At 66.3% G+C, this 54401-nt stretch carries 60 protein-coding genes and 1 tRNA gene (2 of these 61 running past the window's edge); 24 read left to right on the forward strand and 37 right to left on the reverse strand.

Annotated elements, in window-relative coordinates; translation table 11 throughout:
- The 5 genes from bla to EDF57_RS15100 all read right to left on the reverse strand — a co-directional run.
- Positions 1-739: the 5' portion of a class A beta-lactamase gene (bla, locus tag EDF57_RS15080; RefSeq protein WP_166675282.1), read on the reverse strand. 128 nt of this gene lie to the left of the window's left edge; 739 of the gene's 867 nt are visible here — the first part of the coding sequence; it begins with the start codon at positions 737-739; its stop codon lies off the left edge, out of view.
- A 131-nt stretch (positions 740-870) separates the two neighbouring features.
- Positions 871-1395 carry a 30S ribosomal protein S9 gene (rpsI, locus tag EDF57_RS15085; protein WP_132264241.1) on the reverse strand — a complete coding sequence of 175 codons (525 nt, stop codon included), beginning with the start codon at positions 1393-1395 and terminating at the stop codon, positions 871-873.
- Positions 1395-1874, reverse strand: a complete 480-nt coding sequence (gene rplM / locus EDF57_RS15090) for a 50S ribosomal protein L13 (RefSeq protein WP_054442085.1) — start codon at positions 1872-1874, stop codon at positions 1395-1397. The genes rpsI and rplM overlap by 1 nt, the downstream gene beginning before the upstream one ends.
- Before the next feature lie 146 nt (positions 1875-2020).
- The gene (gene cutA / locus EDF57_RS15095) at positions 2021-2371 is read right to left on the reverse strand and encodes a divalent-cation tolerance protein CutA (protein WP_134094846.1); all 351 of its coding nucleotides are present in this window, start codon (positions 2369-2371) and stop codon (positions 2021-2023) included.
- 8 nt (positions 2372-2379) lie between these two features.
- On the reverse strand, positions 2380-3468 hold the full coding sequence (locus EDF57_RS15100; protein WP_132264239.1) for a COX15/CtaA family protein: 1089 nt from the start codon (positions 3466-3468) through the stop codon (positions 2380-2382).
- Positions 3469-3580: 112 nt separating this feature from the next.
- Here EDF57_RS15100 and EDF57_RS15105 point away from each other — a divergent pair, with 112 nt between their 5' ends.
- The 4 genes from EDF57_RS15105 (at position 3581) to EDF57_RS15120 (ending at position 5839) form a co-directional block, all read left to right on the forward strand.
- The gene (locus tag EDF57_RS15105; RefSeq protein WP_132264237.1) at positions 3581-3952 is read left to right on the forward strand and encodes a MerC domain-containing protein; all 372 of its coding nucleotides are present in this window, start codon (positions 3581-3583) and stop codon (positions 3950-3952) included.
- Positions 3953-4003: 51 nt separating this feature from the next.
- A complete protein-coding gene (thiS, locus tag EDF57_RS26285; RefSeq protein ID WP_134094847.1) occupies positions 4004-4216 on the forward strand; it encodes a sulfur carrier protein ThiS in 213 nt (70 codons plus the stop codon).
- A gap of 54 nt (positions 4217-4270) precedes the next feature.
- Positions 4271-5068 (forward strand): bifunctional sulfur carrier protein/thiazole synthase protein, encoded by a 798-nt coding sequence (locus tag EDF57_RS15115; RefSeq protein ID WP_134094848.1) that lies wholly within the window; start codon positions 4271-4273, stop codon positions 5066-5068.
- 243 nt (positions 5069-5311) lie between these two features.
- Complete coding sequence (locus EDF57_RS15120) at positions 5312-5839, forward strand: hypothetical protein (protein ID WP_132264235.1); 528 nt, start codon at positions 5312-5314, stop codon at positions 5837-5839.
- Between the two features lie 48 nt (positions 5840-5887).
- On the opposite strand, the gene EDF57_RS15125 is transcribed toward EDF57_RS15120, so the two are convergent.
- Positions 5888-6385: an MmcB family DNA repair protein gene (locus EDF57_RS15125; RefSeq protein ID WP_134094849.1), complete on the reverse strand. Its 498-nt coding sequence runs from the start codon at positions 6383-6385 to the stop codon at positions 5888-5890.
- A 159-nt stretch (positions 6386-6544) separates the two neighbouring features.
- Between EDF57_RS15125 and EDF57_RS15130 the strand changes: the two genes are divergently transcribed.
- Positions 6545-6621 (forward strand) — tRNA-Arg (locus tag EDF57_RS15130).
- Positions 6622-6744: 123 nt separating this feature from the next.
- On the opposite strand, the gene EDF57_RS15135 is transcribed toward EDF57_RS15130, so the two are convergent.
- The 4 genes from EDF57_RS15135 to EDF57_RS15150 all read right to left on the reverse strand — a co-directional run bounded on the left by EDF57_RS15135 (position 6745) and on the right by EDF57_RS15150 (position 12584).
- Entirely contained in the window at positions 6745-7059 is a 315-nt protein-coding gene (locus EDF57_RS15135) for a TM2 domain-containing protein (RefSeq protein ID WP_132269910.1), read from the reverse strand.
- An 89-nt stretch (positions 7060-7148) separates the two neighbouring features.
- The gene (locus tag EDF57_RS15140; RefSeq protein ID WP_134094850.1) at positions 7149-10409 is read right to left on the reverse strand and encodes an error-prone DNA polymerase; all 3261 of its coding nucleotides are present in this window, start codon (positions 10407-10409) and stop codon (positions 7149-7151) included.
- Positions 10406-11908 (reverse strand): DNA polymerase Y family protein, encoded by a 1503-nt coding sequence (locus tag EDF57_RS15145; RefSeq protein WP_208324876.1) that lies wholly within the window; start codon positions 11906-11908, stop codon positions 10406-10408. The genes EDF57_RS15140 and EDF57_RS15145 overlap by 4 nt, the downstream gene beginning before the upstream one ends.
- Positions 11826-12584, reverse strand: a complete 759-nt coding sequence (locus tag EDF57_RS15150) for a hypothetical protein (protein ID WP_132269916.1) — start codon at positions 12582-12584, stop codon at positions 11826-11828. The genes EDF57_RS15145 and EDF57_RS15150 overlap by 83 nt, the downstream gene beginning before the upstream one ends.
- Before the next feature lie 219 nt (positions 12585-12803).
- Between EDF57_RS15150 and EDF57_RS15155 the strand changes: the two genes are divergently transcribed.
- Positions 12804-13898 carry a TauD/TfdA family dioxygenase gene (locus EDF57_RS15155; RefSeq protein ID WP_134094852.1) on the forward strand — a complete coding sequence of 365 codons (1095 nt, stop codon included), beginning with the start codon at positions 12804-12806 and terminating at the stop codon, positions 13896-13898.
- A 129-nt stretch (positions 13899-14027) separates the two neighbouring features.
- On the opposite strand, the gene fabI is transcribed toward EDF57_RS15155, so the two are convergent.
- The 3 genes from fabI to EDF57_RS15170 all read right to left on the reverse strand — a co-directional run bounded on the left by fabI (position 14028) and on the right by EDF57_RS15170 (position 16925).
- A complete protein-coding gene (fabI, locus tag EDF57_RS15160) occupies positions 14028-14831 on the reverse strand; it encodes an enoyl-ACP reductase FabI (protein WP_134094853.1) in 804 nt (267 codons plus the stop codon).
- Positions 14828-15862 carry a YihY/virulence factor BrkB family protein gene (locus EDF57_RS15165; RefSeq protein ID WP_243841076.1) on the reverse strand — a complete coding sequence of 345 codons (1035 nt, stop codon included), beginning with the start codon at positions 15860-15862 and terminating at the stop codon, positions 14828-14830. Before EDF57_RS15165 ends, fabI begins: the two co-directional genes overlap by 4 nt.
- Positions 15863-15950: 88 nt before the next feature.
- A complete protein-coding gene (locus tag EDF57_RS15170; RefSeq protein WP_132269921.1) occupies positions 15951-16925 on the reverse strand; it encodes a DnaJ C-terminal domain-containing protein in 975 nt (324 codons plus the stop codon).
- Positions 16926-17099: 174 nt separating this feature from the next.
- Between EDF57_RS15170 and pdxH the strand changes: the two genes are divergently transcribed.
- The 12 genes from pdxH to EDF57_RS15230 all read left to right on the forward strand — a co-directional run bounded on the left by pdxH (position 17100) and on the right by EDF57_RS15230 (position 28789).
- Positions 17100-17717 carry a pyridoxamine 5'-phosphate oxidase gene (pdxH, locus tag EDF57_RS15175; protein WP_132269923.1) on the forward strand — a complete coding sequence of 206 codons (618 nt, stop codon included), beginning with the start codon at positions 17100-17102 and terminating at the stop codon, positions 17715-17717.
- 8 nt (positions 17718-17725) lie between these two features.
- Positions 17726-18655, forward strand: coding sequence for a cation diffusion facilitator family transporter (locus tag EDF57_RS15180; RefSeq protein WP_132269924.1), 930 nt, complete (start codon positions 17726-17728; stop codon positions 18653-18655).
- Positions 18656-18798: 143 nt separating this feature from the next.
- Positions 18799-19533 (forward strand): sterol desaturase family protein, encoded by a 735-nt coding sequence (locus EDF57_RS15185; protein ID WP_132269926.1) that lies wholly within the window; start codon positions 18799-18801, stop codon positions 19531-19533.
- A complete protein-coding gene (locus EDF57_RS15190; protein ID WP_243654466.1) occupies positions 19500-19949 on the forward strand; it encodes a DUF2141 domain-containing protein in 450 nt (149 codons plus the stop codon). Before EDF57_RS15185 ends, EDF57_RS15190 begins: the two co-directional genes overlap by 34 nt.
- 67 nt (positions 19950-20016) lie before the next feature.
- Entirely contained in the window at positions 20017-21306 is a 1290-nt protein-coding gene (locus tag EDF57_RS15195; RefSeq protein ID WP_132269929.1) for an MFS transporter, read from the forward strand.
- Between the two features lie 83 nt (positions 21307-21389).
- Positions 21390-22808, forward strand: a complete 1419-nt coding sequence (locus EDF57_RS15200; RefSeq protein WP_134094854.1) for a hypothetical protein — start codon at positions 21390-21392, stop codon at positions 22806-22808.
- A gap of 130 nt (positions 22809-22938) precedes the next feature.
- The gene (locus tag EDF57_RS15205; protein ID WP_134094855.1) at positions 22939-24297 is read left to right on the forward strand and encodes a M48 family metalloprotease; all 1359 of its coding nucleotides are present in this window, start codon (positions 22939-22941) and stop codon (positions 24295-24297) included.
- Between the two features lie 102 nt (positions 24298-24399).
- The gene (locus EDF57_RS15210; protein ID WP_134094856.1) at positions 24400-25119 is read left to right on the forward strand and encodes a DsbA family protein; all 720 of its coding nucleotides are present in this window, start codon (positions 24400-24402) and stop codon (positions 25117-25119) included.
- Between the two features lie 63 nt (positions 25120-25182).
- Positions 25183-26346, forward strand: a complete 1164-nt coding sequence (locus tag EDF57_RS15215; protein WP_132269935.1) for a histidine kinase — start codon at positions 25183-25185, stop codon at positions 26344-26346.
- A gap of 46 nt (positions 26347-26392) precedes the next feature.
- Positions 26393-27190, forward strand: coding sequence for a LytTR family transcriptional regulator DNA-binding domain-containing protein (locus tag EDF57_RS15220; protein ID WP_132269936.1), 798 nt, complete (start codon positions 26393-26395; stop codon positions 27188-27190).
- A gap of 221 nt (positions 27191-27411) precedes the next feature.
- The gene (nadC, locus tag EDF57_RS15225; RefSeq protein WP_134094857.1) at positions 27412-28272 is read left to right on the forward strand and encodes a carboxylating nicotinate-nucleotide diphosphorylase; all 861 of its coding nucleotides are present in this window, start codon (positions 27412-27414) and stop codon (positions 28270-28272) included.
- Positions 28273-28408: 136 nt separating this feature from the next.
- The gene (locus EDF57_RS15230) at positions 28409-28789 is read left to right on the forward strand and encodes a hypothetical protein (RefSeq protein ID WP_134094858.1); all 381 of its coding nucleotides are present in this window, start codon (positions 28409-28411) and stop codon (positions 28787-28789) included.
- Positions 28790-28796: 7 nt separating this feature from the next.
- On the opposite strand, the gene EDF57_RS15235 is transcribed toward EDF57_RS15230, so the two are convergent.
- The gene (locus tag EDF57_RS15235; RefSeq protein ID WP_132269941.1) at positions 28797-29252 is read right to left on the reverse strand and encodes a nucleoside deaminase; all 456 of its coding nucleotides are present in this window, start codon (positions 29250-29252) and stop codon (positions 28797-28799) included.
- Between the two features lie 114 nt (positions 29253-29366).
- Here EDF57_RS15235 and rpmB point away from each other — a divergent pair, with 114 nt between their 5' ends.
- Positions 29367-29651 (forward strand): 50S ribosomal protein L28, encoded by a 285-nt coding sequence (gene rpmB / locus EDF57_RS15240; RefSeq protein WP_132269943.1) that lies wholly within the window; start codon positions 29367-29369, stop codon positions 29649-29651.
- 262 nt (positions 29652-29913) lie between these two features.
- Here rpmB and EDF57_RS15245 read toward each other — a convergent pair whose 3' ends face one another.
- From EDF57_RS15245 to xseA, 4 genes are all read right to left on the reverse strand, one after another.
- Positions 29914-30894 carry an esterase-like activity of phytase family protein gene (locus EDF57_RS15245; RefSeq protein WP_134094859.1) on the reverse strand — a complete coding sequence of 327 codons (981 nt, stop codon included), beginning with the start codon at positions 30892-30894 and terminating at the stop codon, positions 29914-29916.
- 91 nt (positions 30895-30985) lie between these two features.
- On the reverse strand, positions 30986-31807 hold the full coding sequence (locus EDF57_RS15250; protein ID WP_134094912.1) for a M23 family metallopeptidase: 822 nt from the start codon (positions 31805-31807) through the stop codon (positions 30986-30988).
- 74 nt (positions 31808-31881) lie between these two features.
- Positions 31882-32085: a DUF2093 domain-containing protein gene (locus EDF57_RS15255; protein WP_132269946.1), complete on the reverse strand. Its 204-nt coding sequence runs from the start codon at positions 32083-32085 to the stop codon at positions 31882-31884.
- A gap of 27 nt (positions 32086-32112) precedes the next feature.
- Complete coding sequence (gene xseA, locus EDF57_RS15260) at positions 32113-33630, reverse strand: exodeoxyribonuclease VII large subunit (protein ID WP_134094860.1); 1518 nt, start codon at positions 33628-33630, stop codon at positions 32113-32115.
- A gap of 5 nt (positions 33631-33635) precedes the next feature.
- Here xseA and purD point away from each other — a divergent pair, with 5 nt between their 5' ends.
- Positions 33636-34922 (forward strand): phosphoribosylamine--glycine ligase, encoded by a 1287-nt coding sequence (gene purD, locus EDF57_RS15265; protein WP_134094861.1) that lies wholly within the window; start codon positions 33636-33638, stop codon positions 34920-34922.
- Positions 34912-35505 (forward strand): hypothetical protein, encoded by a 594-nt coding sequence (locus EDF57_RS15270; RefSeq protein WP_208324877.1) that lies wholly within the window; start codon positions 34912-34914, stop codon positions 35503-35505. The genes purD and EDF57_RS15270 overlap by 11 nt, the downstream gene beginning before the upstream one ends.
- Here EDF57_RS15270 and EDF57_RS15275 read toward each other — a convergent pair.
- From EDF57_RS15275 to EDF57_RS15285, 3 genes are all read right to left on the reverse strand, one after another.
- Positions 35499-35909, reverse strand: coding sequence for a hypothetical protein (locus EDF57_RS15275; RefSeq protein WP_134094862.1), 411 nt, complete (start codon positions 35907-35909; stop codon positions 35499-35501). The genes EDF57_RS15270 and EDF57_RS15275 overlap by 7 nt on opposite strands.
- The gene (locus EDF57_RS15280) at positions 35906-36418 is read right to left on the reverse strand and encodes a hypothetical protein (RefSeq protein ID WP_134094863.1); all 513 of its coding nucleotides are present in this window, start codon (positions 36416-36418) and stop codon (positions 35906-35908) included. Before EDF57_RS15280 ends, EDF57_RS15275 begins: the two co-directional genes overlap by 4 nt.
- A gap of 120 nt (positions 36419-36538) precedes the next feature.
- On the reverse strand, positions 36539-37546 hold the full coding sequence (locus EDF57_RS15285) for an adenosine kinase (protein ID WP_132269957.1): 1008 nt from the start codon (positions 37544-37546) through the stop codon (positions 36539-36541).
- Between the two features lie 118 nt (positions 37547-37664).
- Between EDF57_RS15285 and EDF57_RS15290 the strand changes: the two genes are divergently transcribed.
- On the forward strand, positions 37665-38153 hold the full coding sequence (locus EDF57_RS15290) for a hypothetical protein (protein ID WP_243841077.1): 489 nt from the start codon (positions 37665-37667) through the stop codon (positions 38151-38153).
- Between the two features lie 36 nt (positions 38154-38189).
- Here EDF57_RS15290 and EDF57_RS15295 read toward each other — a convergent pair whose 3' ends face one another.
- The 10 genes from EDF57_RS15295 to EDF57_RS15340 form a co-directional block, all read right to left on the reverse strand.
- Positions 38190-38570 carry an iron-sulfur cluster assembly accessory protein gene (locus EDF57_RS15295; RefSeq protein ID WP_134094864.1) on the reverse strand — a complete coding sequence of 127 codons (381 nt, stop codon included), beginning with the start codon at positions 38568-38570 and terminating at the stop codon, positions 38190-38192.
- Positions 38567-39094, reverse strand: a complete 528-nt coding sequence (locus EDF57_RS15300) for a GNAT family N-acetyltransferase (RefSeq protein ID WP_134094865.1) — start codon at positions 39092-39094, stop codon at positions 38567-38569. Before EDF57_RS15300 ends, EDF57_RS15295 begins: the two co-directional genes overlap by 4 nt.
- Positions 39094-39597, reverse strand: a complete 504-nt coding sequence (locus EDF57_RS15305; RefSeq protein ID WP_134094866.1) for an SUF system Fe-S cluster assembly protein — start codon at positions 39595-39597, stop codon at positions 39094-39096. Before EDF57_RS15305 ends, EDF57_RS15300 begins: the two co-directional genes overlap by 1 nt.
- Positions 39594-40826 (reverse strand): cysteine desulfurase, encoded by a 1233-nt coding sequence (locus EDF57_RS15310; protein ID WP_243841078.1) that lies wholly within the window; start codon positions 40824-40826, stop codon positions 39594-39596. The genes EDF57_RS15305 and EDF57_RS15310 overlap by 4 nt, the downstream gene beginning before the upstream one ends.
- On the reverse strand, positions 40823-41560 hold the full coding sequence (locus tag EDF57_RS15315; RefSeq protein ID WP_132269964.1) for a SufD family Fe-S cluster assembly protein: 738 nt from the start codon (positions 41558-41560) through the stop codon (positions 40823-40825). The genes EDF57_RS15310 and EDF57_RS15315 overlap by 4 nt, the downstream gene beginning before the upstream one ends.
- Positions 41557-42324, reverse strand: coding sequence for a Fe-S cluster assembly ATPase SufC (sufC, locus tag EDF57_RS15320; protein WP_132269965.1), 768 nt, complete (start codon positions 42322-42324; stop codon positions 41557-41559). The genes EDF57_RS15315 and sufC overlap by 4 nt, the downstream gene beginning before the upstream one ends.
- A 2-nt stretch (positions 42325-42326) precedes the next feature.
- On the reverse strand, positions 42327-42836 hold the full coding sequence (locus tag EDF57_RS15325; RefSeq protein WP_134094867.1) for a DUF559 domain-containing protein: 510 nt from the start codon (positions 42834-42836) through the stop codon (positions 42327-42329).
- Positions 42833-43243, reverse strand: coding sequence for an endonuclease domain-containing protein (locus EDF57_RS15330; RefSeq protein WP_279587444.1), 411 nt, complete (start codon positions 43241-43243; stop codon positions 42833-42835). The genes EDF57_RS15325 and EDF57_RS15330 overlap by 4 nt, the downstream gene beginning before the upstream one ends.
- 95 nt (positions 43244-43338) lie before the next feature.
- On the reverse strand, positions 43339-44892 hold the full coding sequence (gene sufB, locus EDF57_RS15335) for a Fe-S cluster assembly protein SufB (protein WP_243841080.1): 1554 nt from the start codon (positions 44890-44892) through the stop codon (positions 43339-43341).
- Entirely contained in the window at positions 44893-45330 is a 438-nt protein-coding gene (locus EDF57_RS15340) for an Rrf2 family transcriptional regulator (protein ID WP_132269998.1), read from the reverse strand.
- Positions 45331-45748: 418 nt separating this feature from the next.
- Between EDF57_RS15340 and EDF57_RS15345 the strand changes: the two genes are divergently transcribed.
- Both EDF57_RS15345 and EDF57_RS15350 read left to right on the forward strand, forming a co-directional pair.
- Entirely contained in the window at positions 45749-46792 is a 1044-nt protein-coding gene (locus tag EDF57_RS15345) for a quinone-dependent dihydroorotate dehydrogenase (RefSeq protein WP_134094869.1), read from the forward strand.
- A 122-nt stretch (positions 46793-46914) separates the two neighbouring features.
- The gene (locus EDF57_RS15350; protein ID WP_132269970.1) at positions 46915-48720 is read left to right on the forward strand and encodes an AMP-dependent synthetase/ligase; all 1806 of its coding nucleotides are present in this window, start codon (positions 46915-46917) and stop codon (positions 48718-48720) included.
- A gap of 65 nt (positions 48721-48785) precedes the next feature.
- Here the strand turns inward: EDF57_RS15350 and EDF57_RS15355 are convergent, their stop codons facing one another.
- From EDF57_RS15355 to EDF57_RS15380, 6 genes are all read right to left on the reverse strand, one after another.
- Positions 48786-49895, reverse strand: coding sequence for an ionic transporter y4hA (locus tag EDF57_RS15355; protein ID WP_132269972.1), 1110 nt, complete (start codon positions 49893-49895; stop codon positions 48786-48788).
- Positions 49896-49951: 56 nt separating this feature from the next.
- Positions 49952-51151: a serine hydrolase domain-containing protein gene (locus EDF57_RS15360; RefSeq protein WP_134094870.1), complete on the reverse strand. Its 1200-nt coding sequence runs from the start codon at positions 51149-51151 to the stop codon at positions 49952-49954.
- Positions 51152-51210: 59 nt separating this feature from the next.
- On the reverse strand, positions 51211-52023 hold the full coding sequence (locus tag EDF57_RS15365; RefSeq protein WP_134094871.1) for a TauD/TfdA family dioxygenase: 813 nt from the start codon (positions 52021-52023) through the stop codon (positions 51211-51213).
- 88 nt (positions 52024-52111) lie between these two features.
- Complete coding sequence (locus EDF57_RS15370) at positions 52112-53209, reverse strand: acetamidase/formamidase family protein (protein WP_134094872.1); 1098 nt, start codon at positions 53207-53209, stop codon at positions 52112-52114.
- Between the two features lie 44 nt (positions 53210-53253).
- Entirely contained in the window at positions 53254-54036 is a 783-nt protein-coding gene (gene ygiD / locus EDF57_RS15375) for a 4,5-DOPA dioxygenase extradiol (RefSeq protein WP_134094873.1), read from the reverse strand.
- Positions 54037-54162: 126 nt separating this feature from the next.
- Positions 54163-54401 carry the 3' end of a VOC family protein gene (locus tag EDF57_RS15380; RefSeq protein WP_132269979.1) on the reverse strand. It continues 247 nt past the right edge of the window, so the window shows 239 of its 486 coding nt (coding positions 248-486); its start codon lies off the right edge, out of view; the stop codon is at positions 54163-54165.

Below are 54401 nucleotides of genomic sequence, written 5' to 3' on the forward strand. Positions count from 1 at the left end.
GTATGATGGCGATATCGTTGACCGCGCCCGCATCGTTGGTCCCCGGCTTGTTCGCCACGGTCCAACCCCTGGGCACGCCCGCGCGAATGCGCCGGGTGCCGTTCTGCTCGTTCCGCATCCAGCCCAGTAGCGTCGCGCGCTGGTGGTCGCCCAGAACGGTCGACGTCAGCAGCAGCGTGCCCAGCGAACCGGCGATCGCGGCGGGTGTCGTGGTGTCGCGCAAGTCTTCGGGGGCGCCCAGGTTCAGCGCGGGCTCGATGCGGTCCAGGCGCGAAATGTTGTCGCCAAGGGTGCGGAACAGCCGGGTCACGGCCGGTGGGCCGCCGACGAGATCGAGCAGGTAGTTGGCTGCCGAATTGTCGCTGTACTGGACGGCGGCCATGCACAGCATCTCGGCAGACAATGTGCCGCCGTCCTGCTGCCGGGCGGTCACCGGCGAATTGCCGAGCCGGTCGGTATCGCGGATCGTGACCGGGCGTTGCAGCAGGTGCGGATTAGTGGCCGCCTGGCGGTACACTTCGGCGGCCAGGAAGATCTTGAATGTGGAGCAGAGCCGGAACCGCTCGTCCGCGCGGTGGGCGAAATGGATCCTGCCATCGCTGCCGCGCATGACCGCGCCGATGCTCATGCCGTGCTGCCGCTCGATTTCTTCCAGATCGGACGCTGCCTGGGCGGGACAGGCGAGCGCAGCCAGGGCGAGGCCAGCGATCAGGTGACGGCGGGAAAGGGCATGGTCCATCGTTTCCCTCGGCGCAATCCGGACGCGCATCCGGCTATCTCCCGGCCTTGAACGAAACAGGCCGTGCACCAAAAAAGGGCCGCGGTTGCCCGCGACCCCTTTTCGTAAAGCCGAAGCTCTCGGTAAGCGAATTAACGCTTCGAGAACTGGAAGCTACGACGTGCCTTCGCACGGCCATACTTCTTACGCTCGACGACGCGCGGGTCGCGGGTAAGGAAGCCGGCAGCCTTGACGGCGGCGCGCAGGGCGGGCTCGTACTTCGAGAGTGCCTGGGCGATGCCGTGCTTCACGGCGCCTGCCTGGCCCGAGAGACCGCCGCCCTTGACGGTGGCGATCACGTCGTACTGGCCGTCACGACCAGCAACCTGGAAGGTCTGGTTGATGACGAGACGCAGGGTCGGACGTGCAAAGTACACTTCCTGGTCACGGCCGTTGATGATGACCTTGCCGGTGCCGGGCTTCACCCACACGCGGGCCACGGCGTCCTTGCGGCGGCCGGTGGCGTAAGCGCGGCCATAGGCGTCGAGCTGCTGCTCGCGCAGGGGCGCGTTCGAAACGACGGGCGTGAAGGTCTCTTCCGACGTTTCAACGGCGGTAGCGACTTCGCCGAGGTCCTTGAGGTCGGACAGGCTCTGGACGGTTTCGGTATCGGACATTACGCGCCCACCTTGTTCTTGCGGTTCATGGAAGCGACGTCGAGCGCTTCGGGCTGGGTACCACCGTGCGGGTGCTCGGTGCCTGCATAGAGGTGCAGGGCGCGCATCTGGTCACGGCCAAGCGGACCACGGGGGATCATGCGCTCAACAGCCTTTTCAAGCACGCGCTCGGGGAAACGACCGGCGAGAACCTTGTCCGCGGTCACTTCCTTGATGCCGCCGGCATAACCGGTGTGCTTGTAGTAGGTCTTGTCGCCCAGCTTCTTGCCGGTGAACTTCACCTTCTCGGCGTTGATCACGACGACGTGGTCGCCGCAATCGACGTGCGGGGTGAAGCTCGGCTTGTGCTTGCCGCGCAGGAGGTCGGCGATAACGACCGCGAGACGGCCAACCACCAGACCCTCGGCATCGATCAGATGCCACTTCTTTTCCACCTCGGCCGGCTTGATCGACCGGGTGACCTTCGTAAGCGCCTTCATGGCTGGTCTATCCCTAATGTTCATGTCGCAGAGGCCGAATCGATCGCTTTCACGAATCTCCGGCACCGCGGGAAGGCGGCCAAATCGTCGAAAAGGGCCGGCAAGTCAAGCAGAGCGCGGCATTCCAGAGAGGTAAAATGATACCTCTAAGGTTGCGTGCTGCCGATCGCGGCCAGCCAGGCGGTAGTCGCCGGCGCGGCAGTGTCGCACCGCCAGCCCAGCACCGCGGGCTCCTCGTAAGGATGAATTTCGGCCAGCCGCGCCGTGGCGGCATCGAGCAGGGCGGCGTTGGTCTTCACCAGCAGGCCTTGCTCGCGGCTCGTGCCCTTCTCGCCGTTCCAGACGAAGAGCGAGGTCATCGCCGGGAGCAGGTTGGCGCAGGCGGCCAGGCCCTGGTCGAGCAGGGCATTGGCAGCCTTCAGCGCGCTCTCCTCATCGGGGAAGGGGCACCAGATGAGCGCGGGTGTAAGCGCCGGACCGTTGGCCTGTCCGCTCACATGATCCGTCACATGCCAAGCCCGACCTGGTCGCGGCGGCCCAGGCAGTGCGCGCCCCAGACCGTGGCCGCAACGAGCAGCGCGCCGCAGAGCTGGTGCGCCACGGCAAGCCAGAGCGCTACGCCAGACCACACCGTGAAGATGCCGAGCAGCACTTGCGTGCCGAACGCGGAATGGACGGCGATCGAAGCGAGACGCGCATGGCGGGCCTTGAGCCTGCGGCCCATCACGATCAGCACGGCGACCACGGCCCAGGCCCACCAGCGGTGCACGAAGTGGGTGAGGAACGGGTCGTTGACCAGCGCATGGAGCGCGCCGCCCGCCCATTCCACGCCGTCAGGGAAGAAGCTGCCCTGCATCAGCGGCCAGGCGTCCATGCTGAACCAGCCCATGCCCGCGACGTAGCCGGCGCGCAGGCCTGCCACCATCGCGCCCATGAAGAGCTGGATGAACAGCATGGCCAGGGCGAGGGCGCCGAAGCGGTTGAGGCGGGCAGGGGCCTGGCCGCGTCGCAGTTCGCGAAGGTCCAGCGCCGTCCAGACCAGACCGCCCAGGGTCGTCAGCGCCACCAGCAGGTGGGCGGCCAGGCGGAAATGGCTCACCCGGTCCGCAGCCTCGGCGGAGAGGCCCGAAGAGACCATCCACCAGCCGACCACGCCTTGCAGCCCGCCCAGCGCCAACAGCGCGACCAGGCGCGGCTTGTAGCCCAGGGGAATCGTGCGCTTGTACCAGAACCACGCCAGCGGCAGCGCGAAGGCCAGGCCGATCACGCGGGCCAGCAGGCGGTGCACCCACTCCCAGAAGTAGATGAACTTGTATTGGGACAGGGTCATGCCCGCAGGGCCGTTGACATCGATATATTGCGGGATCTGCTTGTAGCGGGCGAACTCGGCCTGCCACTGCGCGTCGGTCAGCGGGGGAATGGCGCCGGTGAGCGGCTTCCACTGGGTGATCGACAGACCGGACTCGGTCAGCCGGGTTATGCCGCCGACCGCGACGATAAGGATGACCAGCGCGGCAACGATCAGCAGCCAGCGAACCATGGGGGCGATATCGTCGGCTGTACCGAGGAGGGGGCGACCGTCAGGGACTCTCATGACGCAAATCCCTGCGATCTTGCGACGAAATGCGCAAGGGGCACGTCGACCGAATGTTTCATGACACAGTCAGGACTTGATGAATGTTACAACGTCTCATACATGGGCATTCATGCGCACCGCCATCATCGCGATTCGAAACCGGCTGGACCGGGCAGGCATCGTCCTCAGCGGTCTTTGCGCGATTCACTGTATTCTCGGCGTGTTTTTCGTGGGTTTCCTGGGGCTTGGCGGCGAAGTTCTGCTCTCGCCCGAGGTTCACCGCGTCGGCCTGGGGCTGGCCCTGGTGGTCGGCGTGATCTCCCTGGGCTTCGGCGTCGTGCGCCATGGCCGCGTGGGACCGCTGGTGATCGGCGGCCTGGGCCTGGCGCTCATGGCCACGGCCATCGTCGTCGGTCATGGCCTGGCAGAATCGGTGCTGACCATTTTCGGCGTCGCGCTAGTCGCCTTCGCACACATCCGGAACTTGCACCGCGCGCATTGAAAGTGCCGATTGGGCACTTTCCAAATCGTTTCTCCGCGCTATCTGCGGCCCATGGCTGAAGAACTTTCCCTCACCGTGAACGGCGAACCGCGCCGCGTGGCGCCCGGTTCCTCGATTGCCGATCTCGTGTCGGGCATCGGCCTCGATCCCCGCAAGGTCGCCGTCGAGCGCAATGGCGAGATCGCCCCGCGCTCGACCCTGGCCGATGTGCTGCTGGCCGATGGCGACGTGCTGGAGATCGTCCACTTCGTGGGCGGTGGCTGAACCTGTTCGCCGGACCGATCCCTGACATACCCGTTCCCCGAAAGGACGCGAACCTTGACCGATACCGTCTCCGATTCCTCGACCACCGATTCCTGGACTGTCGCTGGCCGGACCTTCCGTTCGCGCCTGATCGTCGGCACCGGTAAGTACAAGGATTTCGAACAGAACGCGGCGGCGGTGGAGGCTTCGGGCGCGGAGATCGTCACGGTGGCGGTGCGCCGGGTCAATGTTTCGGACCCCAAGGCGCCGATGCTGACCGACTTCATCGATCCCCGGAAAATCACCTACCTGCCTAATACCGCCGGCTGCTTCACCGCCGAAGACGCCATCCGCACCTTGCGGCTGGCGCGCGAAGCGGGCGGCTGGGATCTGGTGAAGCTGGAAGTTCTGGGCGAGGCGCGGACGCTCTATCCCGACATGCGCGAGACGCTGAAGGCCACCGAAATCCTCGCGAACGAAGGCTTCCTGCCGATGGTCTACTGCGTGGACGATCCGATCGCGGCCAAGCAGCTTGAGGATGCCGGCGCCGTGGCGGTCATGCCGCTGGGCGCGCCGATCGGCTCGGGCCTGGGCATCCAGAACAAGGTGACCGTCCGCCTGATCGTTGAGGGGGCCAAAGTGCCGGTCCTCGTCGATGCTGGCGTGGGTACGGCCTCGGAAGCCGCCGTGGCGATGGAGCTGGGCTGCGACGGCGTGCTGATGAACACCGCGATCGCCGAAGCCCGCGACCCGATCCGCATGGCTCGCGCCATGAAGCTGGCGGTCGAGGCTGGCCGCGATGCCTATCTGGCAGGGCGCATGGCGCAGCGCCGCTACGCCGATCCCTCCAGCCCGCTCGCCGGCCTGATCTGAGAAATCGGCCGCGGGGCATTTTTCTTCACGATGGCCGATAGCTCTGCTGCAGCATGGCCGATTGTGACGGAAAAGTGCCGCGGACGGCCATTTTCAAATCGTCCCGAAATGAAATACTGCAAGAATCTTGCGGCTATTATCGGGTTCAAACCATTATCCGGTTAAGGCTGTAGCAACCGAAGAGGCGGAGATTGGTTCTAGTGACAGGGAGGATTGTCCTTCCGTGTCACGAGGATCAGGACCATGACTCACACGGGAAAGGCCACCATCACCATCGGCGAGCTGCGGGAATTCGCCAGCTTCACGCCCTGCGAGCAGCGCTACATCCGGCGCAGCCTGGACGTGGGACTGGGCCGGCAGGATGCTCTGGGTCTCTGGGCGCGGGACGGCGTCGAAGCCACCTCGATCCGCAAGCAATACGAAGCCTACGCGGATCTCGCCGCGCTGCGCGAGATGCGGCCTGACGAATTCGGCTTCGATGACATTGCCGCGTTCATGGGCAAGCTGCTTTACGTCGCCGCCTTCGATCTCGCCCAGGAACGCATCGAATCGTTCCCGGCCTTCCGTTTCCTTTACGAACGCCTGCTTGGCGGTTGGGTAAGGCCCTGGCTGCCCGGCGCCTTCTGCGGAGCCGCCGCGCTTCCCCAGATCCGCCCCGATCGCCGCAAGACGTTGCTTCACTCGATCAGCGAAGCGGCGGCCACGGCATCTGGCTGGTCGGAGCGCGAACCGTCGTTCTATCCGGAATGGATCGAGAAGGAGATCGCCTGAGTTTCGGGCCGATCCGGCGCTTCGGCGCCGGATCGTTTCGCCCGCACGTCAGCTTTCGCTGCCCCATTGCAGGGTCTGCGGATCGCCCAGGGTAACCAGGCGCCTGAGCGAAGCGCGGGCCAGACGCTCGGTTTCCACCTTGCGCCGTGCCGCGGCAAGCTGGCGCAGCGGCGCCGGGCGCAGGATTTCGGCATCGTAGCCATCGGCAACGATCACGCCGCACTGGTCGGGCAGGAACGGCTCGGTTTCCAGCGGAGCCCGGTCCAGCGAGGGGGGCAGCCCCCAGTAGAAACGGTCGCAATAGTCCAGATAGTCGGGCCATTTGCCGTCGCCCAGCAAGTCTGCGCGCGAGACCTTGATTTCGACGATGACGACATGGCCCTTGGCGTCGATGCCCATGAGATCGGCGCGGCGCCCGCAGCGCAGCGACATTTCCGGCAGGCACCAGATGTCGTTACGAGCAAAAAGCCGCCCTATTCCGCGCGCCACATCGGCGGCGACGAAAGAAAGAGCGGGAGAAACGAGCGGAGAATCAGCTTCGGCCATCGCGGCATAATAGGAACATAGAGGGAACTTTCAAGCCGCAAGGCATCTGGAGCGCTGGCCCAGCCAGAGCGGCCGACAGGTTTTTCCCAAGTCCATGATGGATCGGAGTGATTTGGCGCTGGCAACACTGCTCATGCTCTGCTAGTCGCCGCGGGCACTGCACCCGTAGCTCAGCTGGATAGAGCGCTGCCCTCCGAAGGCAGAGGCCACAGGTTCGAATCCTGTCGGGTGCACCATTTCCTCCATTTGCGAAGATCAACCGGCTTCCGGGCCATGCTCTGCCGTGTCTGTTCGGGCATATGCGGCGGGCACGGTGGCCGTGATCGGGCGGCGCGGGCGCCGCCCTTCAGGTGGGTGGGTCAGGCCAGGACGCGGTGGACCAGGTTGGTGTTGTATTGACGCAGCCAGCCCGGGATCAGGAAGGCGTCCACCAGCACCCAGATGCCGAGCGGGATCAGGAACAGCAGGCCGAAACCCATGATCCAGATGGTCGCCCAGCCGAGCAGGAAGAGGACGAGCTGGACGATGCCGCCGGCGGTCTTGCCGGCGTAGAAGCGATGGGCGCCCAGCGAGCCGAGGAAGAACCACAGGAGATACGTGACGCCGGTGGACTTGGCATTTGCCTGGTAGAGCAGGCCGGCCATGGCCGCAGTGGATGAATTCGTGTCGGTCATCGATACCCCCGTCGATAAGTGAAGGGGCGTATCGATATGGGCATGCCATTAAGAAACCAATGAATTTTTTGAGTTGCCGGTGGCACGGCTCAATGAAAGTCCCGTGAGCGGGGGAGGACCCGCACGTTGCGCGGGTGCTGCGGGCGGACGAATTCGTCGGCGCGGGATAGCTGGGGCTCGGCCTCGTGCACTTCCGAGAGGCGTTTCAGCTCGGGCGTGCGGTCATGGATGCTCTGGGCCATGACATGGATCACGCCTTCGGGGCTGTGCTGGATCAGACCTTCCACCAGCATCAGCCGCGCGGCCATGACCGGGCGGCGGTAGGTTTCGAACAGCCGGGCCCAGATCACCACGTTGGCGATGCCGCCTTCGTCCTCCAGCGTGACGAAAATGGCATTGCCCTTGCCCGGGCGCTGACGAACCAGCACCACGCCGGCGACTTTCACGCGCTTTCCGTTTCGGGTCTTCGCCAGGTCCGCGCAGCGCAGCACGCCTTCCGCCGCGAAGACCGGGCGCAGGAACGACATCGGATGGGCTTTCAGCGAGAGCCGGGTGGTCTGGTAATCGGCGGCGACTTCCTCTGAGAGCGGCATGGTGGGCAGGGCGGCATGGGGTTCCTCTCCCAGTTCGCGGGCGCGGGCGGCGGCGAAGAGGGGAAGTTCGCCGGTTGGCGTGCGGCGTGCTTCCCAAAGGCCCTCGCGGCGGTCCAGACCGATCGAATGCAGGGCATCGGCATCGGCCAGGAGGTTGAGCGCCCGCTGGGGGAGGCTGGCGCGCCGGGCGAGATCTTCGAGGTTGGTGTAAGGGCGGTGGGCCTTGATCTGCTCCGCCCAGTTCTCGCGAAAGCCGCTGATCTGGCGCAGGCCGAGCCGGAGGGCGAGTGCGCCTTTCGCTTTGGGTTCCAGGGTGCAGTCCCACTCGCTGTGGTTGGCATCGATGGTGCGCACTTCCACGCCATGCTCCTGCGCACAGCGGACGATCTGGGCCGGGGCATAGAAGCCCATGGGCTGCGAATTGAGCAGGGCGGCGGCGAAGACCTCGGGGTAGTGGTGTTTGATATAGGCCGAGACCCAGACCAGCCGCGCGAAGGCGAGGGCATGGCTTTCCGGGAAGCCGTAGCTGCCGAAGCCCTTGATCTGCTGGAAGCAGCGCTCGGCGAAGTCCTTCTCGTAGCCACGGGCCACCATGCCGTTCACCATCTTGCTGTGCAGGGAGCCGATCGTGCCGACATTGCGAAAGGTCGCCATGGCGCGGCGGAGCTGGTTGGCTTCGGCATCGGAGAAGTTCGCGGCGGTGATCGCCAGCCGCATCGCCTGCTCCTGGAACAGGGGGACGCCGAGAGTCTCGCCGAGGACACCGCGCAATTCGTCGCGATCGTGGGGAGGGGCCGGAGAAGGGTAGATGACGTCCTCGATCTTTTGTCGGCGCCGCAGATAGGGATGGACCATGTCCCCCTCGATCGGGCCGGGGCGCACGATGGCGACCTGAATGACCAGGTCGTAGAACCTCTCAGGTCTCAGGCGGGGCAGCATGTTCATCTGCGCGCGGCTCTCCACCTGAAAGACGCCGATACTGTCGCCCTTCTGGAGCATCTCGTAGACGGCTTTGACGTGGGGAGGGTTGCTCCGGTGATCTTCCTCGTCGCCCGGCACGGAACTGAGCTGGTACTGGCGGCCGATGTGCGTCTCGATCATGGCGAAGGCCTTGCCGATACAGGTCAGCATTCCGAGCGCCAGGATGTCGACTTTCATCAGGCCGAGCGTATCGATGTCGTCCTTGTCCCATTCGATGAACGTGCGCTTTTCCATCGCGGCATTGTGGATCGGCACGGTTTCGTCGAGCCGGTCCTGAGTCAGCACGAAACCGCCGACATGCTGGGAGAGATGGCGGGGGAAGTTCAGGATCGTCCCGGTGAAGTGATTGACCCGCGCGATCGTGGGATTGTCGGGATCGAGGCCGGCCTCGATGCAGCGGTTGCGGTCGTATTCCGAGGCGTAGCTGCCCCATACCGTGCTGGCGAGCCGGGCGGTGACGTCCTCGCTGAGCCCCAGCGCCTTGCCGACATCGCGGGCGGCGCTGCGCGAGCGGTAGTGAATCACCGTGGCGGCGATTCCCGCGCGCTCGCGGCCGTAGCGGCTGTAAATATATTGCATCACTTCCTCGCGCCGCTCGTGCTCGAAGTCGACGTCGATGTCGGGCGGTTCCTTGCGCTCGGTGGAGATGAAGCGGGAAAACAGCAGGTTGTGCTTCATCGGATCGACGGCGGTGACGCCGAGGACGAAGCAGACCGCCGAATTGGCCGCCGAGCCGCGCCCCTGGCAGAGGATGCCCTGTATCTGCGCCCACTGCACGATATCGTGGACGGTGAGGAAGTAGGCGGCGTAGGCCTGCTGACCGATGATCCCCAGTTCCTCGGTAAGCAGGCGGGTGAGCTTTTCGGGGATGCCTTGCGGGTGGAGGTCGCTGGCGCGGCTCCAGACCAGTTCCTCCAGCCAGCCTTGCGGGGTGTAGCCGTAGGGGACCGGCTCGTGGGGGTAGGTGTAGCTCAGGTCTTCGAGCTTGAAGACGATGCCGCCCATGAAGTCTGCGGTGGCGGCGATCGCCTCGGGGGCGGCGGCGAAGAGGCGGGCCATTTCGGCTGCGGGCTTCAAGTGCCGCTCGGCATTGGCGGTGAGGCGGCGGCCGGCGGCCTGTACCGTGGTCTTTTCCCGGATCGCGGTCATGACATCGTTCAGGGGGCGCGCTTCGGGCTTGTCGTACTGCGCATCGTTGATGGCGATGAGCGGCACGCCGGCCAGGGCCGCCTGTTCGCGCAAGGCCGCCAGCCGGCGCGCGTCGCGGCCCTGCCGCAGCATCGCCGCGCCCAGCCAGACCTTGCCGGGCGCGGCCTGCGCCAATAGGCGCAACAGGGCGTCGGAAGCGGGGGTGGCGACGATGAGCTGCATGTCCTCCAGGAATTCCAGCAGGTCGCCCAGGCGCAGTTCGCAGTTGCCCTTGGTCGTGCGCAAGTTGCCGGTGGTGAGCAGGCGGGTCAGGCGGCCCCAGCCGTATCGCGTGGTCGGATAGGCGAGGATCTCGGGCGTATCGTCGGCAAAGACCAGCCGCGCGCCGACCAGCAGACGAAAAGGGGGCAGGGTGACGCCTTCGGCTTCCATCTCCTCCCCGAACCTGCGCAGTGCGGCAAGGGCGCGGGCGACGCCGGACACGGTGTTGCGGTCCGCTATGCCGATTCCGGGGTGGCCGAGCGCCAGCGCCCGCAGCGCCATTTCACCCGGCGTGCTGGCGCCGCGCAGGAAGGAATAGGCGGTCGTCGTCGCGAACTCGACATAGGGCGGCGTTTCGAGGCTCATGCGAAGACGCCGTGCAGATACCAGCGCGGGTCGGCTTTCTCGCTGCCGTAGAGACCATGGCGGAACAGCCAGAACCGGCGGCCGTCACTGTCCTCGATCCGGTAATAGTCGCGCGTGGGGCCGGTCGCCTCCACCGTCTTCCACCAGGGATAGGCGAGGCGTTCGGGGCCTTCCTGCCGCACCACCCGGTGCTGGCGTCCCTGCCAGCCGAACCGGCGCGGGGGACCGTCAGGCACTTCGGCCAGCACGGTGACGGGTTGGGGGGGATCGAACAGGAACAGCGGGCGCAAGGGCGGCTCGCCTGCCTCCGGCTGGGGCCAGGGCTGCGGAATCGATGCGGGAGGCACGAGGCGGTCGGCATATTCCGGCAAGTGCTCGTCGCGGGGGGCGAAGCGGTGGACGCATTCGGCGCCGAAGCGCACTTGCAGGCGGTCCAGCAGGGGGGCGAGGTCGGGCTTGCCGGAATTCTCCTCGTCCAGCCGGTCCTGCCCTTCGGAGACGTCTTCGTGCAGGGGCACGGCCAGGCGCAGCAGGTCGTAGCCGAAGCCCGGGTCGAGCGGATCGGCGAGCGATTCGATGCGTTCGCGAAACAGGCGGACGACATCGGCGGGTTCGCGCAGGGGCAGGCCGCTGTCCACGGCGAGCCGGGCGACATGGCCGTCGGTGCGGAACAGCGAGACTTCGTAGCGTCGGCCGCCCCGGCCGCGGGCGACCAGCACGTCCCGCGCCTGCCCCGCCAGCCATTCGATCACGCCGAGGAGGGGCTTCACGGTCGCCATCGGTTCGGCGAAGCGCTGCTCCACCCAGATCGGGGGCAGGGTGCGATGCGGAGTGATGCGCCGGTCCTGCTCCTCCAGCAGGTGGGCGAGGGCGATCGACATCGCCTTGCCGAAGCGAGCGGCGAGGGGCGCGCGGGGGCGATCCGCAAGCTGGCCCAGGGTGCGCAGCCCGGCGCGCTTCAGCGCGAGGTGGGCATCGTCTCCCAGGCTGAGTGCGGCCACCGGCAGTTCGCGCAAGGTGCTCTTGCCGAAGCGGGCAAGGGCAAGGGCGGCATCCGGCGTTCCGGCACAGGCCGCCAGCGCCCGGAACCCCCGCCGCGCGAGCCGGGTGACGAGATCGCCCCGCACGGCGTCTTCGTCCATCCCCAGGCTGTCGAAGCAGCCGGTGAGGTCCAGCACCAGCGCGTCGTCGCGATCGGGGGCCACCATCGGGGTATAGCGTTCGCAGGATTCGACGATGCGCAGCAGCAGGGCATGGTCCGCTGCGGGCCGGTGTTCGAGAGCAGGCAGGTCCGGCTCCAGCGCGCGCGCATCGGCCAGCATCATGCCGGCCGAGAGGCCCAGCGCCAGCGCCGCGGGAGACAGCGCCATGATGCGCTGCGCCCCGCGTTGCTTCGCGATCAGGGCGAAAGCCGCGTCAGGCGGCGCTGCGCCTTCCCGCATCGCCCGTTCGGACGGCAGGAAGGGAAAGGTGACCGCCAGATAGCGGCGCGTGGCCAAGCATGGGCTTACGGAAGGTGCCTTGCTCACGATTCCATTCCAGTTGCAGGTTGAGACCCTCCCGCCCGCCGCGCCGGCGCAGCAGGGTCACGTCGAACACCGGATCTCCCGGCGCATTGGCAGGCAAGGGAACCGACGGCGCGCTGGTCACCTGCCAGCGGGTGTGGGCGGCGCTGGGCGTCGGCTGGGCGCCGCTGCGCACGATCATGACCATGGTGCCGCTTTGCTCCGCCGCCAGCGCCAGCCGCCGCGAGGCGGTAAGGTCGAAGGCCGGGGCGCGCCCGTCCATTTCCATCACCACGGCCGCTGCCCCGCCATGCCGCACCGAATCCACGCCCGCGCGCAGCAGGCTCTGGAGATCGGGCAGGCGCAGCAGCACCATGGCGGCCGGGTCGATGCCCAGTTCGGCAAGACCGGGGGCATAAGGGCGCGAGCGGGCCTGCTTGCCCCCGCCCTTTCCATTAACTTTGCCCAGCCGCAGCCAGAGCAGAGGTTCCCGCGCCTTGCGCGCCTGCACCGCGCAAAGCAGCGCCAGCGCCAGGGCGGCCCCGCCGTCCTGCTCGGTCGCGGCATAGAATTCATGAACGCCGTCCTGCTGCAAAGGCGACTCGGGCCAGCCGTCAGGAGACGCCTGAGCGAGGTTTGCTGCCAGTTGGAGGCGACTCGAATCGAACATATGTTCCTTTTATGTTCTATTCCTGTCCTGCGCAATCGAGTCTGGAAAATGAGGGTGCAATCGGCTGTGGGCACAGCCCGGTCTCCCGATCCTGCCGGCGCAGAACGCAGGGCGAAAAGCTTTCGGGCATCGTTCGCCAAGTCATCGCAAGGCATTCCGCCTAGGGTTCGGGCATCGCCCACCTTACGGCCCCTACCCTCAAAGAAGGACTCACGAAGCATGGCCAGTTCCGCTCCCGCGCCGCTGGAAGCCGTTCCGCCCGTCACCACTGCCGCTGCCTGGCGGGGAGACCGGCTTTCCGAGACCGACGCGTGGATCTACAGGCTGTCCGACGAACAGGTGCTGGAGCTGGAGACGCTCGGTGCCCGCTTCATGGCCGACGACCCGGACCTGCGCACGGTCACCGCAGAGGAATATCCGCTGGTAGCCTGCGCCGATGCGGTGAAGTCATGGGGCGAGGATGTCGACTACGGCCGCGGCTTCGTGCTGGTGCGGGGCCTGCGGACCCAGCTCTATTCGGACGTTCTTTCCAACGCGATCTACTACGTGCTCGGCCTGCACATGGGCGATCCGATCCGCCAGAACGAGATGGGCGACCTGATCGACCACGTCTACGCCACCAGCGACAAGACCATGGACGATCCCACCGCGCTCTCCTCCAAGGTGCGGGACAAGCTGGTCTACCACTCCGACAGCTCGGACATCGTCGCGCTGATGTGCCTGCGCCCGGCCAAGGAGGGCGGCCTGTCCTGCCTCGTCTCCGGCGCGGAGATCTACAACGAGATCCTGCGCCGCCGCCCCGATCTGGCGCCGCTGCTGCTGGAACCCTTCCACTGGGACTGGCGCCGGCAGGACCACAATGCGCCGGCGGATACCTATACCTCGCCGATCGTCAGCCTCGTCGACGGGGTGTTCTCGATGTATGCGGGCTCGCTCTACATCCTCACCGCGCAAGAATATGAAGGTGTGCCCAAGCTGACGCCGGAGCAGATCGCGGTGCTCGAACTCTTCGACACGATCACATACGAAGAGGGCATGGCCATCGAGATGGATTTCCGCCCCGGCGACATCCAGTGGCTCTCCAATTACGCCGCGCTCCATGCCCGCACCACGTTCTGGGACTGGCCCGAGCCGCAGCGCAAGCGCCACCTCCTGCGGTTGTGGCTGAGCCGCGATGCCGGGCGCCCGGTGGTGGAGGGCTTCGGCAAGAACGGCGTTGTGCAGGTTCGCCAGGCCCCGCGCGACGGGCAGGCGGAGCATCCCGATGCGCATTTCGACGTGTTCTCGGTATCGGTGCCGCGCCTGATGGGCTGATGGGCCGCGTGCGCAGACAAAGAGGGCCGGAAGTTTCCTTCCGGCCCTCTTTTTGTTGTCCTGAGTGTGCCGATCAGCGGAGGCCGATCAGCGGAGGCCGATCAGCGGAGGCCGATCAGTTTAGGCCGATCAGCTCAGGGCGATGTCCGGTGCGTCTTCCTGCTTCATGCCGACGACGTGGTAGCCTGCGTCCACATGATGCGTCTCGCCGGTCACGCCCGAGGAGAGGTCGGAAAGGAAGTAGAGGCCCGAGCCGCCCACGTCCTCGATCGTGACGTTGCGGCGCAGCGGCGAGTTCAGCTCGTTCCACTTGAGGATATAGCGGAAGTCGCCGATGCCGCTGGCGGCCAGCGTCTTGATCGGGCCGGCCGAGATCGCGTTGACGCGGATGTTCTGCGGGCCAAGGTCGTTGGCGAGGTACTTCACCGAGGCTTCCAGTGCCGCCTTGGCCACGCCCATGACGTTGTAGTGCGGCACGACCTTTTCGGCGCCGTAATAGGTCAGCGTCAGGATCGAGCCGCCTTCGGGCATCATCTGCATCGCACGCTTGGTCACCGAGACCAGGCTGTAGGCCGAGATGTTCATCGTCATCAGGAAGTTTTCGAGGCTGGTGTCGACATACTTGCCGCGCAGCTCGTTCTTGTCCGAGAAACCGATGGCGTGGACGACGAAGTCGATCGTCGGCCAGCGTTCCGCCAGCGTTTCGAAGGCGGTGTCGAGGGCTGCCATGTCCGAAACGTCGCAATCGATGAGGAAATCGCTGCCCAGGCTCTCGGCCAGCGGCTTCACGCGCTTGGCCAGCGCTTCGCCCTGATAGGAGAAGGCCAGCTCGGCACCCTGTTCGTGCAGTCTCTTCGCGATGCCCCAGGCCAGGGACTTGTCGTTGGCAAGGCCCATGATCAGGCCGCGTTTACCCTGCATCAGACCGGTCATTCGTGTTCTTCCTGTACTTCGTTGTTCTGTGCAGCAGCGCTGCTATTTCCGCCTGGCCCCCCGGCAAGCATTTCCTGCTCCTCGGGACTGACGGTAAGGGCGGCATTGAGTTCCGCGCCCGCGACCATCCCTAGTCCGACAAGCCAGAAAAAGAAAAGCGCGATCATCACTCCGGCGAGACTTCCGTACGTCAAATCGTAAGCGATGAAATTGCGCAACACTTTCGGCAGCAGCCATGCGGCCCCCAGCCACCATGCCGCGACGAACAGAGGGCCGGGCCATTTCCGATAGCGGCGAGACTGGTAGCGCGAGGGCGTGAGCAGGAAAAACAGGGCGTAGAGCGAGGCGAACAGGGTGGCGGCGGTGATGCCGCGGGAAATGCCGATCTGGTAGTTGAAGGCCTTCAGGCCGGGGAAAACCGTCAGCAGCACTTCCTCGATCACTGAAATGAGCACCTGCGAAGACAGCGAGAGCAGCAGCAGCAGGACCGAGCCGAAGATCAGCCCGCTCGACGCCAGGCGGTTTCGCCAGAACTTCAGGCCCTTGTTCATGCCGTAGGCGCGGTGGAGAATATCGCGGATGGTCTCGATCAGGCTGGTCGCCGTCCACAGGCCCAGCACACCGCCGATCCAGAGCAGCCAGCCGTGCCGCGCGGCAACGGCATCGCGGGCCACCGGGGCCAGCGCTTCGTCCACGCGCGGGGGAAGGGCATTGAGCACCGCGTCGATCGCGCTTTCCAGCTGCCCCTGTTCGCCCAGCGCCGAATAGATGGCCGCCAGGGCGATGAAGAAGGGGAACAGCGCCACGATCGTCATGTAGGCAAAGTTGCCGGCGTGAATGAAGCCGTCTTCCCAGGTCCCGGTAAACACGCGTTTGACCACGACATAGGCGCGGCTGGAAGGATCGGGACGGGGAATCCGGTCCTGCATTTCCTGCCAGCGCATGGCCGCGCGTCGCCGGGCTTCGGGCGTTATCGCTGCCGAAGCCGGCGTTCCCGGGGCCTGCACGTCTATCGAATGGTCGATGTTCACCACGCCGAGATAGGCGCTGCAAAGAGGATATTCAAATTTCGGAAGGGGTTAGGTGGGGCGATCTGCAAAGACATCCCCGCCCGCACCCTCAGATTCCGAGCTTTGCGCGCACGTCGCGCGTATCCTTCCAGCCTTCCAGCCGCTTGGCGAGATCGGCGTCGCTCTCTGGCAAGACGATCTGGAGGCTGATCAGCAGGTCGCCGCGGGCGCCGTCCTTGCGGGACATGCCGCGGCCCTTGAGGCGCAGGACCTTGCCCGAACTCGCCCCGGCCGGAACCGACAGCATGACCGCGCCGGCCGCGGTGGGGGCTTTCACTTTGCCGCCGTTCAGCGCCTCGTCGAGGGTGATCGGCAGGTCCACGCGCAAGTCGTCGCCGTCCTGGCGGAAGAAGGCATGGGGCTGGATCTGCAGCGTGACGATGGCATCGCCCGCGCCGCCGGGGCCTTGCTCGCCCTTGCCGGCCAGGCGCATCTGGGTGCCGTCCTCCATGCCGACGGGCAGCTTGAGGTCGATCGTCTTGCCGTCGGACAGGGTGATGCGCTGCGGCTTGAGTTCGGCCGCATCGGTCAGAGGGACGGAAAGGCGATAGTTCACATTGCCGCCGCGCGGCGCCGCGCGGCCGCGTGCACCGCCGGCTCCGCCCATTCCGGCACCGAAACCGCCGGGGCCGCGCTGGCCGGAACCGCCGAAGATGCCGCCGAACAGGTCTTCCAGGTCGATGCCGTCGTTACCGCCGAATCCGCCCGAAAAGCCGCGCTGCCCGCCGGGCCCGCCGCCGAATCCGGCACCCCCGAAGCCGCCGGCTCCGCCGCCGCCGAACCCGCCGAAGCCCATGGGATTGCCTTCGGCATCGATCTCGCCCCGGTCGAACCGGGCCCGCTTGTCCTTGTCGGACAGCAGGTCGTAGGCGCCGGTCACTTCGGAAAAGCGCTCCGCGGCCTTGGGATTGTCCTTGTTGGTATCGGGATGAAGTTCCTTCGCCAGCTTGCGATAGGCGGACTTGATGTCCTTCTCGCTGGCTGTGCGCGATACGCCAAGGGTGGAATAAGGGTCTGCTGCCATGGCTTCCTAGCTAGGTGCGGACGCGCGTTACGGCAAGCGGTGCTTTCCTAGTTCCGGTCACGAGTCTATTGGAACCTTCACGCCCTGCCCTGCCGCCGGGAATCGCCGTGAAATCAGCGAGGTCCGGCCCGGCGCGGCTGCGTTTGACCACAGGCACGATCCCAGGAAGCGAACATGGAAGCTGAACAGGCCCGCGAAGTCATCCCCCACGGCGATCCTTTCGCCCTGTTCAAGGACTGGTACGACGCCGCGCGCGAGAGCGAGCCCAACGATTCGAACGCCATGGCCCTGGCCACCGCCACGCCGGACGGGCTGCCTTCCGTTCGCATGGTCCTGCTCAAGGGCTACGGGCCGGACGGCTTCGTGTTCTATACCAATGGCCATAGCCGCAAGGGCCAGGAAATCGCCGCCAATCCCCATGTCGCGCTGCTGTTCCACTGGAAGAGCCTGCGCCGGCAGATTCGCATCGAAGGCGAACTGGTGCCGGTGACCGCCGCGGAAGCCGATGCCTATTTCCATTCGCGCGCCCGCGATTCGCAGCTGGGCGCCGTCGCTTCCGACCAGTCCGCCCCGCTCGACAGCCGGGAGACGTTCCTGGCCCGCTACGAGGATGTCCGCAGCCGCTTCGGCGAAGGCGAGATCGAGCGGCCGGCCCATTGGACCGGCTATCGCGTGGTGCCCGCCGCCATCGAGTTCTGGCAGGACCGGCCCTATCGCCTCCATGAGCGCCGCCGCTTCGTGCGCAGCGCCGACGCGGCAGGCGGCTGGGTCAGCACGCTCCTCTATCCTTGAGCCCGCCCTTGCACGAACACGCCAAACTCACCCGCAGCGCCGCTTTCGCCAGCATTGGCGTGGCCGTGCTGCTGCTCGGCCTGAAGGGCTGGGCGGCCTGGTCCACCGGCTCCACGGCGATGCTCGGCAGCCTGGCCGATACCACGCTGGACCTCGTCGCCAGCGTGGCCACGCTGCTGGGCGTGTGGATCGGCGCACAGCCGGCGGACGACAAGCACCGCTTCGGCCACGGCAAGGCCGAGGCGATCGCGGCGATGTTTCAGATCGTGCTGATCTCGATCTCCGCGCTCGCCATCGCCAGCCGCGCGGTGGAGGAATTCCTGGCCAGGAGCCGGGTCGAGAGCGCGGAAAGCGGCATCGCCGTCTCGGCCGTGGCGATCGCGCTGACTCTGGCGCTGGTCGCCTGGCAGCGCCACGTCATCCGCCGCACCGGCAGCATCGCCATCCAGACCGACAGTGTCCACTACCAGTCCGACCTCCTGCTCAACGTGGCGGTGATCGCCGCGCTGGTGCTGGACCAATATGCCGGGCTGAAGGGCGCGGACCCGCTGTTCGGCCTGGGCATCGCCGCGTGGCTGGGCTGGGGCGCCTGGAAGGCCTCGCAGGATGTGCTCGACCAACTGATGGATCACGAGTGGCCGGAGGAGAAGAAGGACCGCTTTCTCCAGGTGCTGGCCCGCCATCCCGATATTACCGGCGTCCATGACTTGCGCACGCGCACGTCGGGCAACCGGGACTTCGTGCAGTTCCACGTCTGGGTCGATCCGAACATGACCGTTCGCGAGGCGCACCGGGTGATGGACGAGCTGGAACACCGGCTCTGCGACGAATTTCCGGATACCGAGATCCTGATTCATCCCGATCCCGAGGGTTTGGTCGACGAAGCCGGTGCGGCCGGGCTCGACGTGCTGCCGCCGATCCGGGTTTCCCCGGATTGAGCGCAGGGGCCGCACTGGCTGGACCTGCCCCACTTGCCACCTCATCCTGAACCAGGTCCGGGACGACGCGCCTTTGGCGGCGAGAGCATCGGCACCGCAAATTCGGCTGGCTTCAATATCGCCCACCGCGCATAAGCCCCGACATGTCAGCGATTTCCGGTCCCGGCCTGTGGGCGCTCTGCGTTTCCGCCGTCACGATGACGGCGATCGTCGGCTTGCGCTATCTCGGCACCTCGGGCCTCTTCGCCTGGATCACCGCGCGCGCCAGGCCCGGCCTCTATGCCGGGATGGAGCGCCAGATCCGGGGCGAGATCGGCTGGTCGCTGGCCTCCTGCGCGATCTACGGCATTCCTGCGGGCGTCGTGGCCTGGGGCTGGCAGGCCCATGGCTGGACCCGCATCTATGCCGATCCCCTGGCCCTGCCCTTGTGGTGGATGCCGGTATCGCTGTTCATCTACCTGTTCCTGCACGACACCTGGTTCTACTGGACCCACCGCTGGATGCACCGGCCCCGCGTGTTCCGCCGGATGCATGCCGTGCACCACGCCAGCCGCCCGCCCACGGCCTGGGCGGCGATGAGCTTCCATCCGCTGGAGGCGCTGACCGGAGCGGTGGTCGTCCCGGCGCTGGTGTTCCTGGTGCCGATCCATGTCGGGATGCTCGGGCTGGTCCTGACCATCATGACGGTGATGGGAATCGCCAATCACATGGGCTGGGAAATGTTTCCGCAGCGCCTCGTCCATTCGCGTCTGGGCCACTGGTTGATCACGGCCAGCCACCATCACCGCCATCATGAGCTTTATCGATGCAACTACGGCCTCTATTTTCGTTTCTGGGATCATCTGTGCGGCACCGATCGGGGCGTTTCGGCGCCCTGACCCTGCTGGCGGCGGCGCCGATCGTGCTGGGGGCCACGGGGCCGCAGTCGGACGTGTCCGCTGCCGTCACCGGGCTGCGCTCCGCCAAGGGGCAGATCCTGGCCTGCCTGACCGCCGACCCGCAGACCTTCCCCAATTGCGACAAGGATCCCAAGGCCCGCAAGCTGACGATCCCGGCGCAGGGCGAAGTGCGGCTCGATTTCGGCTCGGTGCCCGAAGGCCGCTATGCGATCTCGCTCGTCCATGACGAGAACGGCAACGGGAAGCTGGATACCGCGCTGATGATCCCGCGCGAGGGCTTCGGCTTTTCGCGCGATGCGCCGGTGCGGATGGGCCCGCCCCGTTTCGACAAGGCGGCTTTCGACGTAGGGGACCAGAATACCCGCATGGCGATCAAGATGCGATACCTGCTCTGAACGGCAGAGCGAGCCTTGCCGCCCATCGCGCCGCGGCCTAACCCCGATTCGTGAACAGGCATACTTCATGACCAGGGAAGAGGACATCGTCGAGGAGGTGGTGGATACGGCCACTGCCGGGCTCGTGCCCAAGCCGGTGCACGGCACGTTCTCGCCATTCCGCTATCCCGTGTTCCGGGCGATCTGGATCGCCAACCTCTTCTCGAACATCGGCTCCACGCTCCAGGGCGTCGGCGCTGCCTGGCTGATGACCGAGCTGACCACTTCGCACCAGCTCGTGGCGCTGGTGCAGGCTTCGGCCACGGTGCCGATCATGCTTTTCGGCGTCTTCGCGGGCGCCATTGCCGACAACTACGACCGCCGCCTGGTGATGCTGGCCGCGCAGATCGGCATGCTGACGGTCTCGGCCGCGCTGGCGGTGCTGTCCTGGCTCGGCTGGATGACGCCGTTCCTCCTGCTGGCGTTCACGCTGAGCGTCGGCACCGGCACGGCACTCAATTCGCCGGCGTGGCAGGCCTCCGTCCGCCAGCAGGTCGCGCGGGACCAGCTTCCGCAGGCCATCGCGCTGAACTCGATCTCGTTCAACATCGCCCGCTCGATCGGCCCTGCCGTGGGCGGCTTGCTGATCTCGCTGTGGAACGTCTCCTTCGCCTTTGCCATCAACGCCGTCAGTTACGTCGGCCTGATCGGCGTGCTGCTCTGGTGGCGGCCCGAGGCGCGGCAGATCGACCGCCGGCCGATCCTGCCCGCCGTGGGCGTGGGCATCCGCTACTGCTTCGGCAACGGCCCCTTGCGACGCCTGCTGATCCGCGGTTTCGCGCTGGGCTTCAGCCTGGCCGCCTACCAGGGTCTGCTTCCCGCCGTGGTCAACGATTCGATGCACGGGTCGGAGATCGACTTCGGCGTCATGCTGGGGCTGTTCGGCATCGGCTCGATCGCCACGGCGCCGTTCATCGGCAGGATTCGCCACGCCATGGGGCTGGAAGGCATCCTCGCGCTGGGTTCGGGGATGTTCATCTTCTCGTTCTGGGCCCTTGCCGCGGCGCATGAGCTGACCTGGGCACTGCCCGCGGCCTTCGTGGCCGGGAGCGCCTGGGTGCTGATCCTCACCACGCTCAACACCGCGGTCCAGCTTCGCTCCCCGGACGAGATCCTGGGGCGGTGCCTGTCGATCTATCAGGCCGTCACGTTCGGCGGCATGGCGCTGGGCGCCTGGACCTGGGGCATGTTCGCGGACTGGAAGAGCCTGGCCTTCGCGCTCCATGCGGCATCCGTCTTCCTGATCGCCTCTTTCGTGATCCTGCGCTTCCTCGCACCGCTGCCGCGCCTGGGCGAAGGCGTGCTGCGTCCGAAATAACGGAACGCCTCCTTTTCGGCGGCTTAAACTTTATTTCACCATGGCCCCTCACAAGGAGGCGGAAGGATCAACGGGGATTAGCGATGGACAGGTTGCGCGGCGGGTTTGCCGATGGGGACGAGCCGGCAATCGGCACCTGGGGCAACTATGCCGAAGCGCCCGCCCTCGCGCCTGCCATCACCCCCAGCCCGGTTTTTGCCCAGGATGAGCGGCGCATGCAGGTGCGTGCCTACAATTTCTGGGCGAGTCTGCTGGGAGACCGCGCCTTCCCCGATGTCGCCGACCTCGATCCCGCAGCCCTGCCCGATTTCGGCCCGCACGGCGTCCTGCTCGATTTCTCGCAAGGGCTGGAGAATCCCGAGATCGCCTGGCTGGGGGCGGAACTGGCGCAGGAATGCGGCACGGACGGCGCCATCCAGCGGCTGGACGACGTACCCAGTCGCTCGCTGCTGTCCCGCATCACCGATCACTACATGCAGATCCTGGCCAATCAGGCTCCCGTCGGATTCGAGGCCGAGTTCGTGAACCAGCGCGGCGCCACGATCCTCTATCGCGGTATCCTGCTGCCGTTCTCGCGCCACCACCTGGCGATCGACTGTATCTACGGCGTCATCAACTGGAAGGAGCAGGCCGGTTCGCCAACCGGCATGGAGCCGGCGACTGGCCCGGCCGATCCCATCGATCGCCTGCCGCTGCCCCGCGCGGCGGCCCCGCTGACGGAATGGGCGGACGGCCCGGCGGACGGCGCCTTCGCGCTTCCGCCCGTGAGCTTCGGCAGCGCCGCGCCCCACGCGCTGGACCTCGTCGAAGCCGGGCTGATTACCGGCCTGAATACCGGACTCCCGGAGGACGGCCCCCCCGGCCCGGACCTCGCGGATTCGGACATTCTGGAACTTACGGCCGACATGGAGCTGGCCGACTGGCTGGCTTCGGCGCGCGAACTGGCACAGGCAGCGCACCGCGCGGAGGATCGCTCGCGTCAGGCGCTCTATGCGGCGCTCGGCCGCGCCTACGACTTTGCGCTGGCCGCAGAGCAGGCGCCGGAGGACTATGCCGAACTCGTGCAGGATGCCGGGCTGAAAGTGCAGGAGCGGGCGCCGCTGATGCCGCTCGTCAAGCTCGTCTTCGGTGCCGACTACGACAAGACGCGCCTCACCGAATTCGCCACCGTCATCGCCCATGGCCGCCGCCTGGGCCTCGAACAGGGCGCGCTGGCCCCGCACATCGCCGGGGCGGACGGCGGCATCAAGGCCCTGGTCCGCGACGAACGCCGCCTCCGCCGCGAGGATGACCGGGATGCGGCCCCCGCCGAATCGCGCCGCGACCGCGTGGCGCGCGGACTTCGCGCCCTTCAGCCCCTGCCGATGGAAGACCTTGGCCGCTCGGGCGAGTTCACCGTGCTGGTGGCCCGGCGCAACGAGGCGGGCGAGCTGGTCCTGCTGGGCGAAGTGGCCGATGACGAGGCCCTGCTCGGCCGCGCTGCCCGGCACCTGCTGGGATGATCCGCAGCGCAGAGCGCTCTTGCCAGCAGGCTTGCCGCCGCTAGGCTGAGGGCTTGATTCGGCAGTTGCCCGATCCGGACGGACAAGCGTCTTCAGCACCGGTTCAGGCCGAAAGGCCCCAGAGTAGAGCATGCCCTTTGCGCGATTTGCCGCACTTCTCCTGAGCTTTCTGGCGCTGCTCGGCTGGTCCGCCGCTCCGGCCAGCGCGCAGTCGATCCTGCGCGATGCAGAGACCGAGGCCCTGCTCAAGGACATGTCGCGCCCGCTGATCACGGCGGCGGGGCTCGATCCCAACCATGTCGACATCGTGCTGGTCAACGATTCCTCGGTGAACGCTTTCGTGGCGGGCGGGCAGGCGGTCTACGTCAACAGCGGGCTGATCAACCAGGCCGATACCGCCGCCGAAGTGCAGGGCGTCATCGCGCACGAGCTGGGCCACGTCACCGGCGGCCATGCCGTGCTCAACCAGGGCGCGCAGCCGGCATCGAACATCTCCATCCTCTCGCTCCTGCTGGGCGCGGCCGCCGCCGCAGCGGGGGCCGGCGAGGCGGCAATGGGCGTCATCATGGCCGGCCAGCAGGCCGCCATGGGCAAGTACCTGGCCTATAGCCGCTCGCAGGAAGCCTCCGCGGATGCGGCCGGCGCGCAATATCTCTCCGCCGCCGGGATCAGCGGCCGCGGGTCCGTGGAATTCTTCAAGAAGCTGCAGAATCTCGAATTCCGCTATGGATACCGGCCGCAGGAAGGGGACGAGTTCTACTCCACCCACCCGCTCACCGGTGACCGTATCCAGACCTTGCAGGACGTCTACGAGAAGGACCCGGCCTGGGCCAAGCCGGACGATGCCAAGCTCCAGCAGCGGTTCATGCGGATGAAGGCCAAGCTGTTCGGCTACCTGGCCGAGCCGCGCGATGTGTTCCGCGTCTATCCCGAGACGGACAATTCGGTGCCGGCTCACTACGCCCGCGCTTATGCCTTCCACCGCCAGTCGCAGCTCGACCGTGCGCGCGCCGAAACCGATGCGCTGCTGGCGGTCGATGCGAACGATCCCTATTTCCTTGAGCTGAAAGGGCAGATCCTGCTGGAGGCGGGGCAGGCGGCCGAAGCGCTGGTGCCGCTGCGCAAGGCCACGGAACTGACCGGCTACCAGCCGCTGATCGCCACGCTCTTCGGCCATGCCCTGATCGCCACCGAGGATTCCGCCCATTTCGCCGAGGCGCAGACGGTGCTGAAAAACGCCGTCGCGCGGGATCGGGAAAATCCTTTCGCCTGGTACCAGCTCGGCACAATCTACGCCGCCAATGGCGATATGCCGCGCGCCCGGCTGGCCAGTGCCGAGCAGCAATCCCTGACCGGCCAGATGGACGCCGCGCTGATGAGCGCGCAGGCCGCCGAAGCGGGGCTGCCCACCGGCACGCCGGACTGGCTGCGGGCGCAGGATATCGAGATGCAGGCCCGCGCCGAACTGCAGCGCAAGAAGCGGCGATGAATGCCCCGTCCCAGGTCGCAGTCCGGGGCGGACCTTCGGCTCTGGCCGCGGTTCTCATAGCCCGCTAAGGGCAGTGCTCAATTGACAGGATTCTCGACGACGATGGGTAATGGCACGAAGTTCGCAGCGATCGCCGGTTGCATCGCGCTGATCGGCGTCGGTGGCTGGTTCGGCGGCCGCGTGGCGGTTGAGAAGGTCGTTCACGACTATATCCTCGAACACCCCGAAATCCTGCCCCAGGCCATGGACAACCTGCAGCGCAAGCAGGCCAGCCAGCAACTGGCCGGTGTGCGCCAGAACGTGGAGACGCCGTTCCCCGGCGCCGTGCTCGGCAATCCGAACGGCAAGGTCACGCTGATCGAATTCAGCGACTATGCCTGCGGTTATTGCCGCCGCAGCCTGCCCGACGTGGCCCAGCTTCTGGCGAAGAACCCCGATCTGCGCATCGTCGTGCGCGAACTGCCGATCATCGGCCCCGAAAGCCCCGCCGCCGCGAAGATGGCGCTGGCCGCGGCTGAACAGGGCAAGTTCCCGCAGTTCCACGATGCCATGTTCGCCATGGGCCAGGTCGATGCCCAGAGCATCGATGCCGCGGCGCAGAAGGCCGGCCTCGACATCGAGCGCGCCCGTAAGGTCGCCGCCGGGCCCGCCGTGGCGCAGGAGCTTTCGCGCAACATGGACATTGCCGGACGCCTTGGCTTCAGCGGTACGCCAAGCTGGGTAGCGGGCGAGCGGCTGATCTCCGGCGCGGTCGGTTTCGACCAGCTGTCCGAGGCGGTCTCCGAGGCGCGCGCCGAACCCAAGGGCGACAAGAAGAACTGACAAGTCGACTTGCGGAATTATCGGCTGTTTCCGCATGGGCATGATTTCGGCTAGGAAGCGAGAATGAGCGTCCTGCCGATCCAGCCCATTCCTTTCTTCGCCAACAAGGACAAGGCCTTCTGGCGCCTGCAGTTCGTAGGCTGGGGCGGCGCGATGCTGCTTCGCGCCATGTCCACGATCGCCAATGCCCAGCCCCTGTCCTATCTGGTGCTGGTGCTGATCGCGACCGTTACCGGCTTTTCGATCTCGCTGGTGCTGTCCGTCGTCTATCGCGCGCTGATCACCCGTCGCGCCCTGGTGACCTGGGGCCTGACGGCGATGATCCTGCCGTTCGCGGTGGGCCTCCACGCCTTCATCGATGCCTGGGTGATCTCGCTTTACCGCACGGACAGCGATTCCAGCTTCGCGCAGCTGTTCATCGGCGTCTTCTATCTGGACGCCACGCTGCTCGGCGCCTGGTCGGCGCTTTACTACGCCATCAATTTCTACCTCCAGGTGGAGGAACAGAACGACCAGATGATCCGGCTGGAGAATCAGGCGACCCAGGCGCAGCTCGCCATGCTGCGCTACCAGTTGAATCCCCATTTCCTGTTCAACACGCTGAACTCGATTTCCACGCTGGTCCTGCTGAAGCAGACCGAGCCGGCCAATGCCATGCTCAGCCGGCTGTCCTCTTTCCTGCGCTACACCCTGATCAACAAGCCGTCCGCCCAGGTCACGGTGGCGCTCGAGGTGGAAACGCTGAAGCTCTATCTCGATATCGAACTGATGCGATTCGAGGAGAGGCTGCGCACCACCTTCAACATCGACCCGGAAACAGAGACCTGTCTCCTGCCCTCGCTGCTGCTTCAGCCTCTGGTCGAAAACTCGATCAAATATGCCGTGACACCGCAGGAATCCGGGGCTGAGATCACGATCGTCACGCAACTCGTCGGGCCGATGCTTCGCATCACCGTCTCGGACACCGGGCCGGGCTTGCAAAGTCCGACGACGGACAACAGGTTGTCGGGCATGACTTACGATGGAGGGGAGCCGGTCTCCACTGGCGTTGGCCTGGCAAATATCCGCGACCGTCTTTCCCAGGCTTATGGCGAGCATCATCGATTCGAGACGATCGAGCCGATCGAAGGCGGATTCGCCGTACTCATCGAACTTCCCGCCGAACGCCAACCCACCCCGGAAGACATGCACGAGCAGCCGCGGCAGCCTGTTTTCGCCGCGCGATGAAACATATTTGGCCCACGTGCGTTAGCCGGGCCGGAGACAATAACTGATGACCATTCGCACGATCCTCGTCGACGACGAGAAACTCGCCATCCAGGGCCTTCAGCTTCGTCTGGAGAAGTATCCGGATGTCGAGATCATCGATACCTGCTCGAACGGCCGCGAGGCCATCCGCAAGATCAAGACCGAAAAGCCCGATCTCGTCTTCCTCGACATCCAGATGCCCGGTTTCGACGGCTTCTCGGTGGTCAAGGGCGTGATGGAGATCGAGCCGCCGCTCTTCGTCTTCGTCACCGCCTATCAGGAGCACGCGGTCCGCGCCTTCGAGGCCAATGCGGTCAACTACCTGATGAAGCCGGTGGACGAGACCAAGCTGGACGATACGCTTGCCCGCGTGCGCCAGCGCCTGGCCGAGAAGCGTTCGTCGGACGAGGCGGAGAAGCTCAAGACCGTGCTGGCCGAAGTGGCCCCCGACGCGATCGAGCACATCCCCGAGGAAAGCGACCCCAACGCGGACCGCTACGAAAAGCTCATCAACATCAAGGATCGCGGCCAGATCTTCCGCATCGATGTCGATTCGATCGAGCATATCGAAGCCGCCGGCGACTACATGTGCATCCGCACCGCCGACAATTCGCTGATCCTGCGCGAAACGATGAAGGACCTGGAACGCCGCCTCGACCCGCGCGTGTTCCAGCGCGTCCACCGCTCGACCATCGTCAACCTCAACCAGGTCCGCCAGGTCAAGCCGCATACCAATGGCGAATGCTTCCTGGTGCTCGATTCGGGCGCGCAGGTTAAGGTCAGCCGATCCTACCGCGACGTGATCGCGCGCTTCGTTCACTGATCCCGGGAATGCGGAAAGGCCCGCGGGCTTTTCCGCATTCTCCATTCACGCTGGGATGCGGAGAGGATAGTCTGCGGCGCAGCCCTTTTCCGCTGCCGCGCCATCGGGGCTAGGCTCTGGAGAAAGGCGGGCTTCGCCGCGAGCGCGGTTCCTCTGCGTCTCTGCGCGAATCCTCTCTTCCATACTCGACAACCCCGTCGCGACGCGCGAAAGACGCGGGCATGAGCACATTCGCGATCCCGGGTTTCGACCTTGCCGCCTTCGTCGATGCAACGCTTGCCGAGGACCTCGGCGTGGGGCTTCCGGGTGGCGGGCATGACGTTACCTCGGAAAGCGTGATCGAAGCCGGGGCCAGGTTCTCCGGCGTGATGGATTCGCGCGATGCCATCACCGTCGCCGGCCTGCCCCTTGCCGAGGCCTTCTTCCGCACTCTCGATCCCGCGATGGAGATCGAGATTCTCGTCGAGGAAGGGGCCCCGGTCGAACCCGGCGCCAAGCTCATGCGCCTCACCGGCAATGCCCGCGCCATGCTGACCGGCGAGCGTTCCGCTCTCAACACCGTCCAGCACCTCTCCGGCATCGCGACGATGACCCGGGCCTATGTGGATGCCATGGAAGGGCACGCGACGCTGCTCGACACGCGCAAGACCATTCCCGGCCTGCGCCACCTCGAAAAGTACGCGACCCGCATGGGCGGCGCCCGCAATCACCGCATGGGCCTGTGGGACGCTGCGATGATCAAGGACAACCACGTCCTGGTGGCGGGCGGCGTCGGCCCGGCGGTGGCGCGCGCCAAGGCGGCGGGCGTGGCGCAGATCATCTGCGAGGTGGACCATCTCGACCAGATCGAACCCGCCATCGCCGCCGGCGCGCATCACCTCCTGCTCGACAACATGGTGCCGGATACCCTGCGCGAGGCCGTGGCGATCGTTGGCGGCCGGGTGCCGACCGAAGCCTCGGGCGGTGTCAATCTCTCCACGATCGGTGCCATCGCCGCTTCGGGCGTGACGTACGTTTCCGTCGGCCGCCTCACCCAGAGCGCCCCAGCGGCCGATATCGGGCTGGATTTCTCGCCGCTTTAGAAGCGGTTGCGAACGGGAGTGCACGCCGTCATGCTCCCTCGACCCCGCCCAAAAGGGGGGAGGGGAAACGGGGGACACCGCCTTGCGTCCGAATTCCATCATTCAATTCGATCGATTCTTTCTCGGCTCCCTGGCGTTGGCGGGGGTGAATGCCGTCCTGTCGATGCAGGACACGCTTGCCGATCCCAGGCTGGCACGCTCGGGGCTGGGAATGGGCTTCATCGTGGGCGTTCAGGTCTTCAGCTTTGCGCTGATGCTGGCGCTGTGGTTCTTCATTTCCCGCAGGGCAGGCAACGCGGCCAGGTGGATACTCACGGTGATGACGGTGCTGGGCATGCTCGTGACGATCCCCATGGTCCCGGTCCTTGCCGAACGCGGGATAGGGAACATGGCTTTCGCGCTGGTCATCACCGTGCTTCAGGTCGCCGCAGTGGCTTTCCTGTTCCGCAGCGATGCCCGCGCCTGGTTCGCCCGCAAGGGCGGCATCGCGCCGGACGACCAGAGCATTTTCAGCTAGTCGCCGGTCACCGTTTCGCCCGGAAGAAGCTGCGGAGCATCTCCGCGGCCTCCGATTCGCCGATTCCCGAATAGACTTCCGGCTTGTGCAGACACTGGTCGTGCTCGAACACGCGCGCGCCATGCTCAACCGCGCCGCCCTTGGGATCGGAAGCGGCATAGTAGAGCCGGGCGATTCGCGCGTGGACGATGGCGCCCGCGCACATGGCGCAAGGTTCCAGCGTCACCCATAGCTCGCATCCCTCCAGCCTCTCATTGCCGAGAATCAGCGCCGCGGCGCGAATCGCCTCGATTTCGGCATGGCTGGTAGGGTCGTGGCGCTCGCGCGGGCCGTTGCGGCCGGTGGCGATGACGTTTCCGTCCTTCACGACGACTGCGCCAATCGGCACTTCGCCGGAATCGGCGGCTTCCCGGGCTTGCGCCAGGGCGAGTTCCATGTATTCGGGCAGGGGCCAGCGGGTCATGGCCATGCGCTAGACCTTCAAAAAGCTGTGCGCAACTTGACCTTCACCCGGGGAATCGCTAAGGGCGCGCCTTCCCGTATTTACGGCCACAGACTTTTTCGAGCGAGAGTAGACATGTCCCGCATCTGCGAACTGACCGGCAAGGGCCGCCAGGTCGGCTGCAACGTCAGCCACGCCAACAACAAGACCAAGCGCGTCTTCCTTCCCAACCTTCAGAACGTCACGCTGCTGTCGGACGGTCTTGAGCGCAGCTTCAAGTTCCGCGTCTCGACCCACGGCCTGCGTTCGGTCGAGCACAACGGTGGCCTCGACAACTGGCTGCTGAAGACTTCGGACACGAAGCTGAGCGCGCGCGCCGTCAAGGTGAAGCGCGAGCTGAAGAAGCAGCAGGCCGCCTGATTCTCCCGCTCCCTACGGGGAGCGTGAAGAACACGGTTTCGCAAAAAGGCGTGCAAGCTTGACTTGCGCGCCTTTTCGCATGCCCGGCTGGGATCGGTTTCCCGGTTTGGGAGCGCGCCCATTCCTCTTGAATTCCGTGAATCCGCCGCGCCGCTGATGGCGGGGCTCGGTTCCTGTTGTCTCAAGAGCAGGCGGAAGCCGTTTCCGCGCGGCAGCGAATACCGGTTCGGTCGAGACTATGCCTATGGCAGTCCGGCTGGGCTTACGGCAGTTTGGCTGGGTCGACGCTCATCTTCCACACCAGCGTGCGCTGGAGCGGGGAGAAGTTGTCGTCCGAGATCAGCCAGACGGTCAGCTTGCCGCTCTCCTGCGGGGCGATTGCGATGCCTTCGAAGTTGTCGATGGGCAGGTCGGACGAGAGCCGCGCAACCTCGGTGACTTTCCAGGTGCCGCCCGGGTGGATGTCCGCCGGATCGCCGATCGCGATTCGGCCGGCGAATCGTTGCGGCATCGGCCAGATCAGGCGCCGCATCAGGATCAGCAAGCGGCCGTCCGGCATTTGCGCCATGTCGGTGGGGCTGAAGCCCGCAGGCGAATCGAGCGTGAAGCCCTGCCCGTTCGGGTTCAGAGTGGGATCGCCGCCGAACAGGGCGGCCTGGTGCAGGTGATCGCTCCAGCCGACATACCCTTCGCGCAGCAGCACGAATCGCCCGTCATGAAGGCGCGTGAGCGCTTCGGGGCCGGAATTGACCCCCCAGTCCGCCATGACCGGCGGGCTGGCGCGGCGTTCGATCTCGTAGTCCGGATTCATCCGGTAGACGGCGTTGCGCCCCTCCAGGCCGAGCCAGATCATGCCGGTTTCGTCCTGCGTGGCCGATTCGACATCGCGCGCGGCCTTGTCCGCATCCTTGGAGAGGGGAAGGTCGCCCATGCGGCTTTCCGCCTGCGACTGTCCGGGTGCCCTGAATTCCAGAAACCCGCCCGAATCGCTGAGCGCCAGCATGATGCCGCCGGGCCGCAGCAGCAGCGCGGAATAGCTGCCGAAGGAGTGGGTGCGGCTATGCGCCTGCCAGACTTCCTCCAGCTTGAACGATCCCAGACGCGGGTCGGCGCGCCGGGCTGCAGGCAGAGGTAACTGCTCGAACGACAGTTCGAATGTCTTGAATTTCTTGTGCTGCGGCGCATGCCCCCAGGTCAGCGGCAGCAGGGACAGCAGGACGAGGAGGGCAATGGTGCGGCGCACAAGGGCGGGATAAGCATTCCGGCGAAGGCTGCAACCCGCTTTCGCTGCAGCCCTGCGGAATTGCCGATATTATCGGCGCAATCTCATCGGTTCAGGTCTGGGGGCCGGTGAAGAGGATCGGGTCCAGCCGCGCCTCGTTCCATTTGATCGACCAGTGCAGATGCGGCCCGGTGGCCCGGCCGGACATGCCGATCTTGCCGATCACCTGGCCCTGGCGGACGTGTTCGCCCGGCTTCACCAGGATCTCGGAGCAATGCAGGAAAGCGCTGTTGAGGCCCATGCCATGGTCCAGCATCAGCAGGTTGCCTTCGAGCGTGAACGGCTTCTCGGCGGCCAGGATCACCACGCCGTCGGCCGGGGCAACGAAAGGCGTGCCGCTGGTGCCGGTGGCGATGTCGAGACCCGAGTGATAGGCGCCGGGCTCGCCCCGATAGACGCGCTGCGATCCGAAACGGCCGGAAATGCGGCCCTTGGCGGGCCAGATGAAATGTTGGCGCCAGCCCTGGGCGTCGGTCTTCATCGCCCGCGCGGCATTGATGCGGTCCAGTTCGGGCCGACGCAGGGCCATGAAGGCTTCGGTCGGGCCGCCTGGCTTGCGGGCGATATTGACGTTCTCGATCTGCCAGGCGCGCGGCGAGACGGAAATCGGCTGTGTGATGCGGCGGCCGTTGGCCAGCGTGGCCGTCAGCGTGGCGATGGTGCCGGCATCGCGGTCGAAGGCGGCGAACCAGGTGCCGTCCGGCGCGATCTGCACCGGCTGGCCGCCCAGCGCCAGAGCGCTCGTGCCGGCAGGCACTTTGCCGCGGACCCAGCCGCCCTGAGTGAGTTCCCCGCTATAAGTCAGGGTGCCCGGGACAGCCGCAGGCGCCACCGGCGCCGTCGATTGGGCCGCGAGGCCGCTCCACGCCAGCATCGCACCGGCAGCCGCCAGGCCGCCGAGAACCAGCGAGGCCGGGATCAGCGATGCCCTTGAGGCCTTGCGGGCCTTCATGCCTTGGCGGTGAGACGCTTGGTCGCGATTTCGGCGCTGGCGTAAGGCTCCTGGAACTCGGCGCTCCAGTAGCGGAGTTCCTCCAGCGGAATCTTCTCGCCGGTGACGGCGCAGAGCACGAAGTGTCCGCCGCTCAGCACCCGGAAACCATTGGGTCCGTAGGCGAGCTTGGCGGGGCGGTCGGCAGAAGACATAAGCATGGGCGAAATCCTAGCAGAGCCGGCGGTTCAAAACAAATCGCCTTGCCTCGGCTCGCCCGCCTTCGGTCGTGCCGGGCGCTTGGACGCCAGTGTTTCAGGTGCCGGTTCGGCGACGGTTCCAGGCGTCTTGGCGGCCTGGACCGGCGCTTCGGTGCCGACGGCGACCGTCAGTTCGCCGTCCCGGAATTCCAACGTCAGCAACGATTCTCGCGCCGCCGCTTGGCGACTGGTCAGCGCGCGGCCGTCCGGCCCCTTGGCAAGGACATAGCCCCGCTCCAGCGGGCGCTTCGGGTCAAGCTGCGGCAGCACGCGGGAAACCGGTGCCAGACTGTCGCGCGCCAGAGTCCAGCGGCGAGTCAGCAGGCGCGCGGTCAGGCCGACGCGCGTCAGCCGCTCGTCGCAGCGCTCCACCCGGTGACGCAGCAGCGGCAGTGACAGGCGGGAGGCGGTGCGGCCCAGCTGTTCGCGTTTGGTCGCCGCTTCATCGCGCAGGCCGCGGCGCAGGCGTTCGGAAAGTTCGTCCAGCTTCTGCGCCTTGGCCGCGAGAATGGCCTCGGGCCGGGGGAGGCGCTGCACCCGCGCTTCCAGTCGTTCGCGGCCGAGCGTGACCGGGCGCAGCGCGCAGCGGCGCTTGCGATAGGCCAGTTCGTCCAGCGTGGCGGCCAGTTCCAGCCGCACCGGCACGGCCATTTCGGCGGCCGCAGTGGGCGTGGGGGCCCGGCGGTCGGCGGCATAGTCGCAAAGTGTGGTGTCGGTTTCGTGCCCGACCGCCGAAATCACGGGAATCGACGATTCCGCCACGGCCCGGACCACGACTTCCTCGTTGAACGACCACAAGTCCTCGATCGAACCGCCACCCCGCGCCACGATCACCAGATCGGGGCGCGGTACCGGGCCGCCGGGCCGGATCGCGGAGAAACCGCGCACGGCATTGGCCACCTGCTGCGCCGAGCCCTCGCCCTGCACGAGGACCGGCCAGACCAGGACGTGGCTGGGGAAGCGGTCGTCCAGGCGGTGGAGAATGTCACGAATCACGGCGCCGGTGGGGGAGGTGACCACGCCGATCACGCGCGGCAGGAAGGGCAGCTCACGCTTGCGTTCGGGCGCGAACAGCCCTTCGGCGGCAAGGCGGGCGCGCAGCTTTTCCAGCAGCGCCAGCAACGCGCCTTCGCCGGCGATCTCCATGGTCTCGATGACGACCTGGTATTTGGAGCGGCCGGGATAAGTGGTGAGCTTGCCGGTGGCGATCACCTCGATGCCGTCTTCGGGGCGGAAGGCCAGCCGCTGCGCGCCGCCGCGCCACATGACGCCGTCGATCACCGCCTTGTCGTCCTTGAGCGCGCAGTAGAGGTGGCCCGAGGCCGCCCGCTTCACGCCCGAAAGCTCTCCGCGCAGGCGCACGAAGCCGAAGCGGTCTTCCACGGTGCGCTTTAAAAGGTTCGAAATCTCGCTGATCGAGAGCGGCGCAGCGTTGTCCCCGGCCGCTTGCTTCGCTACCAGCCCACCCGAACGACCATCATCGAATTCGTCGTCATCGAAAGGCACGGCTAATGAACATCCTTCTTCTGGGCTCTGGCGGCCGCGAACATGCGCTGGCCTGGAAGCTGGCGCAATCCCCGCTCTGCGAGACCCTTTGGGCCGCGCCGGGTAACCCGGGCATTGCCGAGGTCGCAAGCTGCATTTCGCTGGATGTCACCGATCACGCGGCCGTCATCGCCTTTTGCGAGAGCAACGTGGTCGGCCTGGTCGTCATCGGCCCCGAGGCCCCGCTGGTCGACGGCCTTGCCGATTCCCTGCGCGGCGAGGGTTTCTCGGTGTTCGGACCGAGCCAGGCGGCGGCCCAGCTCGAAGGCTCCAAGGGCTTCACCAAGGACCTGTGCGAACGCGCGGGCATTCCCACCGCCGGTTACGACCGCGTCGCCAACGAAGCGGACGCGATGGCCGCGCTGGCGAAATTCGGGGCGCCGGTGGTGATCAAGGCCGACGGCCTGGCCGCTGGCAAGGGCGTGACCGTGGCGATGACCATGGCCGAAGCCGAGGAAGCCGTGCGCGAGATCTTCTCGGGCCGCTTCGGAGAGGCCGGCGCCGAAGCCGTGATCGAGGAATTCATGGAAGGAGAGGAAGCCAGCTTCTTCGCCCTGACCGACGGTTCCACCATCGTCCCCTTCGCCTCCGCGCAGGACCACAAGCGCGTGGGCGACGGCGACACCGGCCCCAACACCGGCGGCATGGGCGCCTATAGCCCGGCGCCGGTGCTGACGCCGATGCTGGAAGCCGAAGTGCTGGAACGCATCATCGCGCCGACCGTGCGGACGCTGGAAAACGAAGGCACGCCTTATTCCGGCGTGCTGTTCCTGGGCGTGATGCTGACCCGCGAAGGCCCCAAGCTGATCGAATACAACTGCCGCTTCGGCGATCCCGAGTGCCAGGTGATGATGCTGCGCCTCGAATCGGATCTCGTCGAACTGCTCCATGCCTGCGCCGACAACCGCCTTGCCGCGATCGCGGCACCGCGCTTCAGCCGCGACACGGCGCTGACTGTAGTGATGGCCGCGAACGGCTATCCCGGCACGCCCGAGAAGGGCGGCGCGATCGGCGGCATTGCAGCGGCCGAGGCGGATGGCGCCAAGGTGTTCCACGCCGGCACCGACGTGAAGGACGGCGTGCTCGTCTCCAGCGGTGGCCGCGTGCTCAACGTGACGGCGCGGGGCGCGTCGGTCACCGAGGCGCAGGGCCGGGCCTATGCGGCCGTGGATGCGCTCGATTTTCCGACCGGCTTCTGCCGCCGGGACATCGGCTGGCGCGAAGTGGCGCGCGAGAAGGCCCATGACCAGTAAGGCGGATTCGATCCTGAAGGTGGCGCTGGCGGTGGCGGCGGTGTTCGCCGGCACCGGCGTCGGCTATTACTACGGGGTGTTCCTGCCCGGTCAGGCGTCCCGCCAGGAAGCGCGCGTGGCTGCCGAGCAGGAAGCCCGGCAGAAGCAGGAAGACGCTGTGGCCAAGGCGCAGCAGCGCGAGCAGGCCGAGCAGTCGCGCCGGCAGGAAGCGGCTCAGCAGGAGTATCAGGACTGCCTGAACTTCGCGGAGCTGTCCTACAAGCAGCGCTGGACGGCGAGTTGCCGCGCGCAGCACGATGCCGACGTCTCGGCACTGGCCGATTGTGCCGACAACCTGTTCGCCACCGAGGAAGGCTGCCGGGCCAAGGTGCCGATCCGGCCCGAGCGCGACTGCGCCTTGCCGGGGCAGACGGCGCAAAGCTATTCCGACGCCCGCGAGCAGCGCAAGGCCGAGTGCCTCGCGCGGTTCCAGTCAGCCCAGCCCGGTGCCCAGCCTGGCACCCAGCCTTTGGCGCCCCAGGGCCAGGCCCTGTCGGAACCGGCGGGGCGGGACGGCGCGATGCCGCAAGCGGATACTTACTGACCGCGCTCGGCCAGCCAGGTCGGTGCGATCTCGATCACCGGGATTTCCCAGGGGTGGGCCGCCATGATGCGGTCCATCGCCTCCAGGAATTCCGGGTCTTCCTCGCTGCAGGGCGCGTGGAGGGACAGGATCACGGTGGGGGAGAGGCTGGTCATGGCCGCTTCGCCCAGCGCCGGTCTTGCGTCCGGCCCGGGCTGGAAGCTCTCCCACCCCAGACCGATCTCGGCGACTCCCTTGTAGAGGCCGAAATCGCCGAGCGGATTGTCGGCGCGGACGACCGCCAGGATCGCGGCCAGGACCGGGTCGCGCTCTCCGGCGGCGACGTCGCCTGCCAGCATGGCGCGAAAGGTCTCTGGCGAAACCGGAACGTGGATGCGCACCAGCAGGGCTTCGCGAAGATTCATGCGGGCTGTTCCTCGATCAACAGGCGAACGACCAGCGCGAGCCGTTTGGCATCCTCGCGCGCGTGATGGGCCTTGGGCAGGCGCCGCCTGGCTTCCTCCAGCGCGGCGTCGACCTGCTCTCGGGTAAGGCCGCGCGCGGCCATCCATTCGCCCAGGAAGCGGATCGGGAACGGCAGCTTTTCGGCCAGTTCCTCGCACAGCACTTCCAGCCAGAAACCATCGAGGTCGGCATCGGAATAGACCTCGCACGTACCGACGAACGCCACCATTTCCGCGAAGACTTGCGCGGGCGGCAGTCCGTCGCATGTCAGCATGGCGCGGCTGATGCCGTGGAGCGATTCCGCTTCTTCGGACCAGTCCCAGGTCTGCCAGCGGGGCGGGGGCTTGATCAGCCAGGAGCGGCTTTCCCCGTCGATGCGCGCCACGGCGACCTCGATCGGATAGGACTGGCCATATTCGGGCAGGCAACTCGCCTCGAAGTCGATCAGTGCGGGATCGTGCTGGGCCATGGGCGCTCCGGTTGAGGACGGTGGACCAACCTGTCCTGCGGAGAGGCCGGCGTCAACGCCATGCAAAAAGGGCCCCATTCCTGCGAATGGAGCCCCTTTTTCCAGCCGAAGCCGAAGCGATCAGCCGACGCGTTCGGAAATCAGCGCCTGAAGGTCCGCTTCGGGACGTGCGCCGTAGTGCGAGATGATCTCGCAGGCGCAGATCGCGCCGTACTGCAGGCATTCTTCCAGGCTCTTGCCGCGCACATGGCCGAACAGGAAGCCGGCCGCGAAGAGGTCGCCGGCGCCGGTGGTGTCCACCACGCGCTCGATCGGCTCCGCGCCGACTTCGGCGCGCTGGTCGCCCGAGATCGCGACTGCGCCCTCGGCACCGCGCGTGACGACAAGCACGGGGATCTTCGGAGCGAGCTGGGCGACGCCCTTTTCGAAATCGTCATGACCGACAAGGGCGGCCATCTCGTGCTCGTTGCAGAACAGCACGTCGATCTTGCCGGTATCGATAAGGTCGAGGAAATCGGCGCGGTGACGGTCGATCACGAAGCATTCCGAAGGCGTGAAGGCGATCTTGCGACCGGCCCCGCGGGCGGCCTCGATGGCCTTGCGCATCGCGGCGCGCGGTTCCTCGGGATCCCAGAGATAGCCTTCGAGATAGAGCACGGCCGCATTGGCGACGGCGCTTTCGTCCAGCGCTTCGGCGGGCAGGTAGTGCGAGGCGCCGAGGAAGGTGTTCATCGTGCGCTGGCCGTCCGGCGTCACGAAGATCAGGCAGCGGGCCGTCGGCGGGTTGCCGGGGCGGGCGGGCACGTCGAAGGCGATGCCGCCGGCGCGGATGTCATGGGTGAAGACGTCGCCCAGCTGGTCTTCCGCGACCTGGCCGATGAAGGCGCACTTCGCACCGAGCGCGGCCAGGCCGGCCAGGGTGTTGGCGGCCGAACCGCCGGAAATCTCGCGGGCCGGGCCCATGGCTTCGTAGAGGCTTTCGGCCTGATCGGCGTCGATCAGCATCATGCCGCCGCGCGAGAGACCAAGCTCGTCGATTAGCGCGTCGCTGCAGTTGGCGATCACGTCGATGATGGCATTGCCGATGGCAATCACGTCGAAAGTGGGCGGCACGGTGGGTTGAGCCATGCGAAAAGGAGTCCTTGGATTGTCTGGAGGTTGTGTCGCGAGTAGCGCGCGGGCCGCCGCTTCGCAAGCGCGGCGAGAGTTGACAGCACCACTGGCCCGCGCAATGCGGTGAGATGTCATGACCCAAGACCGTTCGGCGCTTCACGCCATTCCGATGATCGCTCCCACCCGCCTGCGATGCGCCACCGCCCGCTTGCGGGGCGTTGTTGCCGCGGCGGGGCTTGCCGTGCTGCTGGCAGGATGCGCCAGCACGTCCGGCGGCGTGGCGACGGCGCAGCACCCGCCCAAGCGGGGCACGCAGATACCCAATGTGCGCCAGCCGACCCATACCGCGCGGGACCCCAGTTTCCAGGCGATTCCCGGTGCCGAAGGGGTGATCGGATCGAGCGAGAGCCAACTGGTGCGGATGTTCGGGGAGCCGCGGCTCAACGTCTGGGAAGGCGATGCCCGCAAGCTGCAGTTCACCGGGAAGGCGTGCCTGCTGGACGTCTATCTCTACCCTTCCGCCGCCACGAAGGAGCCGCGCGCATCCTATATCGATGCGCGGCGGGTTTCGGACGGGCAGGATGTCGATCGCGCCGCCTGCATCGCGGCGCTCCGCAAGTAGGCATTTTCCGGGAGAAGCGCTCCCGGAAGCGGGGCTTCAGACCGTGAAGCTCTCACCGCAGCCGCAGGAACCCTTGGCATTGGGATTCTCGAAGACGAAACCGGCGGTGAAGTCGTCTTCCTTCCAGTCCATGATCGAGCCGATCAGGTAGAGCACCGAGGCACCGTCGATGTAGAAGATGCCGCCGGGCGTCTCGATCTTCTCGTCGAAGGGCTTTTCCTCGCTGACGTAGTCGACCGAATAGGCCAGGCCCGAACAACCGCGGCGCGGGGTGGAAAGACGCACGCCGATCGTGCCTTCCGGCGCCTCGCTCATCAGCCTGGCGATGCGGGCTTCGGCATTGGCGGTGAGGATCACGGCGGCCGGGCGCTGGCGCGCCGGCTTTACGCCAGGATTCGCAGAAGTGGTCGTGGTCATAGCTTCTTGTCCCAGAACAGCGCCGTGCCCGCTTCCGGGTCCAGCGCGTAGTCTCCGTAGCCGAGCGAGGCGTAGAGGCCCTTGGCGGTCGCATTGCCGCTCAGCACTTCGAGAGTGATCTTGCAGGCGCCGCGGGCGCGGGCCTCTTCCTCGACGGCCAGCATCAGCGCGCGTCCCACACCCTTGCCGCGCGCTTCGGGCAGCACGGCCATGTCATGGATGTTCACCAGCGGCCGGGCCGCGAACGTCGAGAAGCCGGTGATGCAGTTGGCAAGGCCCAGCGGCCGGCCTTCGGCTCCCTCGTCACTCTCGAAGGCGAGTAGCGAGAACGCGCCGGGATGGGCGGCAAGGCCGGAGACCAGCCGCGCGCGCACGTCTTCGGAAAGCGGCTTGCCCCCACCCATCGGATCGCGCGCATAACTGTCGAGCAGCGTGACCACGCGCGCGGCATCGGCCGCGTCGGCATAATCGGCCAGCCTGACAGAAACAGGACGCACGGTGACGGTGGGGGCAGGCGAGCTCATCAGAGCATGCCCAGTTCGAGCTTCGCCTCATCCGACATCTTGGCCATGTCCCACGGCGGATCCCAGACGAGATTGACCTCTGCATCGCGCACGCCGGGCACGGCGGCCACGCGCATCTCCACTTCGCCGGGCATCGATTCGGCCACCGGGCAATGCGGGGTGGTCAGCGTCATCGTCACCGCGACCGAGGATTCGGGCGAGACGTCGACGCCGTAGATCAGGCCGAGATCGTAGATGTTCACCGGGATTTCCGGGTCGAAGATTTCCTTCAGCGCATCGATGACGCCGTCGTAGATCGCGCCGCCGGGCTGGCTGGGGTCGATGCCCTGCGGCTTTTCGGCAAGGAAACCGTCCAGATAGTCGCGCCGGCGCTCGGGAGCGCCCTGTTCGCCAGGAACCAGTTGATCGGGCGCATCCTCCACGCGCGCACGCGGCGCGGGGGTCACCGAATCGACTTCCTCGACGGTGAAGCCGGGGCCAGAAGCGGAAGTGTCGTCACTCATCCAAAAATTCTCCGGGTGCGCTCGATACCCTTCATGAGCGCCTCGATGTCGCTGTCGTCACTGTAGAGGCCGAAGCTTGCGCGGGCCGTGGCGGGTACGCCCAGGTGGTCCATCAGCGGCTGTGCGCAGTGATGGCCGGCCCGGATCGCAACGCCCTCTTCGTCCAATATGGTGCCGAGGTCGTGCGGATGCACCCCGTCGAGCGCAAAACTGACGATGCCCACCGAATCGGCCGGGCCGAACAGGGTGACGTCGTTGCGCTTGCCGAGTTCCTCGCGCAGCTTGGCGGCGAGGTGGCGTTCGTGGGCTTCCGCCCGGTCCAGACCGAAGGCGCGGAGCCAGTCGATGGCGGCCGCCAGGCCGATGGCCTCGACGATCATCGGGGTGCCGGCCTCGAAGCGCTGCGGCGCGGGGGCGTAAGTGGTCTTCTCGAAGGTCACGCGGTCGATCATCGACCCGCCGCCCTGCCACGGGGGCATGCCGTCGAGGATGTCCTTGCGCGCCCAGAGCGCGCCGATCCCGGTGGGACCATAGAGCTTGTGGGCCGAAAAGACGTAGAAGTCCGCCTGCATCGCCTTCATGTCGAGTGCGATGCGCGGGGCGGCCTGGCAGCCGTCGACCAGCAGCTTCGCGCCCACGGCATGGGCCAGGCGCGCGGCATGTTCCACGTGAAGCACCGAGCCGAGCACGTTGGAAACATGCGCGAAGGCCACCAGCTTGTGAGCCGGCGTCAGGATGCGTTCGGCGGCTTCGAGATCGATGCTGCCGTCGGCGGTCAGCGGGCAGACGTCGATTTCCACGCCGGTACGGTCGCGCAGAAGCTGCCACGGCACGATGTTGGAGTGGTGTTCGAGCACGGAGACGAGGATGCGGTCCCCCGCCTTGAGGTTCTGCACGCCCCATGTCTGGGCCACCAGGTTGATCGCCTCGGTGGCGCCGCGGGTGAAGACGATCTCGTCCTCCCGGCCGCCGAGAAATTCCGCGACGGTGCGGCGGGCGGCCTCGAAGGCCAGGGTCATCTCGGCCGAGCGGGCATAGACGCCGCGATGCACGGTCGCGTAGTCGCGGCCCAGCGCATTGACCGTGGCGTCGATCACCGCCTGCGGCTTCTGCGCGGTGGCGGCAGTGTCGAGATAGTGCCAGTCGGCGTCGCCATCCGCCGAGGCCAGCCCCGGGAATTCGCCCTTCACGGCCAGCACGTCTCCGGCTTCGCGCACGAGATCGCTCACAGGATCTGCTCCAGCCGGGCGATGGCCGCCGCGCTCAGTTCCGCCTCGCCGGGGGCGCCGGTGAAGGCTTCGGCGATGAAGGCCTGGAGCATCAGCCGCTTCGCTTCGGGCGGGGTAAGGCCGCGGCTCATCAGGTAGAACAGGCCCCCGGCGTCGAGTTCGCCCACCGCGCAGCCATGCGCCGCCTTGACGTCGTCGGCGTAGATTTCCAGCTCCGGCCGGGCATTGGCGGTGGCCGTGCGGTCCAGCAGCATGGCGCGGACCGACTGTTCGGCATCGGTGCCGTCGGCCCCGCGCTCCACGGCGATGCGGCCGAGGTAAGTGCCGACGGAATGGCCGGCCAGCGCCGTCCGCACGATCTGGCTGGACGTGGCGTTCAGCCCGGCGTGCGTGACTTCGGTGACCACTTCCAGCGTCTCGCTGCCGGTGGCAAGCTGCGCCGCGCCCAGAGTGAAGTCCGCGCCTTCGGCCAGCCGCACGTCGACGGCGATGCGGCCATAGACCGGCCCGGCCGAAAGCACGCGAAGATCGAACTTCGCACCTTTGCCCAGCGAGATCACCAGGTGCCGGGCGACGGCTTCTGCGCCGTCCTCGACGATCTGGAGCGAATCCTCGGCGCCGTCCGCCACGACGATGCTCTCGCGCGCGATCGGCCAGACGCCGGCCAGCGCGTCGATGTCGGAATAGCGGAAGTCTTCGTGCTTCCGCGTCGGGAGAGCAGCGACTTCGCTCATGCGGCCGCCTCTTGCACCACGGCTTCGTAGCCTTCTTCCTCAAGCCGCAGCGCGAGGTCCGCGCCGCCGGTCTTGACGATGCGACCGTCGGCCAGGACGTGGACGAAGTCCGGCTTCACGTAGTCCAGCAGGCGCTGGTAGTGGGTGATGAGCAGCACGGCCTTGTCGGGCGCGCGCATGATCGCATTGATGCCTTCGCCGCAGATGCGCAGGGCGTCGATGTCGAGGCCGGAGTCGGTCTCGTCCAGGATGGCCAGGCGCGGGTCGAGGATGCCCATCTGCACCATCTCGGCGCGCTTCTTCTCGCCGCCGGAGAAGCCCACGTTCACCGGGCGCTTCAGCATGTCCATGTCCATGCGCAGCAGGCCCGCCTTTTCGCGTGCCAGCTTCAGGAACTCGCCGCCCGAAAGCACTTCCTCGCCGCGGCTCTTGCGCTGGGCATTGGCGGATTCGCGCAGGAACTGGACGAAGGACACGCCGGGGATCTCGACCGGGTACTGGAAGCCCAGGAACAGGCCGGCGGCGGCGCGCTCGTGCGGTTCCAGTTCAAGCAGGTCCTGCCCCAGGAAGTCCACCGAACCGCCGGTCACTTCATAGCCGGGACGGCCGCCGAGCGTGTAGCCCAGGGTCGACTTGCCCGCGCCGTTCGGGCCCATGATCGCGTGAATCTCGCCTGGATTGATCGTCAGCGAGAGACCCTTGAGGATCGGCCGGTTTACGTTGGCTCCGGCAACATTGGCCTGAAGGTTATCGATCTTGAGCATGGTCATCCTTCGGAGCCCTCATCGAAGCGGCCCTCGTCAAAACGGGGAGTGGCAGTGGTTCCGGCCTTCCGGCGCGCGGAGCGCTTGTCGAAAGGCACGTTGAGTTCGGTGGTGATCTCGCGAACGACGCTGTCCACGCGGTCCAGCACTTCGTCCTCCGAGAAGCGCAGCACGCGGATGCCCACTTCGGTGAGCTTGCGGTCCTGCAATTCGTTGACGTCCGGGTTGGAATCGTCGGCGCTGAGCTGCACGACGATCCAGCGCGAAGGGCAGGCGAAGTCGACGATGGCCGAGCCGACCACCGACTGGCGGATGAACTTCACGCCGCCCAGCTTCGAGCCGGCCAGCTCTGCCCAGAGCGCCTTCTGCGCCTCGCTGGGATTGCGGCGCTGTTCCTTGGCCCGCTCCTTGAGCGTTTCCAGGCGTGCGCCGGTCACATTGAAGCTGGCCTTGGCGTCGGCCTTGGGCGCGGCGTCCTTGCTGATGCCAAGGGTCTTGCGGGCGGCGGTCATGGATTAAGTCCTTGGATGAAAGAAGTACCAGAAAGCCCCTCCTCTTCAGGGGAGGGGTTGGGGTGGGGGGTAGCCCAACGATCCGACGCTTCGTGCAGAGCATTCAGGACCACGGTCAGAACCCCTTCCATATTGCGCATCACCTCGGTGTTGGTGACGTGGATGGTGGCGAACCCCATCCCGGGGAGCGCCGCGTCACGCTTGCGGTCGCATTCGGAATCGTGCGTCTCGCCGTCGACTTCCACGACCAGCGCTTTCTGTGGGCAAAGAAAATCCGCGATGAATGGGCCGATTGGCGCCTGCCGACGGAACTTGAAGCCGTCTAGCTGCGAGCGCGACAGGGCGCGCCATAGGCGCTTTTCCGGTTCGGTCGGCGCATTGCGCATTTCGCGGGCGAATTGTGCGATCTCGGCGTTGCGGGTGACGGATAGCCCCCACCCCCGGCCCCTCCCCTGAAGGAGAGGGGAGTTGATGCGCCTTGCTGTATCGCTAGGCGTCAACATCAACCCACCGAACCTTCCAGGCTGATGCCCAGCAGCTTCTGCGCTTCGACTGCGAACTCCATCGGCAGTTGCTGGAGCACTTCCTTGGCGAAGCCGTTGACGATCAGCGCCACCGCCTGCTCGGTATCGAGCCCGCGCTGCATGGCGTAGAACAGCTGGTCGTCGCTGATCTTGCTGGTGGTCGCCTCATGCTCGATCTGGGCGCTGGGATTGCGCACTTCGATATAGGGCACGGTGTGGGCGCCGCATTCCTTGCCCAGCAGCAGCGAATCGCACTGGGTGAAGTTGCGCACGCCCTCGGCATTGGCGGCCACGCGCACGAGGCCGCGATAGGTGTTGTTGCTCTTGCCGGCCGAGATGCCCTTGGAGATGATCGTCGAGCGGCTGCCCTTGCCGTTGTGGATCATCTTGGTGCCGGTATCGGCCTGCTGGTAATTGTTGGTGACGGCCACCGAGTAGAATTCGCCCACCGAATCCTCGCCATTGAGGACGCAGCTGGGGTACTTCCAGGTGATGGCGGAGCCGGTTTCCACCTGCGTCCACGAGATCTTGGAGCGGGCGCCTTGGCAGAGGCCGCGCTTGGTCACGAAATTGTAGATGCCGCCTTTGCCCTCGGCATTGCCGGGGTACCAGTTCTGCACGGTCGAGTACTTGATCTCGGCATCTTCCAGCGCGACCAGTTCCACCACCGCCGCGTGAAGCTGGTTTTCATCGCGCATCGGCGCGGTGCAGCCTTCGAGGTAGGACACGTAGCTGCCCTTCTCGGCGATGATCAGGGTCCGTTCGAACTGGCCGGTGTTTTCCGCGTTGATGCGGAAATAGGTGCTCAGCTCCATCGGGCAGCGCACGCCTTCGGGGATGTAGACGAAGGTGCCGTCGGAAAAGACCGCGCAGTTCAGCGCCGCGAAGTAGTTGTCCTGCACGGGAACGACGCGGCCGAGCCACTTCTTCACCAGTTCCGGATATTCGCGGATCGCTTCGGAGATCGAGCGGAAGATCACGCCCGCCTGCTCCAGTTCCTTGCGGAAGGTGGTGGCGACGGAAACCGAATCGAACACTGCGTCCACGGCCACCTTGCGCGCGCCTTCGACGCCGGCGAGCACTTTCTGCTCCTCCAGCGGAATGCCCAGCTTCTCGTAGACCTTGAGGATCTCGGGATCGACTTCGTCCAGGCTGGAGAGCGAAGGCTTCTTCTTGGGCGCGGCCCAGTAGTAGGCTTCCTGGTAGTCGATCGGCGGCACGTTCAGCTTGGCCCAGTCCGGCGGAGTCATCTCCAGCCAGCGGGCATAGGCCTTCAGGCGCCAGTCGAGCATCCACTCCGGCTCGTCCTTCTTGGCCGAGATGAAACGGATGGTATCCTCGGACAGGCCCTTGGGGCCATATTCCTGCTCGATGTCGGCAACCCAGCCGTGCTCGTAATCGGCCACGCGGGCCGCAGCCTCGCGCGCGGCCTGATCGCGCACTTCTACGTCGCGGGCCTCGCCATCGCGGCGGTTGTCCCCATGGACTTCGCGCACCTCGATGGTGCCCTCGGGGGAGGTTTCGTCAGTCATTCATACTTCCTCGACGAGCTGGGTCAGGACCACTTGCGCCAATGCGCCGCGCAGTGCCGCATTCACTTGCGGCCAGTGCGGGCGCACGCTGCATCCGCCTTCCAGCGTACATTCGTGCTTGCCCTGTTCGAGGCAGGCGGTGAGCGCGATCGGCCCTTCCACTGCCTCCACGATATCCGCAATCGAAATCGTTTCGGGTGCGCGGGCCAGTTTCAGCCCGCCGCCAACGCCGCGGGTCGATTGCAGCAACCCCGCAGCGGTCAGTTTGCTCACCAGCTTCTGAACGGTGGGAGCAGGAAGGCCGGTGTCTTCGGCAAGCTGGCCTGCCGAGATGCGGCTCATCCGCGAATCCTGGGGGTGATGCGCACAAGTGCCCGAATGCCGAGTCGCGGCGGACATGATGACAACGGCGTAGTCGGCCATGCTGGACAGGCGCATATCTGCGGCTTTCACGTCTCTGCGGTTAAAGTGGATCAAATCTTTCCGATTTGTGCCACCTAGTGCAGGACCCCTCCGGTTTCAATGGAGTTTCGCACAGGATTTGTGCGACAAAAGCGATCGGGGTGTTGCAAATTTCTCGCTTTTGGAGAGAGTTCGCGCCGGCGGATGGGGAAATCCAAAGAAAAAAGGCGGTCCCCGATCAGGATCGGGAACCGCCGTAAGGTAATAAAGAACTCGTGCGCATCCCGCTACGAGCCCTTCGGGTCGCAACTCTCCTGTATGCCGGGCCCTCGGCGATTTATTGTATAATTGCGACATGCGTGCTCTGGCGGTGACGCCGGAAAACCGATTTTGCGAACGTCACGCAGGATAAGAAGCATTTGAGCAACAGCGCCGAGCCGTTTATGCGGCACCCGTGCTTTACTCCCTGATCAGACCCGCCCTGTTCCGTCTCGACGCCGAATCGGCGCATGGCCTTGCGCTCAAGGCGCTGAAAATGGTGGGCAAGACTCGCGCGCCGGCATTCCCCGCCTCGCTCTCCACGCAAGTCGCGGGAATCGCTTTCCCCAACCCCGTTGGCATGGCGGCCGGCTTCGACAAGGACGGCGAAGTGCCTGACGCGCTGCTGGGCCTGGGCTTCGGTTTCGCGGAAGTCGGCTCCATTACGCCGCTGCCGCAGGCGGGCAATCCCAAGCCGCGCCTGTTCCGCCTGGTGGAGGACCGCGCGGTGATCAACCGCATGGGCTTCAACAACCGCGGCGCGCAAGTGGCGCTGGAAGGCCTGACGGCGCGCCGGGATCGTCCCGGCGTCGTCGGCATCAACATCGGCGCCAACAAGGACGCGACCGACCGCATCGCCGACTATGCGACGATGGCCCGACTCATGGCCCCGCTGGCGACGTATCTGGCCGTGAACATCTCCAGCCCGAACACGCCCGGGCTGCGCGCGCTCCAGGACGAATCGGCGCTGACCGGGCTGCTCGATGCCGTGCTGGAAGCCCGCGCCGAGGTCTGCGGCGAAGATGGCCCGCCGGTCTTCCTCAAAGTCGCGCCGGACCTCGAACCGGCCGATATCGACGCGATTGCCCGCATCGCCGTCGACAAGCGCCTGGGCGCGCTGATCGTCTCCAACACCACGATTTCGCGGCCGACCCTGCACTCGTCCCACCGCGGCGAGACGGGGGGGCTTTCGGGCGCGCCGCTGCGCGATCTGGCCCAGCAGCGCCTGCGGGACTTCCGCAAGGCCACGGGCGGCGCCGTGCCGCTGGTCGGCGTGGGCGGCATCGCCACGGCGGAAGACGCCTGGGCCCGCATTCGCGCGGGCGCCAGCCTGGTGCAGGTCTACAGCGCCATGGTCTATGAGGGGCCGGGCATGGCAAGGGCGCTCTGCAAGGGGCTGGAAGCGCTGATGAAGCGCGACGGCTTCGCCACGATCGCGGATGCCGTAGGGTCCGAATAGCGTCAAAAGCCACCTATATGGGTGCAAGTACGGATGCGGCTCTGCTTGTCGCAACCACTCCACGCGCCTAGACGTTGATCGGAACGGACAATTCCGCGTGAATAGAGAGGACGGGGCTCGGCATGGATCTTGGTGACTTCGACAAGTGCACCAACCTGGTATCGCTGTTCCTCAAGCGAGCAGACCGATTGGGCGATTCGCCCATGCTCTGGTCCAAGCAGGACGGCCGATGGCTGTCCACGAGCTGGGCCGAGGTGGCGCGCCGCGTCTCGCTGATGGCTGCCTCGCTCCGGCGCATGGGCTTGCAGGCCGGGGACCGCGTGCTGATCGTGTCGGAAAATCGGCCCGAATGGTGCATCGCGGACCTGGCCGTGATGGCGGCGGGCTGCGTCACCGTGCCGGCCTACACCACCAACACCACGCGCGATCACATTCATATACTGGAGAATTCCGGCGCGCGCGCGGCGATCGTCTCCACGGCCAAGCTGGGCAAGGCGCTGCTTCCGGCTATCGTCCAGACGGACTTGTGCCGCCATGTCATCGGCATGGAAGCACTGCCGCAGATGCAGGGCGGCGCCTACGAGGTCCATGACTGGGCGGGCCTGCTCGAAGGCGACGCCCTTCGCGCGCGCGCCGAAATCGACAGCCGGGTGGCCGACTTCCGCCGCCGCGACCTTGCCTGCATCATCTATACCAGCGGCACCGGCGGTGCGCCGCGCGGCGTTCGCCAGCACCACGGCATGATCCTGACCAACGTCGCCGGCTGCGCGCAGATCATCTTCGACGATTTCGGCTGCGACGAAGGAGAGATATTCCTCTCGTTCCTCCCGCTCAGCCATGCCTACGAACATACCGGCGGGCAGTACCTGCCGATCGCCATGGGCGGGCAGATCTACTATTCCGAGGGCCTCGACAAACTGGCCTCCAATATCGAGGAAGTGCGCCCGACGATCATGGTGGTCGTCCCGCGCCTCTTCGAAGTGCTGCGCACGCGCATCATGAAGCAGATCGAGAAGCAGGGCGCCGTTCCCGCGCGCCTGATGGAAATGGCGCTGGGCATTGCCGGGCGGGAGCAGGCCGGCCGTCGCCGTCTGCTGGACTATCCGCTCGACATGGTGATCGAACGGACGCTGCGGCCCAAGGTGCGCGCCAAGTTCGGCGGCCGCATCAAGGCGCTGGTTTCGGGCGGCGCGCCGCTCAATCCCGAGATCGGCGCCTTCTTCGACGCGATGGGGCTGACGCTGCTGCAGGGCTATGGCCAGACCGAGGCCGGGCCGGTGATCAGCTGCAACCGTCCCGCCGCCGGGATCAAGCACGACACCGTCGGGCCGCCGCTTCGCAATGTCGAGGTGCGGATTGCCGAGGACGGCGAAATCCTCGTGCGCGGCGAGCTGGTGATGCAGGGGTACTGGCAGAACGCTGCCGCCACCGATGCCGTGCTTCGGGACGGCTGGCTCCATACCGGCGACATCGGCCATATCGACAGCCGCGGGCGGATCATGATCACCGACCGCAAAAAAGACATGATCGTCAACGACAAGGGCGACAACGTCTCTCCGCAGAAGGTGGAGTCGATGCTGACGCTGCAGCCCGAGATCGCGCAGGCCATGGTCCACGGCGACCGCCGCCCCTACATCGTCGGCCTGATCGTCCCCGATGCCGACTGGGCGCTGGAATGGGCCAAGGCCAACGGCGAGAAATTCGACTTCAAGGCGCTGCAGGGTCTCCCGGCGTTCCGGGCGGAGATCCGCGCGGCGATAGACCGCGTCAACACCGACCTTTCGGTGATCGAGAAAGTCCGCCAGTTCACGTTCGCGGACGAACCCTTCGGGATCGAGAACGAGGAAATGACCCCCAGCCTCAAGATCCGCCGCCACAAGCTCAAGGAGCGTTATGGCGAGCGGATGGACGCGCTCTACCGCAACTGAGGCCGCAAACCGGGGTAGGGGCCGGGTGGCCCTTTACGCCACCTGCCGCCTGGCAGAAATGATCGTCACGGCACCAGCGTGGTGAAGAGGTAGGTCGAGAAGATCACCAGATGGACCATGCCCTGGACGAGCGTGGTCCGCCCGGTGCTCAGCGTCATCGTCGCCACCAGCAGCGTCAGGCCGAGCAGGGCGATCGACTTGAACGAGAGGCCCAGTTCAAGGTCCAGCCCCATGGCCATGGAGGCGATGGCGACGGCGGGGATCGTCAGGCCGATGGTGGCCAGCGCGGAGCCGATCGCGAGATTGAGGCTGGTCTGCACCCGGTTCGCGCGCGCCGCCGACAGCGCGGCGAGGCTCTCCGGCGCCAGCACCAGCGCAGCAATGATGATGCCGACCATGGCATGCGGCGCGCCCATGGCGGCAACGCCGGCCTCGATCGAGGGCGAGAGCGCCTTGGCCAGCAGGACCACGGGTATCAGCGCCACCGGCAGCATGACGCCCGCGGCGATGGCCTTGACCGCCGGAACCTTCTCATGCGTGCCGTCGCTCTCCTCGGGATAGAGGAAATGGTCCCGGTGACGGATGGTCTGGGCCACCACGAACGTCGCATAGAGGATCAGCGAATCCGCGGCGACGAAGATCAGCTGGTTGGCGTTGTAGAAGGGCCCGGCCTCGCTCGTGGTGTAGTTCGGCATCACCAGCGTCAGCACTGAGAGGGTCGCCAGGATCGCCAACCCGTGATTGACGCCCGATTGCGTATAGCCTTGTTCGTGATGACGCCCCCCGCCCAGCAGCAGGCAGACGCCGACGATGCCGTTGATGGTGATCATCACGGCGGCAAAAACCGTGTCGCGCGCCAGGGTCTGGGTGCCGTTGCCGTCGCTCAGCATGATCGAGACGATCAGCGAGGTTTCGATCACGGTGACGGCGAAGGCCAGGATCAGCGTGCCGAACGGCTCGCCCACGCGGTGCGCGATCACTTCGGCATGGTAGACCGCCGACATGATCGCTCCGCCGAGCACAAGCGCCAGCACGACGGCCATCGGGATGCCCGAAGGCTTGCCCAGCGCGATGGCGGCGATGGCGATCAGGGGGACGGCGATGGCCCAGGGCGAAAGGCCGAAACAGGGGAATGTCGCGGGCTTCGCGGCGGCGGCTGGGGACGTGTCGCTCATGTCCGGCACTATAGGCGAATTCGGCCCGAGGGCCAGTTTCGCCGCAAGATGGCCGCCTAGCGCTGCACGACCGCCAGTGTCGCCCGGTCCAGCGCCTCGCGCAGCTTCCAGGTCCGCGCCTCGAATGTGCCGGGGGTGAGTTCGTTGGTCATGAGAACGGCCACCACGGCGTGCGCGGGGTCCACGAAAAAGTAGGTATTGGCCGAGCCCGACCAGCTTCCGGCGCCGACCGGCAGCCCGCCCCGGGCCTCGGTCCCGGCATCGCCGATGGCCAGTCCCAGGCCGAAACCCGCATCGAGATGCTCTCCGCCACCGGTGCGCAGGCGCGGGGTGAACATGGCGTCGACGGTTTCCGGCCTCAGCAGGCGCCGGCCCCGCCAGGTGCCGCGGTTGGCCAGCATCTCCGCGAAATGGCGATAGTCCTCCAGCGTTCCCGCCAAGGCGCCTCCGCCGTCGCGCAATCGAGTGGGGTCGCGGTATTCCGAGGTTTCCTGGCGGTCCACCGGCCTCAGGCCCTCGGCACTGGCGATATAGCCGGTGACAAGGCGCGGGGCCTGCGCGTCGCTCACCACGAACGTGGTGTCCTTCATCTCCAGAGGGCCGAAGATCTGCGACTGGAGGAAGGCATCGAGACTCTCGCCCGACACGCGCTCGATCACCGCGCCGAGCACCGTAGTTGAAAATCCGTAGCTGAAGCGCTCTCCCGGCTGGTGTAGCAGCGGCGCCTTGCCGAGGCGGGCAATCAGTGCATCCAGCGTGGCGGCAGGCGGAACCTGCGGCTCGGCACTGGCCACCGCCGTGGTGCGGCTGACGCCGTTTTCGCGGTACCAGCGCTGGACCGGAGTATCGCCCATGAACTCGTAGGTCAGGCCCGAGCGGTGGAGCAGCAGGTCCTCGATCGTGACCGGGCGGGCCGCGGCCACGTTTTCGGCCGGGCTGTGGCTATTTCCGTCCCAGACCCGCAGGTCCGCCATTGCCGGGAGGTACTTGCCGATAGGGTCGGTCAGCGCGAGCTTGCCTCTTTCGGCAAGCATCAGGACGCCGGCGGAGGTGATCGGCTTCGACATCGAATAGAGCCGGAAGATCGCGTCACGGGCGATCGGCGTGCCGGTCTCGATGTCGGCATGCCCGATGGCGATTTCCACCAGCGGCGTGCCATGCTGCTCGATCAGCACCAGCGCCTGCGGCAATTCTCCCGCCGCGACCATGGCGCCGAGTTCGCCTTTCAGCCTTTCCGCCGGAGAATCGGCCAGCATCGGCGCTGTGCAGCTCAGCGCTGATGCTGCGAGCAGCAGGCGCAGGCCGGCGCGAAGGGTCAGAATGGCCGGTCGCCGGCCACGGTCACGCGGAAGCCGGAGCGGACTTCGGGGAAGTAGTCCCACACCGCGAAGTGCTGCGTGCAGCGGTTGTCCCAGAAGGCCACCGAGTTCTTCCGCCAGCGGAAGCGGACGTGGAAATTGGCGTCCTTGACGTGCTCGAACAGGAAATCGAGCACGGCCTTGCTCTCGGTGCCTGACAGTTCGTTGATCTTCGTCGTGTAGGAGGAGTTCACGAAGAGCAGCTTGCGGCCCGTCACCGGATGGGTGCGGATCACCGGGTGCGAATTGCAGGGGTAGGTCTTGGTCGAATCCGGGAAGATCGCCTTGTAGACGGGATTGGCGTCGTGAACGGCGGTCAGCGGATCGAGGAAGGCCTTCATCGCCGGGGACAGCGCGTCGTAAGCGGCGTACATGCTGGCGAACAGGGTGTCGCCGCCGTCCTCGGGCAGGGTGTGGATATGGAGGATCGAGCCCATCGGCGGCTCGGCGTCGGCCGAAAGGTCCGAATGCCAGTTCTCGCCCGCGACGAACTTCGAATTCTCGTCGGCATGGATGGCCACGACTTCGGGATGGTCGGGAAGCCCGGCGACGCCGGAATGGATCGCCAGTTGGCCGAAGGCGCGGCCGAGAGCCTTGTGGGCTTCGTGATCGATGTCCTGATCGCGGAAGAACACCACCTGGTGCTTCATCAGCGCCTCGTGAATCTCGGTGAAAGCCTGGTTGCCGAGCGGCTGGCGCAAATCGATCCCGAAGATCTCCGCGCCGATGCGCTTGGTCATGGGGCGGACGTCGATCAGTTCATAACCCATTGTCGGGCTCCGGTTTTCTTCGTGGGCACGCACCGGATGCGGAGTGAGGGCTCTCGCATCCGGTGCGTTCGTTGTTATTGGGCCGTTCCTATTCAGGATCTCGGACGCTGCCCTTCTCGGGGAAGATGCGGCGTTCGATGCGGCAGTGGATGCCCTGGGTGCCGTCCACGACCTGAGTCACCCCGAAGTCGGCGGCGACGCTCATCAGCGAATAGCCGTCGTTGCGGGAAAGGCCCTGATGCTCGGTGAGGAGGTGGAGCATGTCGATCGAGGCCGACTTCATCGCCTTGTCGAGATTCTCGCCGAAGCCGTGGACGATCCAGCAATCGGGCGTCTCCAGCAGCGGCGAGGGGAACGAGAAGTCCTTGCGCAGCACGATCTGGAACAGCACGTCGAGCGAGGCTTCGATGGCCGTGCCGCTGATCTCGCCGTCGCCCTGGCTGATATGGGGGTCGCCGATCGAGAACAGGCCGCCCTTGACCTGCACCGGGTAGTACATCGTCGCGCCCGCGCCGATGCGCCAGTTGTCGATATTGCCGCCGTGGAGGCCGGGGGGAATCGTGCTGACTGCCTCGTTGACGGCCGGCGCGACACCCGCCGTGCCCAGGTGCGGGCGGGCCGGGATGGTGATGCCGGGCAGCGCGGTCGAACGATCGCATTCCGGGCAATGGGTGATGCGGCCGGGGACCACGTATTTCTCGTCCACGTCATAGGCGTAGAGCGCGCTGGCGGTATTGGCGTTGGGGTCGATCTTGTAGATCGTGACGCGCTCGGTCTCGCCGAATTCCTGGTAGAGATGGCCCCAGTTGGCCGCGAGGTTCGAGCCGTAGTTGAAGCGCGGCCGCATCGCCATGTAGCGCACTTCCAGCATGTCGCCGGGCTCCGCGCCCTCGACGAAGATCGGGCCGGTCATGATGTGGCAGCCCGGCGCGCGGGTGGCGGGGTCGATTTCGGTGAAGATGCGGCGGATGTCGTCGTCGAACATTAGTTCCGGATCGTCGCCGGCATGGTGCGTGACGGCCTGCGCCTGGATCAGGTCGCCGCTTTTCACATAGAGCGCCGGTTTGATCTCGGGCGAGAAGTAGCCCCAGTGCACCGTTTCCGGCGTGGCCCGAAGATGGTGCAGGGCCGACGGCTGGAGCGCGGTCTCCCTGGCGGGCTCGGGCTTAAGGCTGATCAGTGCCATCGGAACTCCTGTTGGGAAGGAAAGATGTCAGGGCGCGTGCGGCTTTACGCGGCGCCGATCCGCACGCTCGTCATGCTGAGCGACTTGTGCTGGATGAAATCGGGCTCGAACGTCGCCGCTTCGTCCTCATGGCGGGCGCCCAGGACGTAGAGCAGCGGCAGGAAATGGTCGGAACTGGGCACTGAGAGCCGGGCGGCATCGCCCAGCGCCGCGTAGTCGATCACGGTCTGCGGATCGTCCGAGGCGATGGCCTTGCACATCGCGGCGTTGAACTGCTCGGCCCAGGGGTAGGGGGCGGCGGCGGGGTTGGCCCAGTCCATGGCGGGCAGGTTGTGGACGATATTGCCGGTGCCCATGATCAGTACGCCCTCGTCGCGCAGCGGGCGCAGCATGCGGCCGACCAGCCAGTGCTCGGCCGCGCTCTTGCCAAGGTCCATGCCGAGCTGGATCACCGGCACGTCCGCCTCGGGATAGGCATGGACGAGCACCGACCAGGTGCCGTGGTCCAGGCCCCAGTTGGCATCCAGGTTCACCGGCATGGGGCTGAGCAGTTCGCGCACGCGTGCCGCCAGCTCCGGGTCGCCGGGGGCGGGGTACTGCACGTCGAACAGGGCCTGCGGGAAGGCGCCGAAGTCATGGATCGTGCGCGGCTGGGCCATGGCGGTGACGGCGGTGCCGCGCGTCTGCCAATGGGCCGAGATGCACAGGATCGCGCGCGGTTTGCCGATGCTGCTCGCGATCTGGTTCCAGGTGCGGGTGACGGGGCTCTTTTCCAGCGCCACCATCGGGCTGCCATGTCCGAAGAAAACGATGGGAAGGCGGCTCATTGTGCGTCTGGCTCCCGGTACTGGGTTGGGGTTGGTGTCTATGCTCGCAGGCTATGGAGAAGGGGGCCGGGCGGTCTTGCGGCGGCGCGCACAAGAACTTGTCGCGCCGCCGGGGAAGCCCGTTTCCTATTCGCGCGTGTAGTCCCCGGGGATCTGCGGATTCTCGCCCGCCTTGCCCCAGAGCAGGATTTCGTTGCCCCAGGGGTCCGCGAAGGCGTGGTTGTAGCCGTTGAACTCTTTCCAGTAGTGATTGCGCCAGAGCACCTTGCCGCCCAGCTTCTCGGCGGTTTCAAGGATGCGCTCGGGGCTGTCGTCGTCGCCGATGAGGACCCAGATGCGCGCCTTGCGGCCCTCGGTGGACAGTG

The organism is Novosphingobium sp. PhB55 (assembly GCF_004368805.1).
Lineage (GTDB): Bacteria > Pseudomonadota > Alphaproteobacteria > Sphingomonadales > Sphingomonadaceae > Novosphingobium.

Coding starts and splice junctions, on each gene's coding strand:
- rpsI (WP_132264241.1), bottom strand. CDS start 1,395: ATGTCCGATACCGAAACCGTCCAGAGCCTGTCCGACCTCAAGGACCTC.
- rplM (WP_054442085.1), bottom strand. CDS start 1,874: ATGAAGGCGCTTACGAAGGTCACCCGGTCGATCAAGCCGGCCGAGGTG.
- EDF57_RS15100 (WP_132264239.1), bottom strand. CDS start 3,468: ATGAGAGTCCCTGACGGTCGCCCCCTCCTCGGTACAGCCGACGATATC.
- EDF57_RS15105 (WP_132264237.1), top strand. CDS start 3,581: ATGCGCACCGCCATCATCGCGATTCGAAACCGGCTGGACCGGGCAGGC.
- thiS (WP_134094847.1), top strand. CDS start 4,004: ATGGCTGAAGAACTTTCCCTCACCGTGAACGGCGAACCGCGCCGCGTG.
- EDF57_RS15120 (WP_132264235.1), top strand. CDS start 5,312: ATGACTCACACGGGAAAGGCCACCATCACCATCGGCGAGCTGCGGGAA.
- EDF57_RS15125 (WP_134094849.1), bottom strand. CDS start 6,385: ATGGCCGAAGCTGATTCTCCGCTCGTTTCTCCCGCTCTTTCTTTCGTC.
- EDF57_RS15135 (WP_132269910.1), bottom strand. CDS start 7,059: ATGACCGACACGAATTCATCCACTGCGGCCATGGCCGGCCTGCTCTAC.
- EDF57_RS15140 (WP_134094850.1), bottom strand. CDS start 10,409: ATGAGCCTCGAAACGCCGCCCTATGTCGAGTTCGCGACGACGACCGCC.
- EDF57_RS15150 (WP_132269916.1), bottom strand. CDS start 12,584: ATGTTCGATTCGAGTCGCCTCCAACTGGCAGCAAACCTCGCTCAGGCG.
- EDF57_RS15155 (WP_134094852.1), top strand. CDS start 12,804: ATGGCCAGTTCCGCTCCCGCGCCGCTGGAAGCCGTTCCGCCCGTCACC.
- fabI (WP_134094853.1), bottom strand. CDS start 14,831: ATGACCGGTCTGATGCAGGGTAAACGCGGCCTGATCATGGGCCTTGCC.
- EDF57_RS15170 (WP_132269921.1), bottom strand. CDS start 16,925: ATGGCAGCAGACCCTTATTCCACCCTTGGCGTATCGCGCACAGCCAGC.
- pdxH (WP_132269923.1), top strand. CDS start 17,100: ATGGAAGCTGAACAGGCCCGCGAAGTCATCCCCCACGGCGATCCTTTC.
- EDF57_RS15185 (WP_132269926.1), top strand. CDS start 18,799: ATGTCAGCGATTTCCGGTCCCGGCCTGTGGGCGCTCTGCGTTTCCGCC.
- EDF57_RS15195 (WP_132269929.1), top strand. CDS start 20,017: ATGACCAGGGAAGAGGACATCGTCGAGGAGGTGGTGGATACGGCCACT.
- EDF57_RS15200 (WP_134094854.1), top strand. CDS start 21,390: ATGGACAGGTTGCGCGGCGGGTTTGCCGATGGGGACGAGCCGGCAATC.
- EDF57_RS15205 (WP_134094855.1), top strand. CDS start 22,939: ATGCCCTTTGCGCGATTTGCCGCACTTCTCCTGAGCTTTCTGGCGCTG.
- EDF57_RS15210 (WP_134094856.1), top strand. CDS start 24,400: ATGGGTAATGGCACGAAGTTCGCAGCGATCGCCGGTTGCATCGCGCTG.
- EDF57_RS15215 (WP_132269935.1), top strand. CDS start 25,183: ATGAGCGTCCTGCCGATCCAGCCCATTCCTTTCTTCGCCAACAAGGAC.
- EDF57_RS15220 (WP_132269936.1), top strand. CDS start 26,393: ATGACCATTCGCACGATCCTCGTCGACGACGAGAAACTCGCCATCCAG.
- nadC (WP_134094857.1), top strand. CDS start 27,412: ATGAGCACATTCGCGATCCCGGGTTTCGACCTTGCCGCCTTCGTCGAT.
- EDF57_RS15235 (WP_132269941.1), bottom strand. CDS start 29,252: ATGACCCGCTGGCCCCTGCCCGAATACATGGAACTCGCCCTGGCGCAA.
- rpmB (WP_132269943.1), top strand. CDS start 29,367: ATGTCCCGCATCTGCGAACTGACCGGCAAGGGCCGCCAGGTCGGCTGC.
- EDF57_RS15250 (WP_134094912.1), bottom strand. CDS start 31,807: ATGCTGGCGTGGAGCGGCCTCGCGGCCCAATCGACGGCGCCGGTGGCG.
- EDF57_RS15255 (WP_132269946.1), bottom strand. CDS start 32,085: ATGCTTATGTCTTCTGCCGACCGCCCCGCCAAGCTCGCCTACGGACCC.
- purD (WP_134094861.1), top strand. CDS start 33,636: ATGAACATCCTTCTTCTGGGCTCTGGCGGCCGCGAACATGCGCTGGCC.
- EDF57_RS15270 (WP_208324877.1), top strand. CDS start 34,912: ATGACCAGTAAGGCGGATTCGATCCTGAAGGTGGCGCTGGCGGTGGCG.
- EDF57_RS15275 (WP_134094862.1), bottom strand. CDS start 35,909: ATGAATCTTCGCGAAGCCCTGCTGGTGCGCATCCACGTTCCGGTTTCG.
- EDF57_RS15280 (WP_134094863.1), bottom strand. CDS start 36,418: ATGGCCCAGCACGATCCCGCACTGATCGACTTCGAGGCGAGTTGCCTG.
- EDF57_RS15285 (WP_132269957.1), bottom strand. CDS start 37,546: ATGGCTCAACCCACCGTGCCGCCCACTTTCGACGTGATTGCCATCGGC.
- EDF57_RS15290 (WP_243841077.1), top strand. CDS start 37,665: ATGACCCAAGACCGTTCGGCGCTTCACGCCATTCCGATGATCGCTCCC.
- EDF57_RS15295 (WP_134094864.1), bottom strand. CDS start 38,570: ATGACCACGACCACTTCTGCGAATCCTGGCGTAAAGCCGGCGCGCCAG.
- EDF57_RS15300 (WP_134094865.1), bottom strand. CDS start 39,094: ATGAGCTCGCCTGCCCCCACCGTCACCGTGCGTCCTGTTTCTGTCAGG.
- EDF57_RS15305 (WP_134094866.1), bottom strand. CDS start 39,597: ATGAGTGACGACACTTCCGCTTCTGGCCCCGGCTTCACCGTCGAGGAA.
- EDF57_RS15315 (WP_132269964.1), bottom strand. CDS start 41,560: ATGAGCGAAGTCGCTGCTCTCCCGACGCGGAAGCACGAAGACTTCCGC.
- sufC (WP_132269965.1), bottom strand. CDS start 42,324: ATGCTCAAGATCGATAACCTTCAGGCCAATGTTGCCGGAGCCAACGTA.
- EDF57_RS15325 (WP_134094867.1), bottom strand. CDS start 42,836: ATGACCGCCGCCCGCAAGACCCTTGGCATCAGCAAGGACGCCGCGCCC.
- sufB (WP_243841080.1), bottom strand. CDS start 44,892: ATGACTGACGAAACCTCCCCCGAGGGCACCATCGAGGTGCGCGAAGTC.
- EDF57_RS15340 (WP_132269998.1), bottom strand. CDS start 45,330: ATGCGCCTGTCCAGCATGGCCGACTACGCCGTTGTCATCATGTCCGCC.
- EDF57_RS15350 (WP_132269970.1), top strand. CDS start 46,915: ATGGATCTTGGTGACTTCGACAAGTGCACCAACCTGGTATCGCTGTTC.
- EDF57_RS15355 (WP_132269972.1), bottom strand. CDS start 49,895: ATGAGCGACACGTCCCCAGCCGCCGCCGCGAAGCCCGCGACATTCCCC.
- EDF57_RS15360 (WP_134094870.1), bottom strand. CDS start 51,151: ATGCTGGCCGATTCTCCGGCGGAAAGGCTGAAAGGCGAACTCGGCGCC.
- EDF57_RS15365 (WP_134094871.1), bottom strand. CDS start 52,023: ATGGGTTATGAACTGATCGACGTCCGCCCCATGACCAAGCGCATCGGC.
- EDF57_RS15370 (WP_134094872.1), bottom strand. CDS start 53,209: ATGGCACTGATCAGCCTTAAGCCCGAGCCCGCCAGGGAGACCGCGCTC.
- ygiD (WP_134094873.1), bottom strand. CDS start 54,036: ATGAGCCGCCTTCCCATCGTTTTCTTCGGACATGGCAGCCCGATGGTG.